Raw genomic sequence first — 57,671 nt, 5'->3', positions numbered from 1 at the left:
TTAGGAAGTGTCAATTTCTCACGAATTAAAGTCATTTTCTCTTTTATTTTTTTGCAAATAAAGTAATTTTTTTGATGTCTATCACACTGATTATAAAATAATTTTTCATAAGCTCTGAAAAACCAGATAACTAAAAGCCTTTTTTACAGTCATTTTCACACAGAATATCATTTCATAAACATATTCATTTCACACTGAAAATAAGCAGTTTATTAGCTTGAAAAAGCTTTTGGGCTTTATAATTATTTTATGTACATTTGCACGCGATGTTAAAACCAAAAAAGATGCGAAGAAATTTTTTTGATTATATTTTAATTTCCCTAAAAGGGATGGCAATGGGAGCTGCCGATGTGGTTCCGGGTGTTTCCGGAGGAACGATAGCTTTCATTTCCGGAATTTACGAAGAACTTATCGATTCAATTAGCAAAATAAATTTGGGAGCTTTCAAAATCCTGAGAAAGGAAGGTTTTGCTTCTTTTTGGAAACACATTAACGGAAGTTTTTTCCTTGCATTGTTTTTAGGAATTGGAATCAGTGTGTTTTCGCTGGCAAAGGGAATCAAATGGTTGCTGGCTAACGAACCTATTTCGGTATGGTCTTTCTTTTTCGGGCTGATGGTAGCTTGCATTTTATTTCTGGCAAAAAGCGTGGAAAAATGGAGTTTGGCAACAATTCTGGTTATGATTGTTTCTTTTTTAGCAGCCTACGGAATAACGACTTTGCCTCCTTTAGGAAGCCACGACGGATTGATATTTTTATTCTTTGCCGGAGCTTTAGCTATTTGTGCAATGATTCTTCCGGGCATCTCCGGAGCCTTTATTTTGGTGCTTTTGGGTGCTTACGACACCGTTCTTACAGCTGTTGATGAAAAAAACATCAAAGTATTGGCGGTAGTTGCTGCCGGAGCCGTTTTCGGAATATTAAGTTTTTCAAAAATATTAAAATGGCTTTTTGAACATCATCGGAACTTAACTATTGCTTCCCTAACGGCATTCATCGTTGGTTCGCTCAACAAAGTATGGCCTTGGAAGGAAGTCATCTCAACTAAGGTAGATGCACACGGAAAAGTAATTCCGTTATTGGAAAAAAGCATCCTTCCCGGCTCATACGACGGAAATCCGCAAGTGATTCTTGCCATTGTAATGGCTTTGGCTGGTTTCTTCTTGCTGTACGGAATTGAAAAATGGGCAGGAAAATTGAAAACAAACCAATAAACGAACATTAATGATATCATTGAAATGAGATTGTTTTAAAAATACTTAAAATAGTCTCATTTTTAGGTTATAACGTTATCAAATTGGTGATATATCAGGCTTCTTAAAAAATAAATATTATGAAACGTTTGTTTGCTTTGATTGGAAAAAATATTTCGTACTCCTTCTCGAGGGCTTATTTTGCACAAAAATTTGAAAAAGAACATATTTCAAATGCAGAATATGTCAATTTTGATTTGAATTCCGTAAGTGAGCTACCTCAAAAGCTTCAAGAAAATCCAAACATACAAGGAATGAACGTAACCATTCCTTATAAAAAAGAAATCATCCCGATGTTGGCGATGTTAGACCCCGTAGCGGAACAAATCGGGGCGGTAAACACCATTAAAATCACCAAAAAAGGTTTGGTGGGATACAACACCGACCATTTCGGGTTTAGCGAATCGTTAAAGCCTTTTTTGGAACAACACCACACTAAAGCCCTGATTTTAGGCACAGGCGGAGCGTCCAATGCAGTGGCGTATGCACTGAAAATGCTGGGAATTTCCTTTCGGTTTGTGTCCAGAAACCCAAAAATGGGGCAGTTTTCATACGCGGATTTATCCCCACAAATTATCAGCAAGTACAAAATCATCATTAATTGCACGCCTTTAGGAACTTTCCCTAATGTGGAAGAGTTCCCTCCCATTCCTTATCAGTTTTTGACCTCAGAACATTTGCTTTACGACCTAATTTACAATCCGGAGAAGACAATTTTTCTGCAAAAAGGCGAAAAAAAGAACGCAACTATCATCAACGGGCGAAAAATGTTAGAACTGCAAGCCGAAAAAGCGTGGGAAATATGGAATACAAACTCCAATGAAGATTAAAACCGACTAAAATATCACCAAATCAATATAAATCAGAATAAAAAGTAGCTTAAACATCAACTTTTCAGCTTAAAAAAGTTCTAAAATAATTATTTTTTATATGGAAATAACATATTCTTTATCCGAAATAGACGAAATAGCCCGGCAGATAATCCCTCTGCTTTCATCTAAGGTAGTAATTTTTGAAGGAAGTATGGGAATGGGAAAAACTACGCTTATCAAATCCTTAGTAAAGGCTCTTGGGATTAATGACGTTGCTGCAAGCCCTACTTTTGGGTTGGTGAATCATTATGAAAATGACGATAACACCGTATATCACTTTGATTTTTATCGTATTGAACGTGAGGAGGAAGCCTTTGATATTGGTTTTGAAGAATATCTGTATTCCGGAGCGTGGTGCTTCATTGAGTGGGCGGAACGCGTAAGTTCCTACCTACCTGAACGCTATACAACGCTTGAATTTGAATGGATTGACGCCGATAGAAGAAAGCTAAAAATTATCAATCCTTCCGATTAGGAAACTTAACGCTTACTTTCACAGGAAAATGGTCTGACGGATATAGTCCGTCAATTTTTTTATCTATAATTTTATAGTTTTTTACCTGCATTCCTTCGGAAATGAAAATAAAATCAATACGTTGTTTAGGCTCTTCATTTAATTTAAAAGCCGTAAATGTGCCTTTAGGAATGTTATTATAAGGTTTATAAGTATCTTTAAGCTGTTTTTTGATAGCAACAATCCCTTCGTGTTGCGGAGGGACGTTAAAGTCGCCCATAAGTATCACATTTGCTTTTGAATCAGATGTAATTTCCTTTATTTTAGAGAGAATTAAATACGCACTTTCACGCTGAGCCACCTTTCCCTCGTGGTCAAAATGTGTGTTGAACACAAAGAACACCTTATCGCCCTGCTGTAATTTCAGCCAAGTTGTAATGCGGTTGCAACACGTTCCGTCCCAGCCCTTTGACGGAACTTCAGGAGTTTGCGAAAGCCAAAACTGACCGCTATCAAGTAATTTGAATCTTTTCTTATCAAAAAAAACAGCCATATGCTCTCCGCCTTGCTTTCCGTCATCTCTGCCCACTCCCATACGCTGATAATTAGGAAAAGCATTTTCTAAAAATTCTACTTGATGATGTAATGCCTCCTGAATTCCTAAAATGGCAGGTTTTTCAGCCTTGAGGAACTTCACAACACGTTCTTTCCGATTGCCATCCGTCCAAGAATTCTCCTTATCGCCCGCATTATCAAGACGAATATTGAAAGTCATAATGTCAATAGTCTGAGCATAATTAAAAACACTAAAAAATATGGTAAAAATTATCAGAAATGATTTTATTTGGCTTTGTTTTGGTGATATAATGTACATAATTTGATTAAAATATATTTATTAATATTCGTTTTTATATTCTTTCTGGGTAAAAATAAATAGTTTTATTACAAAAACAGATATAAAAAGATAGGAAAGCATTAAAAACTATCCTAAATTTCATAAAAATAAAGCAAAAAACTCCCTTCCTATCTCAAACAATAACAAAAGGGATAGAGGGTAATAATAAAACACATCTTTATTATGAAAAAAATTCAACTTAGCAGTTCCTCTATCCCTAAAATAAATAAATATAGTTATTTTATTACAAAAATTACTTCTTTTCAATACTTTAAAAAAGGGATAGAGGCATAAAATTAATATATATTATGAACAAAAATTTCTACTCGACCTTTGCCCCTATCCCAAAAACATTAAATCATTCTAAATTAAATAAACAACTTAACAAAATAGTAACTAAAATGTTTAAATCTTCTTAATATATTGTCTTTTTAAAAGGAAATCAAAAAATTTCCTATTGTTTTATCCTGCGAACATAATGATTTTAATATCATAATCATCGGTAATGTCCATAAGCGTTCCTATCAAAATTCCAAGCAGGTTGATAAAGCTCATTTTATCATAATGCCCGATATATTTCCTCTCGATGTCATCCATTGCCGAAAGAACTTCATTAAAGTTAGACATTTCTCCTTTAGGAATTCCTCCCATATAAACCTTTATCTGAGTTAAATCTTGCCTGTGACTTCGTATTTTACTGCTCAAATTAGATAAATCTTCCTGTATATGTTCCTTTTCAATCAGATATATTCTTTCCAAAAGCTCTCTTAATTTACTTGGTTTGGAAAGCCCTTTAGCACTGACTCTGGAATAATCCATTTCGGAATGATAGTTATTAATTCTAATAAGTAAATCTTCCAGCCAAAAATATTCAAACTGCACAGCTTCATATTCTTCTTTTGTAAGCCGATATTTTTTCATATCCTCTTCCTTATCAAGCTCGTTAATATCCCAAAGGCTATATCCGATGCCGTCATCAAGCCGATAATTATTCGTATTGATTTCAATTGCCCGCTGATACTCGTTATTCTTATACAGCAGCACGGTAAGGCGTGTTCCTATTCGCATCACATTTTTATTTTAGTTGTTTTGTTCCTAAAATTGATTGCTTTCGTTTTTTTTAGCTTAATGCTTTCTTAACCGTTTCGTTAATATTATTGATAAGGTTCTTATATATTGTATCACCATTAATTTCCGAAAGTGCATTAATTCGTTTACATAGCTTTACGAATACTTTTTGCATTTCTTCACGTTTTTCTTTAGCCTTGCCGGTCTCACCTCCGCCTTGTTCTTCTATGCGACGCTCATAAGCAACGATAAATTTATCGTTAGTATCCCGAAGTGCATCAATCCACTCCTTAGCTCGCATTTTTTCAACAGCTTGTTTTAAGTCAGGAGTTTCTAAATCTTGCAGAAGGTTCACGATAATCCCCGTTTCTTCCTGTAACGGACGCGTTTGCGGATTTTTTCCGTACTTTTCAATAACCGGTAGAATTTTTTTAGCTGCTTGAGCTACCTCTTCAAGTGGAAAATCAAGATAAAGATTGCATTGGTCGATAAAACCAACCAGAAACATATCACGTTTTTGGTCAAATTCTGAAATTACTTCAGTGTATTCACTTTTTTTCATTCCTTTCAGAGCCTTATCCAGCTCATCAAGTGCCGTATCAAAGTCAGGTTTGAGGATTTCAAGCCCTAACTCAGTTAAATTCTCAGCTTCCAAGAAGCGTTTTATAGTCGCCATTACTTGAAAATACTCCATTTGGCGAACTTTCCGAAGGTCTGTACGATGAATCATAGTAATTTGTTTTTATTTTTATTTGCCAAATATACAAATTTTTATATATAAAAGCAATTTTTAGAAGAATATTTTTTATTGCCAAATAATTTCTTTTTATTTCAAGCTGAAAATTTATTTCAAGAAGATTTCTTTTTGATATTTTTATCAAATTTACTTAGAAAAATAGCTTTAAAAGTGATATAATTCTTTCTATAAATTTCATAGAAGGTTTTTACATTGTATTTTTGTATCTTTTTACTTTAAAAATGAGTATTTAGGCAATATTTTTAGTAGAATTGAATATAAAAATAGCTCTAAAAAGGATATTTTTCATCAATTTGAAATAAAAAATGGCTTTTAAGATGATATTTTAGTAAGAATTAAAATCATTTAGAGAAATTATATCACATTTCTGAAGTAATTTTAGTTTAAAAGAAGCTATTATATCATTTTGGAATTGATATTAATTTTTAATATATTTGTAGGGTAAAATTTTAAAATTGAAAAAAATGGAAATTGCAGTAACAATACTAAGTATTTTAGTAATTATTGTTGGAATTATAGGAACAATTCTTCCTATGTTGCCTGGTTTGCTTTTATGTTTAGCAGGATTATTCGCTTATAAGTTCTTTGGAAATGGAGCTGAATTGTCAAACGTATATCTTTGGGTGTTTTCTATTTTGACCATAATTTCATTGCTTCTGGAATATATTATTCCTATAAAATTAAATAAAAAATATGGAGGAACAAACTGGGGAAGTGCCGGAGGAATTATAGGAATGCTCATTGGCTTTTTCATCCCGATTCCATTAGGATTTTTAATAGGAATGTTTGTTGGAGTTTTTGTTGGAGAATTACTGCACGACAGCCAAGATACAAGCAAAGCTTTCAAATCAATGAAAGGTTCTATCATTGGTTTCTTCTACAGTACCGGATTTAATTTTTTAATCGGAGTTGCAATGCTCTTTACCATCATAATCGATTTGATTGCAAAACTTTTTTAGGGGAAATTATTTTATAATTCATTAAAAAGAAATACTTCTGAAAATAATTTATTTTTAGAATAGACATTTATTTATGAAAATATCTCTAACTATTTCCATTTATTGATTATTTCTTAATATATTATCTTGTTTCTATTTAAAATCAAAAGATTATATCAAAAAAATAGTTTGTTTTAATTTTAAATTATATAAAAATATATCCAAAAATATTTTTCATAATTACTTTTCTTCTGGTAGATGTAACTTGCTGAGATATTTCTTCACTAATTCCATTTATTTTAACTAAAAAAGCTTGTGAAAAGCCATTCTTTTTTCATAGTTTTGCCCCAAAACAACCTAAAATACATAAAAACCAGCTTGATAGAATAATTTTATTATGGTATTTTTGTTTTTTTAGGGTTGATTTGTAAGGAAAATTATCGGTTCGGAAAATTTTTGTTAAATAAAAATTCAAAGGAAATATTACCCACAATTTTAATTGATTTGTCAATGAAAAAGATTTTATTACTTGCTTTCAGTTTTTCTGCGTTGGGGAGCATTGCTCAGGAGTTACGCTCTTCGTACTTTATGGAAACGTCCGCTTTTAGGCATCAAATGAATCCGGCGTTGCTTGACAAACCGTATGTTGCTGTCCCTCTGATGGGAAATATCAATATTGGTACGCGAGGAAAGAACGGACATTCCACGTTTTTGTATCCGCTTGAAGGAAACCAGGATAATCGTTTGGTAACGTTTTTGCATCCTTCCGTTGACGGAAAAGATTTTCTTAAAAAGATAAAAAACAATGTAACTATCAATGCCAATTTGAATTACAACCTGCTTTCCGTAGCCTTCAACGCCTTCAACGGAATGAATTTGGTAGAGGTTAATCTGCGTTCCAACAACTACGGAATTTTTCCGCATCATCTTTTTGTATTTATGAAATCGCCTGCTTCAAAAAAGAACTATTCTTTTAAGAAATTAGGGATGAAATCGGAAACATACGCAGAATTAGTTCTGGGACACTCTCGCAAACTCAGCAGAAGGCTTTCGGTTGGGGCAAAATTAAAGGTCTTAATCGGTGCAAGTTACGGAGAATTTAAAATGAATCATTTCAATATTTCTTCCGCAGGAAGATATTGGAACATTGACGGTGACACTGAACTGACAACGGCGGTGCTTAACTCGCACCTCAGATATAGCGACGACCCAGGCTTACAACCTCAAAACCCATCAAATAACAAACCGAGAGTAAATGACTTATCCGACCCCACTTTTGGTCTGCCCGGAAGAGGAATTGCTTTAGATATGGGCGTTACCTACAAAACTCCATTCATTGAAGAACTTACTTTATCCGCTTCTTTAACCGATGTAGGTTATATAGTGTGGAAAAATGCGAATTTAGCTTCGTCAAAAGGAAATTGGGTATTTGATGGCTTCAAGGATTTTTCTCACTACAATCCAACGGAATCGCCAACCGTTTCTGCCCAAATGAACAGATTAAAAATTGAAACTGCTCGGATGCTTTCTTTGTACTATGACGGAAAAAAAAACGTAGGAAAGATGCTTCCTGCTACGATTAATTTGGGTGCGGATTATGTGGTTCCTTCTTACGATAAGCTACATTTTGGAGTGCTGTTTTCCCACAGATTTAACGATATCTACAGCTTTTCACAGATGATGTTTTCTGCAAACATTCGTCCGATTGATTGGCTTGAGGCTTCGTTAAGTACTTCTGCTACAAGCGATAGTGTTACTTTTGGCGGAATGGTTAGTTTTTATACTCCAAGATTTAATTTCTACATAGGTTCAGACCGATTTTTCGGAAGTTTATCAGAACAATACATTCCTAAAAACAGCCTCAATGCTAATATTAACTTAGGTTTTGTCATTCCTTTGGAAAGAAGATACAGATAAAAAAAAGGCTATTCCGTACGGAATAGCCCTTTTCACGCATTTCTCCTTCATTTTTCCCTCTGCTCTGCTAATCACTCTACATAATCTCTCTTCACAAATCTCCCTTACATTTAATTCTCACTTCATTTATTTCTCACTCTATCTTTTTTATCTTATAATCTGTCAAGGCGTTGAATTGGAAACCTGAATTACTTTCCCATTAAATAATTTATTCGCATTCAGGGCAAAATCAACGATATATTTCGCCATACTCTCAGGACTTGTATTGGCTTTGTACTCCGGAAAAGCCTCAGAGAGCATTTCAGTTTGTACGGCACCTAAAGCCAAAGCGTTGAAAACTATTCCCTTTTCTTTATATTCTTCAGCCAGAAGCTCAGAAAGCGTAATCACAGCACCTTTCGATGAGCTATAAGCCGCCAAACCTGCAAACTTTAAACTTCCTTGAATGCCTCCCATACTGCTGATGGTAACCACGTGCGAGTTTCTTTCCATAAACGGAATCACCGCTTGAGCAAGTCGGGCAACTCCGAATACGTTTACGTCATAAACCTGAAAAAAATCCTCACGAGTAAGTTTTTCAAAAGGTTTATTAACTAATTTACCCGCATTATTGATAAGAACATCTACTTTTTTCCATTTTTCGGATAAAAAACAAGAAACTTGCTTCAAATCCTCTTCTGATGTTATGTCAAAAGGAAAAAACTCTATGTCTTTATGATTGAAATCCTGCAAAGGTTGTACATTTCTTGATAAGGCTAACACTCTATGCCCCAAATTAGCGAATTGCTTTGCTAATTCTAAGCCTATTCCTCTGCTGGTTCCTGTAATTATTACATTCTTCATTCGGTGTAAAGCTACAAAGATTGTATCCTTCGCCAGCAAAGTTAATTCTTATATTTTAATTTTCAAAGACTTTTATCAATTTTTTTTTGCTCTTGATTTAATAAGTTCATTTTTCAAATATTTATTACCTTTACCCCCAAATTATTAAAGAGTAATTTGTATGAAAAAAGGATTTATAACATTAGTTGCGGGAATGATTGCAAATTTTATCACCGCACAACAACCATTAACACCCGAAAAATTATGGGAGCTGAACAGAGTTGGGGCAATTGGGCTGAGTTCTGATAAAAATTATGTTTTCTTCAGTGTGTCAAAACCTAATATGGAAGATAATTCTTTCAAAAAGGCATTTTACAAACTTTCTGTGAAAGGTGGCGTTCCTATTCCGGTTTCCGAAGAAGAAACAAAAAAAGTCACCGAAAAAATAAATGCTTCGGGAGATAAGAAATTGATTCACAAAGCAGTAAAAATCAATTCTGTTTTTGCAAAAGACTTTTATCAAGATTTGGATAAATCAACTGGGCAAGTTTACAAATCGTTAGACCATCGTCATTGGGATAAATGGACGGACGGAACGTTCAATCACGTATTTATTGAAAATATTAAAGATGGAAAACAAATAGATATTATGGAAAATCTTCCTTATTATTCTCCGCAAGAACCTTTCGGAGGAAGTGAAGATTATATCTGGAGCAATGACGGAACAAAAGTTTTATACGTTACCAAAGCAAAAGTAGGAACTGATTATGTTCTTAGTACAAATACCGATATCTATCAATACGATACAGAAAGTGGCAAAACAACGAATATTACCGAAGGAATGATGGGATACGACACACGTCCTTCGTTTAACAAAAACGGAGTTCTGGCTTGGCTAAGTATGAAAGAAGATGGCAACGAAGCAGATAAAAATGATTTGGTTATTCTTCAAAACGGACAGAAAAAAAATATCACAGAACATTGGGACAACACTGTTTTCAGTTACATTTGGAGCAATGACGGAAAGAAAATCTACTTCCTTGCCGCAACAGACGGAACAGAACAAGTTTTTGAAATAAATCCGTTTGACGAAAAACCTACCCCAAAACAATTAACAAAAGGTAACTTCGATATTAACGGAATTGTAGGTCAGGCGGGAGATTTACTGGTGGTAACGCGTACTGATATGAATCGGGCTGCTGAGATTTACACCGTCAATCTTACTAAAAAATCAAAGAAAAAACTTTTCTTGGACGTAACGCAACTCTCTCATATTAATGATGATATGTACAAATCTATCGCAAAATGTGAGGTAAAAGAAAGAATTATAAAAACAACCGATGGGAAAGATATGTTCGCTTGGGTTATTTATCCTCCTGATTTCAATCCTGAAAAGAAATATCCCACATTACTCTATTGCCAAGGAGGACCGCAATCTGCTCTTACACAGTTTTATAGCTTCCGATGGAATTTTCAATTAATGGCTTCACAAGGATACATAGTCATCGCCCCAAGCAGACGTGGAATGCCTGGATTTGGTGTGGAATGGAACGCCCAAATTAGTAAAGATTGGGGAGGACAAGTGATGAAGGATTATCTTTCCGCCATTGATGATATTTCAAAAGAAAATTACGTAGATACCTCACGTTTAGGTGCAATCGGGGCAAGTTACGGCGGATATTCCGTGTTTTACTTAGCTGGAATTCACAACAAACGATTCAAATCATTCATCGCTCACTGCGGAGTTTTCAATTTGCAAAGTATGTACGGAACAACGGAAGAATTATTTTTCAATAACAATGAAATAGGAGGTGCATATTGGGAAAAAGACAATGAAGCTGCAAAAAAATCATACCGAGATTTTAATCCTATCAATTTGGTTGGAAATTGGGATACTCCGATACTGATTATTCACGGAGGAAAAGATTACAGAGTTCCGAAAGAACAAGGACTTCAAGCCTTTACCGCTGCACAAGTTAGAGGTATAAAAAGCGAATTACTTTACTTCCCCGATGAAAACCACTGGGTACTGAAGCCTCAAAATGGTTTATTCTGGCAACGAAACTTTTTCAGATGGCTTAAAGAAACACTTTAAAATCGCAACTATTAAAGAAGAAAAATCTTAGTTTAAAAGTAAAATTTAAGCTAAGATTTTTTGTTTTATACCAGACATACAGACTTGGAAAATTAAAAAACATCCTTTTCTTTCTTCAAAAAGTATATTTTATATCCGTAGAAAAATTTCCCAAAAGGCAAATCAAACTGAAGAAAGCAATGGGAAAATGTTTTTTGCTCAAATCAGATTGAAGGAAGTAATGGGAAAATATTACTGTGAAGAAAACTATGGGCGTTGTCAAAATACATATATTCAGCAAATAAACTCGATTTTACTTGCACAAACGATAAAAAAATATTGCTTCTTCATACATTTTTTACAAAAAACATTATATTTATTCAGTTTAAATAAGTATATTTGCCCCTGTTAAATTTTAATTAAATATTTTATAATGAAAAAAGCAACCATTCTTTATGCACTGATGTTTCTTGTTTTCATCGGTGCTGTGTCTTGCACCAAAGACGAAAAAGGAACAGAACCTATTAAAATTCACGAACTTAAAATTGAAGGCGAAACACTTGCCATTTTAGAAGGCGAAACCAAAGAAGTAAAAATCACTTCTGGAAATGTGCCTTACAAGGTTTCTGCTGATAATGATAATGTTACGGCAACCATCAAAGATAATGTCGTTACCGTAACAGGGCAAAAATCAGGAGAAAGCACCCTTACCATCACCGATAGCAAAGACAAAAAAGCTACCGTAAAGGTAACCGTTACCGCATTTGTGTTGGACAAAACAGAAGTTTCCGTAGCTGTGGGAGAAACCGCTACGGTTACAGCAAAATCTGGAAGTGGTACTTACAAGTCAACTTCCAGCGATGAGCAAGTACTTACCGTAGCCGTAAAAGGAAGCGAAATAACACTTACTCCCCTTGCCAAAGGGCAAGTAACCGTTACTGTTACCGATACCAAAACCTCAAAAGAACTTACCGTGACAGTTAAGGTTTTCGTAAAAGTCCCAGAAGACCAATACGAATTGAGTACCGATGGTACTACTCTTGTTCGATGGCTTAATGATGGTGTTACTGAGGTAGATATGCAGTCTGACCCTATTTTAAGTCAGGTTACTAACATAGGTAGAAGAGCCTTTTCTACGAAGAGAGAGCTGACCTCTATAATACTTCCCGAAGGCTTGAAAACCATTGGAGAAAGTGCATTTGAATCTTGTGTCGCTTTAACAAATATCGTAGTTCCAGAAGGAGTTACTTCAATAGGCGATGGAGCTTTCCATAGTTGCCGAGGGCTTGTTTCGATAACTCTTCCAGATGCACTAACCGAATTAGGTGACTCTGCCTTTTTGGAGTGTAACGCCCTTACCTCGATAGCTGTGCCTAACGGAGTAAAAACCTTTCCAAATAGCCTTTTTGGAAAATGTAACAGTTTGGAAACTATCACATTTTCTAATGAATTGACCGCAATAGGCGATTTAGTTTTTAATGGATGTACTAAGTTAAGAAACATTACTTTACCTAATACAGTTACGCAAATTGGAAATGCTGCTTTTGCAGGTTGTAAAGCACTGACTGAATTTACCATTCCCTCAGGAGTTAAAGTACTAAACGCCAATATGTTTTCTGAATGTTCTGAACTAACAAATGTAACCTTAATGGAAGGACTTACAACTATTTCTAATGCGGTGTTCGACAAATGTAACAAACTGACTGAAATCACCATTCCAGCTTCGGTAACAGAATTTGGAGATTACGTATTTAGGAATTGTACTGGACTAAGAATCCTTACACTCAAATCAACAACACCTCCCTACCTCTGGGATTACCTATTCTTTTATAACGACGGAGATAAAAACCCGTTAGAACATATTTATGTACCTTCGGGTAGCGAAGAAACTTATAAAAGTGCTGAAAATTGGAGTGTATATAGTGCCAAAATAAGTGCTAAATAACAACTTCACTCATATTTTAAAAATCTGAAAAAAGCCCCAAGCAGGATTGAGTTGCTTGGGGCTTTTTCTGTCATTTAGCGGTCAGCATTTGATATTTGTTGTTCATCTTCTTAAATTTTCGATTGTGTTTTTGGCACTTTCGTAAGTTTTGTGTACAGACCAATTCATTTCACCGTAGTAAGGACACTGAACAGTATTTACGTTCATCCAATAACAGTTATTTCCAAGATTTATTTTCCGACCCGCAAAATCAATACTTTCTATAGTCATTGGCTCAAAAACTTCATTCGGAATTTCGTTATTTAACTTTTTTAAGGATTTAAACTCGTTTACATAACTTTTTTGTAGCTTTGTCGGCTGTGATATTGCAGTTATTTAATACAATCAATCATTTTATGAAAAACATTCGGTTTGGGGAATATAAAGTTTTGTTTTACAGACTTTTTTTAGCCTATCTGTTTTATTTCTTCGCCAGAACTTTGTTTTATATTTTCAACAGAGATATAATATCAATTGAAAGTATTTCGGAATTTTTCAGACTGGCTTTTTATGGTTTGTTATTTGATTCGTCTGCAATTATTTACGTAAACTTACTTTTTATTCTGGTTAGTTTATTACCACTTTGGATAAACACTTCCAAAGGTTATCAAAAGATAGTTTTTTGGATATATTTCCTAACGAATATTCCCGCATATTTACTCAACTTCATTGATATTGTTTTCTTTGAATACAATCGCTCTCGGCTTACGTTAAGTGCTTGGAATTTCGCTGCAAATGAGGAAAACAAACTAACACTTCTTTTCGGATTTTTAACAAGGCATTGGTTTGTATTTGTGGCTTTTATCATTTTGGTTGCTTTTTGGATTTTCTTATACAGAAAAGTAAAAATCAATACATTTCAGGTTAAAAACAAACTGATTTATTTTGGGCTTTCCGTAGTTATTATGGCTCTTTTAACGCCCTTATTTCTGCTTGGAATACGCGGAATGCCTTTCAAAAAAGGAACTATCCCTATAACAATTACCGATGCAAATAAGTACGCTAATGACCTCTCGCAGGTGAATGTGATATTAAATACACCTTTTTGTATTATCAGAATGTTGGGGAATAATGACCTTTTCCGAAAATATGATTTCGTTTCGGAAGATTATATCCAAAAAAATATCCAACCGATAAAACAATACAGCCGAAAGGTAGAAAACAAACCCAACGTAGTATTATTCATTTTGGAGGGAATGGGTGCAGAGTATTTTAATATTTTCAACAAAAATAAAAACATTCCCAACTTCAAATCATACACTCCTTTTTTGGATTCTTTGGCACAAAACGGATTTTATTTCTCAAATGTTTACGCCAATGCAAGTCGTTCTATGGAAGGCATTTCGGCAATTACGGCGGGTATCCCTACTTTTGAGGTAGCACTGGCTTCCTCGCCGCATTCTCAACAGGAAATCGCTTCAATTGCCAATATATTCAGCGAGTTAGGGTACGAAACAGCCTTTTTGCACGGAGCCACTAACGGTTCAATGGGTTTTAGCGGATTTACCAAACAAATCGGGTTTGAAAGTTATTTGGGGCGAACCGAATTTAACGATGATAGCCAGCATAACGGAAGCTGGGGAATACACGACGAGCCTTTTTTGCAATTCAGTCAAAAGGAAATAAGCAAAATGAAATCTCCTTTTTTGGCAACAATATTCACGCTTTCTTCGCACGAACCTTATACGTTTCCGAAAGAATACGAACATCGGTTTAATAAAGGAGATATCCCGATGCACAATGCCGTCGCTTACGCTGATTATTCCATACAGAAATTTTTTGAAAGTGCTAAAAAGGAAAAATGGTTTGCAAACACAATTTTTGCTTTCGTGGCTGACCACCCCGCAATATCTTTCTATGATTATTACAAACAGAAAATAGCGTATTATAAGATTCCGATTATTTTTTACAGTCCGAATCCAAACTTAATTCCGCAAGGAAATTCAGATGAATTGGCACAACAAATTGATATGTTTCCGACGTTGGTGGATTTGGTCGGGTATGAAAAACCATTCCGTTCGTGGGGAAGAAGTTTGTTTTCAGAGAAAGATGAACCTCGTCGGGCGTATGTTATGAGCCGCAACTTCTATCAATTAATGCAAGGAAACTATATTTATGTAGCTGATATAAAAGGAAATATCATTGGAGTTTATGACAAAACAGACTTAGACCTGAAAACCAACTTGCAGAATAAATTAAATAATCCGGAAATTGAAGAAGGCATTACCGACCTTAAAGCCTTTATGCAGGACTTTATGAATCGTATTCTTGACAAAAAGTTGAAATAAAGCAAATTTTTTTATTTATGTTTCTTTTTGCGGAAGGTTTATTCTGATTAGATAAACTTTCCGCTTTTTTATTTGAATAAAAAACTCACTCTGTGTCAGGCTGAGCGAAGTCGAAGCCCTATTCAAAACATTCAGAAAAAATCTTCTTTTCTTTATATAATAAACCTGTCTAAACTTTTTAAGAGGAAAATTAAAAGTTCCAAGAATTTTTAGCATTTTTGTTTTGCATAACAAAATGAAAATCAAGGAACTTTGAGCAAAGATATAATAAAAAAATGGATTATTTCCCATTTGAGTATTGGAAAAAGAGGATTTAAAACAAAATTTGATTTATCATTAATTTTTCTTCTGATAGTCAAACGATTAAAAACAGGTTGCCAGTGGAGGGAACTTCCGGTAGAAGTGTATTTTAAAGACCAAAAAATAAGCTATCAAACAGTCTATTATTATTTCAATAAATGGAGTAAAGATGGTAGTTTTAAGCGAATTTGGCTTAATTTGTTGCTTGAGAATCGGAGAAAATTAGATTTATCAAGCGTCCAACTTGATGGTAGTCATACTCGATGTCGAATGGGAGGACAATCTGTTGGTTATCAGTTAAGAAAAAAGTCAAAGACCACGAATTCTATCTTTCTGTGTGATAATTTGGGGCAAATTTTAGCAATGGGTAGTCCAAAATCCGGTAATCATCACGATTTGAATAATATAGACTTTGTTTTAAAAGAGATTTTGAATCTTTTGGAGGAAGCGAAAATAGAGCATAAAGGCTTGTTTGTCAATGCAGATGCAGGTTTTGATAGCCGAGACTTAAAAAGTTTTTTACAGGAAAAAGAAATAATACCTAATATCAAACAAAATCCCAGAAATGGACAAAATGAAAATATTTATTTTGACGAAGAATTATATAAAAATCGGTTTAAAATAGAGAGAAGTTTTGCGTGGCTTGATGGTTTTAAAGGATTGATTATAAGATATGAAACCCTAAATACAACTTGGATGGCTATGTTGTATCTAGGGATTATACTAACATTTATTCGAAAAGTTTAAACAAGTTTAATAATAAAAACTCACTCTGTCAGGCTGAGCGAAGTCGAAGCCTTATAAAAAATATTTAGAATAAACCTTTTGCATTTATGAATTTAATTCCCGCAGTTAGAATAAACCTTTTGCATTTATGAATTTAATTCCCGCAGTCAGAATAAACCTTTTGCACTTATGAATTTAATTCCCGCAGTCAGAATAGACCTTCTGTAACTTTACGGAAGGTTCCCGCAGTCAGAATAAACCTTCTGTAACTTTACGGAAGGTTCCCGCAATCAGAATAAATCTTCTGTAACTTTACGGAAGGTTCCCGCAATCAGAATAAACCTTCTGTAATTTTACGGAAGGTTCCCGCAATAAGAATAAATCTTCTGTAACTTTACGAAAGGTTCCCGCAGTCAGAATAAACTTTTCATTTTTCATATAATAATAAAAACTAACTCTGTCAGGCTAAGCGAAGTCGGAGCCTTATTCAAAACACTTGTTATATCTCAAAAATTCAGATTTTTTCTATCGTAAAAATGAGCAAGAAAAAAATATTTCAAAAGAAATTACATATCAAATTAAAAAATAAACAACTTTTTTAGTACTTTTGATTCGCAAAAGCAAAAACTAACTTTAATATATACATAAACAACAAAAACAACAGAATTATGGCAGATTTTATAAAAATTTATAATGAAAACCCAAATGAGAGAGAAATTGCAAAAGTGGTGCAAGTTCTCCGCAATGGTGGTTTAGTAATTTACCCGACGGATACGGTGTATGGCTTGGGTTGCGATATTACAAATGCGAAGGCTTTGGAAAGGATTGCAAAAATTAAAGGAATTAAGTTGGAAAAAGCTAATTTTTCGTTCATTTGTCCTGATTTGAGCAATCTTTCGGATTATGTCAAGCAGATTGATACAAGTACGTTCAAGATTTTGAAAAGAGCCTTGCCGGGTCCTTATACATTCATTTTGCCCGGAAATAATAATCTTCCGTCGGCTTTTAAAAAGAAAAAAACGGTAGGTATCCGCATTCCGGAAAATAACATCGCTCGGATAATTGTGGAACGATTAGGCAACCCGATAGTATCTACTTCCATACGTGACGAAGACGACGTAATTGAATACACTACCGACCCCGAACTTATATTTGAAAAATGGCAGAATAAAGTAGATATCGTAGTAGATGGAGGATACGGTGACAATATAGCATCAACTGTGATAGACCTTTCGGGTAGCGAACCTGTGGTAATACGTGAAGGAAAAGGAAGTACGGATATTTTTTAGGGAGATAAAACAAATTATAAAATAGTATTTTATTTACTATATTCCGCAAAATGAAATGTACCAAAATTCAAAATGAAATGTACATTTTTTCGGAATTTCATCACTACTGCAAATATATTCAAAAAAACGCAAAAACACGGCATTTTAGCCGTGTTTTTTATTCCAATTCACTTATGAACTTAATCAGCCTCTCTTTAATGAGTTTGCGGTTGCGTTGCCACTCAAAAGGCGTTGTGCCTCTGTTATATGCGGGGTAAGGCTGTGCGGGCTTATTATACCTAAAACATTTACACAGCGGAAAAATATACCGATAGGTATTTACTTGAAAAACATCCACATCACCCAGTAAAAAAGCCAAATTATTACGTAAATACATTCCCTTGCTGTCCAGAGTAGCAAGGTTAAAGCCTTTTTTTGTGCTTCGGTACGGGTATCTTTGGGGCGGAACGTGCTTTTATCCACCCCACCCACGTAAGTTATGCCGATGCTTTCCTTGTTGAACCCCTCAACGTGGGCGGGCGTTTTGTCCACATCACGCCCTGTTTGAATAGTGCCATCTAACTGAATTACATAGTTATAGCCGATTTCGGTAAAACCCCTTTGCTTGTGCCAGCGGTCAATATCAGCTACGGAATGCTCCCGCCCTTCGGGCGTGGCGGTGCAGTGAATTACGAGAAATTTAATACTGCGTTTTGATTTTTTTAGCTGCATAAGTAAAGTATTAGAAATGAGATAACTGCCAAAGGATTGACCCAAAACGTCCAAGTGCTATTGTATTTTTCCAGCGGTTCGGGGTTTCGGTAATTTTTATAGTCGTACATAAACCGCTGAACCTCATCTAAATAATCATAATCGGCATCGGTGAGCGGTTTTAGGTCGAAATAAATAAACCCGAAAAACAAAGCCAGACCCAAGAGGCAATAGGCAACAGGCGTTAGGCAATAGGCTGTGGTACTGTCGTTTAGGGTCAAGAATCCGCAAAGCAAAAAGAGCGGAAAAATAACGTTTGCCGAGCGCGTCCAGCTGACCCGTAAAAACATCTAATACAGTTAAAATTCCCATTTTAAAACCCTTTACATCTTCATTTGGAATGTTTATCGTCTTCCCATCTTCAGATTCTAATGTAATTTGGTCTGATTGCAAAATTTCATTCAAAGCACTTCTTCGGCTTTCGTACCATTCCTTAAGTGCTAAAATCATTTCGTTTGATTTTTTCATATTGACTCATTTTTAATTATTTATTTGCTGATGGACGCCAATCCCAGAATTGGATCATTGTAGGTGCTAATATCACTGCTTCACCAACGTCTTTTAGGGGTTTTTCAGTGAAGCGGAGCGTCTTATCTCCCTTCAAATAAAACGAGGTGCATTCCTCATTAAAACCTTGCTTTTTAAGAAGTTTGGCAACTTCATATTTCACATAACTTTGTTGCATTTTAAATGGTTTTTAAAGGTTGTTTAATGTAAGGACGAAACATTTTTCGCCCCTACGTGAATCGCTTTTAATCAATTGAAAAATTAAAATTTACCCGTTTTTGCATCCCGTTACCAAAATCAACCATTTTCCAACCTCGTACATATCGGGACGTGCGAATGTCAATCACGGCATCTCTCAAAATGTCCATCGCTTCATTAAATAATTCACTGTTGGCTTCATTTCTCATTCCATCTAACATTCTTACTTTTTGAGCGTTATAATTGCCCTGAGCATCTGTTTTTAGGAGTGCATTTAGCATTTTCATCAATAATTTTTCATTCTCGGATTCGCCAGCCAAAGAAGCCATAAAGGTTTTTAACTTACTGATTCCGTGCATTTCCGTCCCGTTGTACACGGGCTTGGTGTTCCAACCTATTTTGAGGTAAGCCGAACCATCGGGCAATGTGTGTGAAAAACTGTCTTGGTCTTGATTTTTGTTTTTGTAAAGGTCGGCTTCTATTTTCAAAATAGTTTCCACATCGCCAAACATTTTAACTATTCGGTTTTCGACACCGCCTCGTGTATCAATCATAAAATCAATGTTTGACAATACCAATTCGTTTTTCAATCCTTCGGCGATTTGCTTTTCGCTTTTGATACGTGCTTTCTCGGCTTTTTCTAATTCCTTAGCTTGTTTGATGAGTTCTTTGCGTTGTTCATCGGTAAGCTGCGATAAATCTATATTGCTCATTGTTAAATTATTATTTGTTAATTATTATTTGCTTTTTTTTCATCTTTTCTCGTTCGTATGAAAATCCCATTGGAACGTATTTAACAGGTTTTTTGTCTAATTGTTTTCGGGGGTCACGCAAATGGTCGGTCGGCAGGCCCTAAAAAGGTAGTGTCAAAGCATAAAAAAAGCCCCAAAAGGGCTTGTTTTATTGGGGTTTTGTATATTTTACGGGGTTTTCTTTGTGGGGCTGTACAAAAGGCTTACATTTGTACAATAACTTGCATAAAAAAGCGACAATTTTTGCATATAAATGTACAGTTTTGTACATTTTGTTTTTTGTTCATTTTCGGGCTTTTTTGTTGTAACTTCTTAATTTTTAATGTTTTTCGGGCTTTTTTTGTAGTTGTATGTTTTGTAGGTTTCTTTATCCCCTATATATTACCGAAAAAGTTCAATAAGTTGAAATTAAATTTTTTATAAATCTTTATTTTTTAATTTTCTGTAATCTTTTTGAGGGTCTATTTAATGGCATTAGATACGAAACGTTAAAAAAATCAATAAATGTAGTGTAGAAAATATCCGTTGTTTGAGCGAAGCGAGTTTGGAGATTTTCGGCGAAATGAATTGATTTTTAGTGAAGAAGCTAAAGCCTTGAATTTTTGGTACTTTTGGTTCAAGCCAAAAGTACGCAATAAAAAATACTAATAATTTTTCCGATAAAGTAACAATTTTAACAGTAAACTTGTTTAAACTTTTCGAATAAATGTTAGTATAATCCCTAGATACAACATAGCCATCCAAGTTGTGTTTAGGGTTTCATATCTTATAATCAATCCTTTAAAACCATCAAGCCACGCAAAACTTCTCTCTATTTTAAACCGATTTTTATATAATTCTTCGTCAAAATAAATATTTTCATTTTGTCCATTTCTGGGATTTTGTTTGATATTAGGTATTATTTCTTTTTCCTGTAAAAAACTTTTTAAGTCTCGGCTATCAAAACCTGCATCTGCATTGACAAACAAGCCTTTATGCTCTATTTTCGCTTCCTCCAAAAGATTCAAAATCTCTTTTAAAACAAAGTCTATATTATTCAAATCGTGATGATTACCGGATTTTGGACTACCCATTGCTAAAATTTGCCCCAAATTATCACACAGAAAGATAGAATTCGTGGTCTTTGACTTTTTTCTTAACTGATAACCAACAGATTGTCCTCCCATTCGACATCGAGTATGACTACCATCAAGTTGGACGCTTGATAAATCTAATTTTCTCCGATTCTCAAGCAACAAATTAAGCCAAATTCGCTTAAAACTACCATCTTTACTCCATTTATTGAAATAATAATAGACTGTTTGATAGCTTATTTTTTGGTCTTTAAAATACACTTCTACCGGAAGTTCCCTCCACTGGCAACCTGTTTTTAATCGTTTGACTATCAGAAGAAAAATTAATGATAAATCAAATTTTGTTTTAAATCCTCTTTTTCCAATACTCAAATGGGAAATAATCCATTTTTTTATTATATCTTTGCTCAAAGTTCCTTGATTTTCATTTTGTTATGCAAAACAAAAATGCTAAAAATTCTTGGAACTTTTAATTTTCCTCTTAAAAAGTTTAGACAGGTTTAGTATATAATACAAGTTATAGAATAATATTTTTACGCATCAAAAAAGCTCAATAAATTGAAATGAGATTCTTTTTATTGAGGTTTTTATTAATTTTATTTCACGATTATTTTAATTTTTTGAGCGAAAAATACAGTCAGTTCGAGTGAATTTTATTGTAGCGTAGTGGAAATAAAATTCGTATCGAGAACTTATTTTAGAACTTCTCGATACGATTTACTTCATTTCATTTTCGTAAATCACTCGAAGTGACGGGCAACAAAAAAGAAAAATTTGACTTAAAAAACCAGTTCGGAAACTTCTTTAGGTTCTTGATTTTTTAAGAATACTCGTGCAGTCAAATCACCTTTGAGAATGATTTTATTATCTTCAACACAAATCCAACTTCCCTCCCGAAGTCCCACAACAGGAATATCGTTTAATTTATGAAATTCTTTAATACGAGTTTCGCGCGTTTCGCCTTTATGTTTACTATTTGGATCAGGGTCAAGATAATGCGGATTCAAATTAAAAGGCACAAGCCCGAGCGTTTTAAAACTTGGCGGATAAATGATTGGCATATCATTGGTGGTTTGCATCGTTTGTCCGGCAATGTTACTTCCGGCACTTGTTCCCATATAAGGTGTTCCGTTTTCAACCACTTCACGAAGTGTGTCCATCAGGTTCAGTTTGTAAAGTTGTGTTACAAGCAGAAAGGTATTTCCGCCTCCTGTGAATATAGCTTTTGCTTCTTTGAGGGCTTTTTCGGGGTTTTCAAATGAATGTAATCCTATGATTTTCTTTCCGATGGAAGAAAAACCTTTCTGAGCAATTTCGGCGTATTCATCGTGCGAAATTCCATTTGGTCTGGCATACGGAATAAATACAATTTCATCGATTCCTTTAAAAAAACGAGCTAATTCTTCTTGTAAATAAGAGAGATATGTCCCTCCGTAAACGGTTGAGGTACTTGCTAAAAGTATTTTTTTCATTTTCTGAATATTTTTATTTGCAATGATAGCAATTGTTTATGATTGCGTTAGTCTTTGATAATAAAAGTGTTGTTTTCTTTATTAATGTCCGCTGTAGCCTTTTGAGGGTCAATGGAAAAAGACTTTATGGGTTCGTTGGAAGTTATAACGTAAGTGAATTCTTTATTGTTCAATCGCCAAACTTGTACGGGGAACTTCATCATTTCCGATGTGTCGTCTTTGTAATTAATTTCCAACAGAATTGGCATTGGCACGCCTCCAAGTTTTTCAAAAGTAACTTCATAGAAATAATTCGGCTGAGGTGATACGGCTTGCTCCTCCAAACTGCGATTATCGGCAATGTAATCACTTAATGGTGTGGAGAGTTCAATTACACTTTTTTCGGTATTTTCTGCTTTATAGGCGGGGTCTTCTTTTGGAACCAAATGTACTAAAGGAACTAAGTCGCTAACCTTGATATTTCTTTGCTGAAGCATTTCTTTAACCTCCTTACTTGGTTGCTCCGAAACTTGATATTGCTTCACGGACTTAATTCCTAAATCCACATAATCAGTGGTATAAAACCAAGTTCTCCAAAACCAATCCAATTCCACTCCTGAAGCATCGCTCATCGTTCTGAAAAAATCTTCGGGTGTTGGGTGTTTGAATTTCCAGCGTTGAACGTATGTTTTGAAAGCAAAATCAAAAAGCTCCGGTCCCATAATGGTTTCTCGTAAAATGGATAATCCTGCAGCGGGTTTGCTATATGCATTTTGCCCTAATTGTGTAATTTCTTCAGGATTAGACATAATAGGCTCCAAATAAGCAGGGTCGCCTGACATATAATTTGTAATTTGCTCAGGAAAACCTCTTTCGGAAGGATAGGACTTATAAGGAGCGATATCTTGCGGATATAATTTACCATATTCCTGTTCTGCTAAATATTGCAGAAAAGTGTTGAAACCTTCATCAAGCCATCCCCATTGGCGTTCATCTGAATTTACAATCATTGGGAAGAAATTATGCCCTACTTCGTGAATAATCACGCTAATCATTCCAAATTTTACATCCATTGGAGTAAATCCGTTCAGATCGGGACGTCCGTGATTCCAGCAAATCATTGGATATTCCATTCCTTGGTCTTCCGCACTGATTGATACGGCTTTAGGATACGGAAAATCCAAAGTGTATTTGGAATATGTTTTCAAAGTATGTGCAACAACCTTTGTAGAAAATTGTTCCCAAAGCGGATTACTTTCTTTCGGATATAACGAAATAGCCATTACGTTTTTACTGCCAATTTTTACAGCCATCGCATCGTAGATGAATTTTCGGGAAGTGGAAAAAGCAAAATCACGTACATTTTGAGCTTTAAACCGCCAGGTTTTCTTGGTTTTAGCTTTATTTTTTTCTCTTGCTTCTGCTTCTTGTTGTGTGGCAACAATTACAGGTTTGTCGAAAGATTTTTCTGCCGAAGCATATCGTTTTAACATTTCCGGCGTGAAAACTTCTTTCCGATTTTGTAACTCACCGGTGGCTTCAACAAGGTGGTCAGACGGAACTGTGATTGAAACATCATAATTTCCGAAAGGTAAAGCAAACTCGCCATTGCCCCAAAATTGCTGATTCTGCCAGCCTTCCACATCGTTGTACACAGCCATACGCGGGAAGAATTGTGCAATTACATACAAGTAATTATCGTCTTTTTCGAAGTATTCATAACCCGAACGCCCACCTGTTTTTTTATAATCACTTATTTTGTAATTCCATTGAATTGAGAAAGTTATCTTTGTATTCGGAGCTAAAGGCTTGTCCAAATCAACACGCATCATTGTTTGATTGATAACATAAGGAAGAGATTTTCCATTAATATCCTTCACGTTTTCTATTTGAAATCCGCCTTCAAAAGGGAGCGTCATAAAAGTATGCACAAACTCTTTCGGCTCGTAGAAAGGTTTTACCAATTTTGTATCTCTTTTTTTCGATGGAGATTCAGCAGCGAACTTATTTTGGTCTAATTGTAGCCACAAATATTCCAAACTTTCAGGAGAATTGTTATGATAAGTAATGGTTTGCTTTCCGTGTAATTTTTGGTTCTCATCATCAAGTTCTATTTGCATAACATAATCGGCTTGTTGTTGGTAATACGCTGGTCCAGGAGCCCCCGAAGCAGTTCGGTACTGATTCGGTGAGGCAAATTCCTGATACATTCTTCGAAAAGGGTTACGCATTCCTCTTTCCGTGTTTTTATCAGGTAAAGCGACTTCCGTATTTTTTTCCTGAGCAAAAACATTCAAACAACAAATAAAAACGACAAATAGTACAAATCTGTTCATCAAATAATATTTTTTGGTGTTGGACAAAGATAAAAATTATATTTCGAACAAAAAATGAAAATGTGATAAAAATACGTTCATTCTTGTATAAATAAATCAAATACGTTAATTTTGCGTTCGGAATCTGTTTAAACAAGAATATTTGTAAATGTCTATACTTCAAGAAATACAAAAACGCAGAACTTTCGGCGTGATTGCCCACCCTGATGCGGGAAAAACCACCCTTACCGAGAAATTACTACTTTTCGGGGGTGCCATTCAGGAGGCAGGTGCCGTTAAAAGCAACAAAATCAAAAAAGGAGCTACTTCCGACTTTATGGAAATTGAACGCCAACGCGGAATTTCGGTAGCGACTTCGGTTTTAGCATTCAATTATAAAGATTACAAAATCAATATATTAGACACGCCCGGTCACAAGGATTTTGCCGAAGATACTTTCCGTACCTTAACGGCGGTTGATAGTGTAATTGTTGTGATTGACGTTGCCAAAGGGGTTGAGGAACAAACCGAAAAACTCGTAGAAGTTTGCCGTATGCGAAATATCCCGATAATTGTGTTTATCAATAAGTTAGACCGTGAAGGAAAAGACGCTTTCGACCTTTTGGATGAAGTAGAACAAAAATTAGGACTTTCGGTTACGCCACTGAGCTTCCCTATTGGGATGGGCTACGATTTCAAAGGAATTTACAATATTTGGGAGAAAAATATCAATTTGTTTTCAGGTGATAGCCGAAAAAATATTGAAGAAACCATTGCTTTTGACAATGTAAACGACCCTGAATTGGATAAAATCATCGGTGAGAAATCGGCTGAAAATTTACGTAACGAATTGGAATTAGTTTACGAAGTATATCCGCCTTTTGACCGAGAAGCGTACCTAAACGGAATGCAACAGCCTGTTTTCTTTGGTTCGGCGTTGAATAATTTTGGAGTTCGTGAACTTTTGGATTGTTTTGTTGAAATTGCTCCGTCGCCTCGTTCCAAAGCCAGCGATAAACGCGTGGTAAACCCTGATGAAAATACTTTTAGCGGATTTGTTTTCAAAATTCACGCGAATATGGACCCGAATCACCGCAACCGTTTGGCGTTTGTGAAAATCGTTTCGGGAACTTTTGAGCGAAATAAACCGTATTTGCACGTTCGTCACGGCAAAAAGCTGAAATTTTCAAGCCCGAACGCCTTTTTTGCAGAGAAAAAAGAAGTAGTTGATATTTCGTATGCCGGTGATATTGTAGGACTTCACGATACCGGAAATTTCAAAATCGGGGATACTTTAACGGAAGGTGAAGTACTTCAATTTAAGGGAATTCCGTCATTCTCTCCGGAACATTTCCGTTATATCAATAATGCCGACCCATTGAAAACCAAGCAATTGGAAAAAGGCATTGACCAGCTGATGGACGAAGGTGTGGCACAGCTTTTCAAACTTGATTTCAACGGACGAAAAGTCATCGGAACGGTTGGTGCGTTACAATATGAAGTTATCCAATACCGATTGGAACACGAATACGGAGCTAAATGCAGTTATGAAACCTTCCCGATACACAAAGCTTGTTGGGTGGAAGAGCCAGAAAATCCGAAAGATGCCGAGTTTCAGGATTTTCTTCGTGTGAAACAAAAATATATGGCTCGCGACAAGCAAGGACAGCGTGTTTTCTTGGCAGATTCGGCATTTTCTATCGAAATGGTAAAACAAAAATATCCAAACGTGAAATTGCATTTTACTTCGGAATTTGAATAAAAATCTGTTGTAAAAGAATTTATAATAAGTTTTCTTGTAATAGTGTTTAAAATCTTTAATAAATAGAAATTATGAAAGCTCTTAATGAACGTCAAATCAAAATAGTAGAAGCTTTAGAGACTACAAAATACATCAGTGTAAATGAATTAAGCGAGAGGTTAAATGTATCTGTAGTGACAATTCGTAAGGATTTAACTCTCTTAGAACAAGAAGGTTATCTTCATCGTACACACGGAGGAGCGAGCAAACAAGGAAGATATGTTTTTGACCAAACCGTCTCGGAAAAAGAAATGCTTAATGTGGAACAAAAACAAAAAATCACAAATAAAGCATTGGATTATGTGAAAGAGGGAGATTTTATCATTCTTTCTTCAGGTACAACGATTCATTTGTTAGCACAAAAACTTCCTGATAATAAAAACATTACGGTTCTCACTCCATCGCTTCGGGTGGCTTTGGATGTTTGTAAAAAGCAAAATATCAATACGATACATTTGGGAGGAGAAGTCCGCAAGAATTCTACTTCCACGATAGGAGCTTTGGCAGAAGAAACACTGAATAATTTTTCTTGCACAACTCTCTTTTTAGGAATCGAAGGAATTGACCTTGATTTTGGTATAAGCACCACAAACGCAGGAGAGGCTCATTTGAACAAAAAAATGTTGGAAAGAGTTGACCAGGTGATTGTGCTTGCTGACGCTTCAAAAATACACCGACGAGGATTTGGATTTATATGTTATGTGGAAAAAATAGATGTGTTGATTACAGATGCTTCCATCGACCCGGAATTCGTTGAAGAATTGGAAAAACGAGGTGTAGAGGTTGTGATTGCTTTATAAAAATAGCTATTCTTTTTCTTTTTTGCTACTAAACTAATTAAATCATCTTTAAGATTGATATATAAAAGGAGTAAACTATTTAATCCTTTTTAGAAAATCAATTAAAATAATAGATGAAATATATAAAACAATAACTGATTTTTCAGTAAAAGACTAAAAATAATTTATTTCACCCAATACAATAAGTTTAATTTAATAAAATAAATATATTGCGTTTGATGTGATAGATTTAAATCAGTAGAATAAATTCATTGCACTCAATGTAGTAAATTTAAATTAGTAAAATAAACTTATTGCATTGGGTGAATTAGTTTAAAAATAATTATTTAAAGTTATTGCATTGAGTAATTTAAGTATAATTTATTAAAATAGATTAATTGCATAAGATGAAATGTATTTATTTTAGTAAATTAAAATAGCTTGAATTTTGGATTTATTTTATAATACATATAATATTCAAAAAATCAATGATGATTTATTAGTTTTTGTTCTGAACTATAAAGAAATAATATGAAAATATAATTTTTTAATCTATAAATAATTAAATTCAATAATAAATTAAAAAATAAAATATTTTTTTGACTATAATCTTTCAATGAATTTAATTAAAAATGGACTTTTAAATATAAAAAATTAGAAAGAAATGAATGAAACTATCATAGCACTGGCAACTGCTTCAGGGAGTGGAGCTATTGCAATCATCAGAATATCAGGTAAGGACGCCATTTCAATTGCCGATAGTGTCTTTAAAGCACATAGCGGAAGAAGTTTAGCTAATTCGGATTCACATACAGTTCATTTGGGCTATTTTTTTGATTATGGAACTGTCATTGACGAGTGTCTGGCTACGATTTTTAAAGGAAAGAAGTCCTACACAGGAGAACCTACGGTGGAGTTTTCTTGTCACGGAAGTAGTTACATCATTCAGCAGGTGATAAAAGTTTGTCTTGCTAAAGGATGTCGATTAGCAAAGGCGGGAGAGTTTACTTTGAGGGCATTTTTAAATGGAAAGATGGATTTGTCACAAGCTGAGGCTGTGGCTGACCTTATTGCTTCTGACAGTGAAGCTTCTCACGCCATTGCGATGAAACAAATGCGAGGAGGTTTTACATCTGAAATCGAAGAACTTCGTGCTGAACTGTTGAATTTTGCATCTTTGATTGAATTGGAACTTGATTTTTCCGAAGAAGATGTAGAATTTGCTGATAGAAATCAATTTCGCACGCTGCTTTCAAAGATTCAGAAGGCAATTAAACGTTTGATGGACTCGTTTGCAACGGGAAATGTTATAAAGAATGGAGTTCCGGTAGCGATTGTAGGCAAACCTAATGCAGGGAAATCGACGCTTTTGAATGCTCTTTTAAATGAGGAACGAGCGATTGTTTCGGACATTGCGGGAACAACGCGTGACACCATTGAAGAAGTATTACACATCGGCGGAACAGCTTTCCGATTCATTGATACGGCAGGTATCCGTGAAACTTCAGATAAAATTGAGGAAATCGGAGTGAAAAAAGCCAAAGAAAAGATTGCTCAAGCCAATGTTTTATTATATCTCTACGATGAGTTAGATAATCAGCCTCAGGAAGTTATCGACTTTGTGAAAGAAGTATATCGAGAAGACTTAAAAATTATTCTTTTGCACAACAAAGTAGATTTATCAAGTGGTGAATTTGGAGAGTTTGACCAAAGATTAAAGTCGGAGCTTGTCCCTAAATACACTGATATTATTTTGGGAATTTCTGCTAAGGAGAATATAAATATTGACATATTGAAATCAGAACTTGCAACGTATGCTGAAAGTTTTACGTCCTCTGCAAACAATATAATTATTAGTAATTCACGTCATTACGAAGCACTTTCTAATGCCCTTTCTGAAATTATAAAAGTTCAAGAAGGTTTGGAAATGAATCTTTCGGGCGACCTTCTCGCCATCGACATTCGCGAAGCCTTGTATCACTTGGGAACTATTTCCGGCGAAGTTACCAATGACGAAGTACTCGGAAATATATTTGCGAATTTCTGTATCGGCAAATAGGATAATGAAAGTCAAGTTGTTGTATATCAATTAAATGCGGAGTTATTTTTCAGATTTATAGGGGATTATCAAATTTTTTTGTGTTACATTTTGATACATTGTATTGTTTATTATTACTTTTTTGAGTTACTAATTTGGATACTATATTGTTTTGAAACAAATTTTTGAGAGTGTACTGAGACACTATGGAGAAATTATCAATCGTAAATACTGCTAAATAATGGAAGATAATCGTAAATACACAGATATTAATTATTAACGCAGAGAGGATAAAAAGTAAGCAGTAGTAATAAATAGACATAAAAATATAATATTCAATGGAAAAAGAAGATATTATTACAACCTTAACCGACGAACAAAAGCAACTATACGACAGTGTTACCACAACTGCGGACAAACTTGATCTACCTCAAAGTTGGGTCGAACAACAACAGAGAGCAATATTGCAGGGGATTCGTATTCAAAATTACAACAGTGGTTTAACGAAAGAGGAAACGATGCGTCAAGCAAAACAACAAGCGTTGAAGATAGCTAAACTATTGAGAAAAGAGAAGTAATGATTTCTAAATAAAGTGAATAGCTAATTATCAATTAGCTGTTTTTTTAATCAGATAAATGTGATGTAACTTTTAGTTTTACAAGTGTTTATCTGATTTTTGTGTTTTACGTTTAAATTACTTGTCGTCTTGAAACAAATTTCGGTTGAGTTTTGCGACACGATAATGTAAAGAAACACAATAATAAAAATGAGTAGTAACATCAGAGTTGAACGTATTTGTGTTCATTGTAAAGAACAGTTTATAGCAAAAACTTTTTACACGAAGTATTGTCTCATAAGTGTAGTCAAAAGGCTTATAAACAAAGGATAAAACAAGAAAAACTTGAAAAAGTAAAGGAAGAACAATCTGTTGAAAAAAAGTTTTGAAAGTTAATAATATTTCTGAAAGTACTGATATAGAGCCTTTAAACAAGAAGATGTATTTGAGTATTTCTGAGGTTTGTGCTTTGATGAATTTAAGTCCTCACTATCACTGATTTTACAGCATTTATCTTCAATAGGATAAATTTCTTTTAAAATGTCATCAATAAACAAAAAATAGCTGTAATTTTGTCTTTGCAAAGCATTGGAATTGTGTTTTTTATAGCCAAACACAAAACTACAAAACTTTTGCTTCGCTTTTTTATTTATAATTAGCAAGTTGGATTATTTAGATTAGCATGAAAAATAGTTCAAAGAATAATTCCGTCCGATATAATGCAATAAAAAAGTAATAAAATGATAAAATATTATAAGGGATACTATATGATAACAGCAAGATGCAATTTATCTTGTTCCTATTGTATACTTGAAAATGCTCCGTATCAATTAAAACAAGAACTTAGTCTTTCTGAAAAGAAGGCTCTCATATACCACTTATACCATAACTTAAAATTTCGATCATTGACTATTTCGGGGGGAGAAGCCTTAATAATAGGTAAGAGTGCTCCTAACGAGTTTTTGCAACTTTTGAATTTTATGAAACAATTTAAGTCAAAAGACCCTGAAAAAAATTTAAATATAAAGTTATACACAAATGGCATCTATCTTACCCAAAATGTAGCTAAAATGATGAAAGGTATTATTGATGAAGTTTCTATCAATATTGACAGCAATAATGACGAAACACTGCTACTAATCGGAAGAAATAGGGATAGAAAAGATAAATATTTTTTAAAAACCATTGAAGTAATAAAAAATCTTTCTAATCAGGAAATAAAAATAAAACTTCACACAGTCATTAGTGCCTTGAATTATCAAGGAATTGCGTCAGAAGTATACTCAATTTATCACTCAATAAAAAATGCAAACGCAATGTTTAATCAATGGAAATTTTATCAATACATGTCCTATGATAACACTGCTGTTGATAGCAAACATCAAATAGACGATAAAGAATTCCAAAAAGTAAGAAAGGAAATTGAAAAAAAATTAGCTGATTTGGATATAAATATACACTTTAAGGATAATAAAGAAATGAATCAATCTCTATTTAACATTTTAGCAACAGGAATTGCACAATATAATCTTCCTGAAAGTACTTGGACAACTACTGCAAGGACAAAGAATTTATTAAACTACAATTCTATGGAAGAACTTATTGAAAGAAATAGAATCGATGCTGAATTATTTGAAAAATATCACTCATATTTTCCACCCAAATAAGATTGACACATAATATGGAGTCCCTTATGATATTGGATTTTGATGGAACAATCCTTGATTCATCAAAGGCTTGGTTTGATATATACCAAGAATATTGTAAAAAATATAATATAACTATCTCAAATAAGGCAAATCGAAAAAAATGCGATTTTTCGTATTCAGATTGTATTGAAGAAATTAAATCAACCATTTTATCTTCACAATATTCGAAACTACTAGATGCTTCTTTGAACGAAATAGCAAAGAATATTTACAAAAAAATAAATCCAAGAGAAGGGTTCATTAAATTTCTCAAGAATAGACATAATTTGAGTTCAAAGATAATTATCATCTCAAAAGAAGAACCTGCTTTAATAAAATCTTACTTAAAACATCATAAAATATTTGAAGTTTCAGAAGTTTTTCAAGATCACAATAACGATCGAAACAAAGTAATTTTTTACATAAACTTATCAAAAAAATATAATTGTAATATACATAATATTACATTAGTTGATGATTCTTATTTACATTGTGTTGCCGGGAAGCAGGCTGGAGTTTTTGTAATCGGCATAAATGATAATCATTCAATTGATAGACAAAATCAAATGAATTCAGTCTGTGATATATATAATAATAACTTTTTACCACTATTAGAGTCATGAGTGATTTAAAATTTGCTTTTACCATTGATTTGGATTGGGCAAGCGAAGCCGTTATAGAATATGCACTTTTACCTGTATTGGAAGATAACATCCCTCTTACTATATTCTCTACACACAATTCCGAGTGGTTAATTTCTCGCTCTATAAATAATCATAATATTGAATTAGAAATTCATCCTAACTTTTGTTTAAATAGTTCACACGGAAGCACCTATGATGAAGTTTTCAATTATTGTAACCAACTACAAACTGAAAAAAAGGGATTCAGATGTCATAGGTATTTTGAAGTAAATGAAATAAACGAATATTATAAGTCAGAAGGCTATAAATATTCTTCAAACATATGTACTGACTTACATTATATTCAGCCTTTTTATAACAGAGTTGGCTTACTATCTATTCCACTATTTATGGAAGATGGCGGCTTTTTGCTTCAAAAACACTCTTTAAGCTTAGAAACTATACTCAAAAGGCTACCTGAAAAGGGGACAATAGTATTTCTCTTTCATCCAATGCACTTAGCCTTTAATAGTAACAATTTTCACACAATGAAAAATCTAAAAAAAAGTATCTCCATTGAAGAGTATCAAAACATTTCCATAGAAACCATTAAGAAAAACAAAAATAATTTTTACGGAATAAATCATTTGCTTTGGGAGCTTATTAAATGGAGTAAAGAAAATATGATAGAGTGTGTACTACTAAAATCTTTAATCAATGAAAAATAGAGAACAAAAGATATTCGTTTTTGATGTTGGCAATACGCTGATTGAAAAGCCAAACAATCATATGAATTTTGAATTAATACAAGATTTATTCACTTTACAGAAACAAGGCAATCTCATTGGTTTGGCAACTATGAGAAATCTGACGATGCTTGAAAAATTGATATCTCAATTACGATTTGATTTTATAATTGCCTTAAATGGGGCTTATGTTATCTGTAAAAACAATATTCTAATTGATAGTCCTATTGATGATTTTGAATTAATACAATTTTTGAATATTCTCAAATCAAAAGAAATTCAATACGAACTGTATAAAAAGTATAATATCACAAATTCAATTGAAGAAGAAGGATGTGTTTATGGAATTAAAATAAAAAATTGCTCGGATCATATAGATTTTTTGAGGGAAAACTTTCATTCTTTTATTTTTTACAGCTGGGAAGATGGTAAAATCTGTGATGTACACAGTACAAATACATCAAAAAGTAAGGCAATGGAACTGGTTTGTAATTATTACAATATCTCACTACAAAATAGTATAGTGTTTGGAGATGGTTTCAATGATATAGATCTATTTAAATTATGCAACATTTCTGTTGCTATGGAAACGGCTCCTGATGAACTTAAACAAGTAGCATCTTTCGTTACAAAGTCAGTTAGCAACAATGGAGTAAGTTGGGCATTAAAGCACTTACAATTATGAAAATACTACTGTTTGCGGACAAATTGCCTCCTAATATCGGCGGAATGGAAACTCATGCAAAATATTTTATAAAACACTTCTCAAAAGAGAATGAGTTAATAATTATTTCTAATAGAAATGGCTGTGATGTTATTGTAAATAATGAATTTCAAACAGTTGAAAAAATAGATTTATTAAATTTTCTAAAATCCTTCGAAAATACAGACTGCATAGTTTTCTACAATAGCGGTTATTGGATTGAATGCTTTAGTAAAATAAAATCCGTATTAAAAAAAGCTTGTTTCCTATATCGAACAGGAGGCAATGAAATTAACAAAGCTCCATTATCTCTAGATATTGCTAGTCATACTGAAAGACAGAATTACTGGGTAAGTACAATTAATCGAAATATTGATTTTTTAATTGCAAATAGCCAATTTACAAAGCTACGACTAATTGAGTTAGGAATAAAAAGTAGTATCATAAGAATAATTTCTGGAGGGGTTGATTTATCTAATATTCAAGAAGCTGTTAATAAAATCTCAAAAACAAGAACCTTGTTGAATATAAGCACTGAGACCTTGATTGTATGTTGTTGTCGTTTCGTTCCATATAAGAGAACGGATTTTTTACTTCGCTCATTTCAATACCTACCTCAAAAATACAAAATTGTTTTAGTTGGAGACGGAGATTTACTTGATGATGCAAAAGTACTAGCAAAAAGACTGAACTTAAATGTACGGTTTTTGGGTAGATTAACTCAGGAAGAAACATTAAACATCATTGCAGCAGCAAATGTTTACTGTCAAGCCAGTACAGATTTACTTGTAGAAGTAAGAGGTGGAAAATATATTCATACTGAAGGTATGGGAAGAAGTCTGATTGAAGCAATATGCAGCGGTACAAGCGTGGTAGTTACTAATTGTGGTGCTGTGGGAGAGTTCATAAATTCTGAAAATGGAATAGTCTCAGAAGATAGTGAAGTAGAATTTGCTAAACAGATTGAAAAAGTGATTGCGTTGCCTCCACTGAAAGAGACATCTAGACAAAGTTATTTGAAAGAATATAGTTTTGAGAAAATTTTTAGCCAGTATGAAAATCTTTGGAGTTAAGAATGTCTTATTAGTTACAGGGAAATTTCCTGGCACCTCTTCTGACACTGATGGAGGAAGTATTATGGTTAATCATTTAATTGATGCTTTACGAGGTGTCTGTACAGTTGATGTTTTATTTACAAGAACATATAATGCTCATTTCAATAACATTAATGGTGTCAGAAAAGTTATTTTTCACACGAATAAATTTAGAGAGAGTAATAAGTTCCTAAGGAGGATAGCAAACAGCAAATGGAATAGCGAATTGATATCACAATTCATACCACAATATGACAAGGTAATAATTATCCATTGTAGTAAAGCTTTTGGTCTAGAAAATCTACCAAAGGAACTGTTGAAAAAGATTATTTTGTTCCCGATGTATTTAACTTCTTCTTATAGAAGATCAAACGAAATTGTTCCAGATGAATATGTGGAAGCAGAACAAAGAATATTATCCAAGATAGAAAAAATTATTTCACCAAGTCAATCAGAAAAAAAAGATATAATTAATGAATATGGTATTTATGAGAAACATATAGTTGTAATTCCTAGAGCTACAAATTTATATATTAAAGGTAAAGTACGATATCAATCGAAAACCAACAAATTGATTTATATTGGGGCAATCAGACAACAAAAAAGAAATAATGATGCAATCATATTACTTTCGAAATTAAAGCAAAAAAACGAAAATTTTCACTTATACCTAGTGGGAGCTATACAAGATGAAACATTATACTCTCATTGTATTGATTTAGCTTTTGAATTAGGAGTTAAAAATAATATTTCTTTTTGCGGAGTATTATCCCAAAAAGAAATAGCTGAGCTATTAAACGATGTAGATATCAATATCTCTGTATCTCGTTGGGAAACGTTTGGCAGAGGTATTTTTGAAGGATTAAGTGCAGGTTTGCCCACTGTCGTCTATGATAATATTGATTGTCTATCTGAATATATTGAATCAGGTGAAGGAATTTCCTATGTTAAAAATGTGGATGATATGGCACAAAAAGTATATGATTTATGCACAAATCCTTATTTTTATCGAGATCAATCACAAAAAGCTATCGAAAGTACTTCACAATTTTCAATAGAAAATCAGAAAGAAAAGTTATTAGAAGAAATACTATGTCTCAAGAGATGAAAACGAAAAAAATAATTGTCGTGGTAGGAACAAGACCAAATTTTATAAAGATTGCTCCTTTGATACCTCATTTTATTTATCAAAAAGCAATAAAGTTCATTATTGTTCATACTGGACAACATTATGACGATAAAATGTCAAGTCATTTCTTTACAGATTTAGATATTCCTTTGCCCAACATAAATTTAGGAGTTGGTTCTGGAAGTCAAACGGTGCAAACTGCCAAAATAATGGAACGATTTGAAAAAGTTTGTCTTAACGAAAGACCTGAGTATGTTTTTGTAGTTGGGGATGTTAATAGTACTATTGCATGTTCATTGGTAGCCGCAAAATTGAGAATTAAAATTATTCACTATGAAGCTGGATTAAGAAGCTACGACAAAAGTATGCCTGAAGAAATAAATCGTAGAGTAACAGATTCGATAAGTGATTTTTATTTCACGACAACAGAGGATGCAACATCTAACTTAATTAAAGAAAACATCTCTAATGAAAAAATATTTATGTTAGGTAATTTAATGATTGACACTTTGATTTCTCAGTTACCTAAGGCAATGATTAAAGAATTCGAGCTTAATAGATATAGTAACTCAAAAGTACCTTTAGTGAGTACCGATTTCAAAGAAAAAAAGTATGGCATTGTAACTTTACATAGATCAGGCAATGTAGATTCAAAAGAATTCCTAACAGACATAATTCAGGAGCTGGGTAGTATTTCACAAAAAGTACCTTTAGTCTTTCCAATGCATTTTCGCACATTAAAAAATATACAAGAATGGAATTTGATATACTTAATAGAAAGATATCCAAACTTATTTGTTGTTGAGCCGTTGGGATATTTGCACTTTTTAAACTTACTTTCTAAATCTTTGTTTGTAATAACTGATTCTGGAGGTATTCAAGAAGAAACGACCTATCTCGATATTCCTTGTTTAACATTACGAGCAAATACGGAACGACCAATAACCGTATGGATAGGTAGTAACAAATTAACAACTATCACAGAATTATCAAACGAAATAGATTTAATTATAAAAGGATTACACAAAAAACGAAAGGAAATCCCAAAATTTTGGGATGGAAAAACAGCAAATAGAATAATAGAACAATTACAAAAAATAGACACATAGTTAGATAAAAAACCGACTTATAAAGACAACAGAAATAAGAGATTTTTCGGAATTTGAAAAATCTTGGAATCAGATAAAATCACACTTGGTCGAAAAAGACAGACAAAAATTACTGACGGAATTGCTCAAGAATTATTATTCAGAAAAAAAATTAGTTTTTTTGAGGTCTTCAATAAAATAATCGACGGTGGTAAAATATCAATTGATTTCAACTTTACTGATTATTGAAAGTGAAGAAGTGAATTCGAGACTGGGTGTGAAATTTATAGACAAAATTAATACTAAAAATTATTTAAATATGGGGTGGGATATTTGTTCTATGGGAAACCACACGCTAGACATTTCAAATATAGAAACATTGGCAAAACAATTGTCCGAAATATTGAAAATCAACATTTCTTGCAAAGCTTTTAAAGATAGGCTTTATGAAGAAAAAGTCGATTTGGGTGAAATTATTTATGATGAAAAAGCAGAATGGTTTACACTTTGGGATGATTTCTATTTTGCTAAAAGTTTGTCCAATAAAACATCAAGCGAATTAAAAGAGTTATTTTCTAAAGGTAAAATATATCAATCGGACATAGAGGAGATAGAAAGTGTAAAACGAGGTTTAATAAAGTATGAACTTTTTTGTGGTAATGATTTAAGAAATAGAGATTTATACGAAATTTGTTATATAGACATAATGAAAGACTTCATTAGTTTTTCAATCATAGAGCCTTTTCGTTGGTTTGGGTTTATCAATAATCTAAAAGAAGAAGTGCCAAGCCCATATTTTCTTGAGTTTAGGCAAAAAAATATCGAATTGTATCAAAAAGTCGGTGCTACAGAAATCATCTATTTCCCAGATCAAGGCTCTGCTCAATTGATTTTGGATAGATTTCAAAATTCCCTATGGGAAGAAATAAAAGAATATGCATTAGAAAAAAAATATTACGAAGAATGTCTTTCTATTCCTTATAGTGACCCTAAAGACCAAGAAGAAGCGAGGAAAGCATACAACGATAAAGATAATTATTTGGTTGTCAATCTGTCAGAAACTTTACGAAGTGGTCAAATTTTTCACTCTGAAGATTGTATAGACATTCTTTATGATGACTTACAGTATGTTCAATAGTATTTATTAAAATAGGCAATGCTGTAAAAATAAAAAAAGCCAAAAGGAGTACACTTTTTATACAGAAGATTTCTTGTCTTTCGGTACGCATAAAGCAATCTCAAAGGCTTTGGAACGCATAACTACTTTAGAAAATCAAAACAAGAAATCAATAATTTAAAATTAGAATTTTAAATGTGCTACTTTTATATATCTTTTACTAATTGATTAACTGTAAATCAATATTTTTTCAGATTATTGTACCCTACTGTTTTATTCATCAAATAGAAATCCAGAATTACCATTGCAGCCATTGCCTCCACAATGGGGACTGCACGTGGCACTACACAGGGGTCGTGTCTGCCTTTGCCTTGCATTTGCACGATGTTTCCTTCTGAATCCAAAGCCGGTTGCGTTTGCATAAGAGTTGCCACAGGCTTGAAAGCCACTTTGAAGTAAATATCCATTCCGTTACTGATACCACCTTGAATTCCACCAGAACGATTGGTTTGCGTGCTTCCGTCGGGATTAAAAAGGTCGTTATGTTGGCTTCCTCGTTGTTTTGTTCCTTCAAAACCACTACCATATTCAAAACCTTTTACCGCATTGATGGAAAGCATCGCCTTGCCAAGCTGTGCGTGAAGTCGGTCAAAAACAGGTTCGCCCAAACCAACGGGAACATTTTGGATGACGCAACTTATCGTTCCGCCTACGGTATCACCTTCCTTGCGGATTTCTTTGATATAATTTTCCATTTTTGAAGCCAATTCCAAATCGGGACAACGAACAGGATTGGTTTCCGTTAGCGATAAATCCAATTCTGTATAATGTTTATTTACAGAAAGTTCCCCCACAGAAGAAACATAAGCCGAAAAACGAATGTCTTTTAAAACCTGCTTGGCGATAGCTCCTGCCACCACGCGACAAGCTGTTTCACGAGCCGAACTGCGTCCTCCACCGCGATAATCACGATGCCCGTATTTCTGCTGATAAACATAATCGGCGTGACTGGGGCGGTACACATCTTTTATATGACTGTAATCGTGCGACTTTTGATTTGTATTTTCAATAATAAAACCTATGGAAGTCCCCGTTGTTTTTCCCTCAAAAATACCCGAAAGAAAACGCACTTCGTCAGGTTCTTTACGCTGGGTAACAATAGCAGATTGTCCGGGTTTTCGCCGGTCTAATTCCTTTTGAATTGCTTCAAAATCAATGGTCACACCAGCCGGACAACCATCAATAATTCCGCCAAGTGCCTCCCCGTGCGATTCGCCAAAAGTAGTAAGCCTAAATATCGTTCCGAATGTATTTCCTGCCATAGTTTTTCTTTTTCAAAAATCTCTTCTTGAAGCAAAAGTAAAAAACAACAAATAATTAACAAAATTTTACTGATTCATTTCTGCACAAATCTCCTCAAATAAATAAAAAAAACATCTTTTAACTTTTTATTAAAAGAATAAATGCTATTTTTGGCACGTTCATAGATTTGTTTACAGAGATTTTTGAAAAGATAATGAAGAAAAAAATAGCTGTTATTATGGGAGGGTATTCTGCAGAGGCAGAAGTTTCTCTAAAAAGCGGAAGTGTTGTTATACAGCATCTTAATAAGGAAAAATACGACGTTTTTCCCATTCACATTTACAAAGAAAAATGGGTTTCCATTGATGGTCAAAATCAGGAAATTCCCGTCAACAAAAATGATTTTTCCATCGAAATTCAAGGAGAAAAAATAACTTTTGATGCCGTTTTTAATGCAATCCACGGCTCGCCCGGTGAAGATGGTTATTTACAAGCGTATTTCAATCTAATAGGCTTACCTTTAACAGGTTGCAGTATGTATGCTTCGGCTTTGACCTTCAACAAAAGGGATATGCTTTCGGTTTTAAAACCTTACGGAATAATGTGTGCACCTTCGGTATATCTAAATAAGGGAGAAAGTTTTTCAACTTGTGAAATTGTTGAAAAAGTAGGGCTTCCTTGCTTTGTAAAAGCCAATAAATCAGGAAGTAGCTTTGGTGTTTACAAAGTATATGAAGAAAACAAATTATCTGAAGCTATTGAAAAAGCCTTTGAAGTAGATGATGAAATTTTGATTGAAAGTTTTTTGAAAGGAACTGAAGTTTCTGTTGGTGTAATTACTTACAAAGGAAAAATAAAAGTTCTTCCGATGACGGAAATCGTTTCTCACAATGATTTTTTTGATTACGAAGCAAAATATTTAGGTCAATCCGATGAAATTACCCCCGCAAGAATTTCTGCTGAGATGACTGAAAAAATTAATATTTTGGCAGAAAAAATATATCGAATATTGAAAATGAAAGGATTTAGCCGAAGTGAATTTATCATTGTAGGGGAAACTCCTTACTTATTGGAAATGAACACTACTCCGGGGCTTTCTGAAGCCAGTTTATTGCCTCAGCAAGCTAAAGTGGCAAGAATTTCGCTCTCAGATTTGTTTGAAAATGCTATCGAAGAAGCTATAAATGAAGTTTAAAATGAAAAGAGCATTATTTCCCGGTTCATTTGACCCAATTACACTCGGGCATTATGACATCATTCACAGAGCGTTGGATTTGTTTGATGAAATAGTAGTTGCCATTGGGGTAAACAACGACAAAAACTATATGTTTTCGGTAGAACAACGCAAAGAATTTATAGAAAAAGCTTTTGCTAATGAGCCTAAGGTAAAAGTAACAACATATCAAGGGCTTACGGTAGATTTCTGCAAAGAAATCAAAGCTCAGTTTATCCTGAGAGGACTTCGAAATCCTGCCGATTTTGAGTTTGAAAAAGCAATAGCTCACACTAACAGAACGCTCTCAAAAATTGAAACGGTTTTTTTGCTTACCGCAGCAAGTACTTCGTTTATTTCATCGTCTATCGTACGTGACGTAATCCGAAATAACGGAGATTATACGGTACTTGTTCCCGAAAGCGTAAAAATAGAACTGTAAAGCGAGTTTTGGATTATCATTCATAAATATTACTGTCTAACTACTTAAAAAAGAACAATCTTAAAATAAAATAAAAATTATGTGTGGAATCGTAGGTTACTTAGGCAGCAGGGCTGCTTTTCCCGTTGTAATTGACGGACTTAAGCGATTGGAATATCGCGGTTATGACAGTGCAGGATTCATTCTGAATTCTGAAAAATTCTTAAATGTAAAAACCAAGGGAAAAGTCTCCGATTTGGAAAACAAAGCAGGAGATGAAGTTCCTAAATTCGGTTGCGGAATGGGGCATACTCGCTGGGCTACGCACGGAGTTCCGAATGATGTAAATTCACATCCTCATCTGTCAAGTTCAGGAAAGCTTGCCATTGTCCATAACGGAATTATCGAAAATTATGACAGCATCAAACAGCGATTATTGCAAGAAGGATTTACTTTTCAGTCGGATACTGATACTGAAGTTTTGGTAAATTTCATTGAATATTTCAAAGAAAAGGAAAATCTTTCTTTGGAAAGTGCTGTCCGTCACGCTTTAAACGAAGTTATTGGAGCGTACGCCATTGCCGTAATGGAAGAAGGTCGCCCTGAAGAAATTGTGGTAGCTCGCTTGGGAAGCCCGCTTGTGATTGGTATCGGCGAAAATGAATTTTTCATCGCTTCAGACGCCTCTCCTTTCATTGAATTTACTAAAAATGCACTTTATTTGGAAGATGGAGAAATGGCTACCATCCGATTGGGAAAACCGCTAAATGTTCGAAATATCATTAGTAATGAAAGTGTTACGCCACTTATGCAAGAACTGAAAATCAGTTTGGAAGCTATCGAAAAAGGAGGTTATGACCATTTTATGCTGAAAGAAATTTACGAACAACCAAAATCCATCTTGGATACAATGCGTGGGCGTTTACTTGAGGATTACACAACCAAATTATCAGGAATTGATAATCACCTTGAAACCTTCCTAAAAGCCAGACGCATCGTTATCGTGGCCTGCGGAACTTCTTGGCACGCAGGATTGGTAGGAGAATATTTGTTTGAAGAATTCGCCCGAATTCCTGTGGAAGTAGAATACGCATCGGAATTCCGTTACCGAAACCCAATTATTCACAAAGATGACATTGTCATAGCTATTTCTCAATCAGGAGAAACTGCTGATACACTGGCTGCCCTGAAATTAGCAAAAGAACAAGGAGCTTTCATTTACGGAATATGCAACGTAGTAGGTTCTTCCATTGCTCGAATCACGGATTCCGGAACTTATACGCACGCAGGTCCTGAAATCGGAGTAGCTTCAACAAAGGCTTTTACCACTCAATTGACAGTTTTAACGCTAATGGCTTTGCATTTAGGACGTAAAAAAGGCACTTTAGATGAAAAAACATATCATACTTTGGCTAAAGACTTGGCTAATATTCCAAATTTAGTAGAGAAAACGCTTAAAAACACTCACCAAACAGCTATTGAAGTGGCAGATATCTACAAAAATGCATCAAATTGCCTATATTTGGGTAGAGGTTTTAATTTCCCTACGGCTTTGGAAGGAGCTTTAAAGCTGAAAGAAATTTCGTATATCCACGCTGAAGGTTATCCTGCTGCCGAGATGAAGCACGGACCTATCGCTTTGATTGATGAAAATATGCCTGTGATTTTCATCGCTCCACTCAAAGGGCATTATGACAAAATCGTATCTAACGCTCAGGAAATCAAGTCACGAAAAGGAAAAATCATCGCCATAGTAACCGAAGGAGATAAGCAAATGGCTTCAATTGCCGACCACATAATTGAAATTCCTGAAGTAAGCGAGGCTTTATCTCCGATTTTAGCTTCGGTGCCGTTGCAACTATTATCGTATTACATCGCCATCAAACGAGGATGCAACGTTGACCAACCGAGAAACTTAGCTAAATCAGTAACTGTTGAATAATCAATAAATTAAACATAAAGAATCAACAATTTGGATATTTTTCGGTTGTTGATTCTTTTCTTTTTATAAATACTGCTTATGAAAGAAAAAAAATTACGCTTCCATAAACGAATTGCCACGGCATTATTCCTTTTTATGACCTTACTGTACATCGCAATGGTAATTCTTCAAAAAAAAGCTCCTGAGTGGTCTTTTGTGGGATATATCAAAGCCTTTTCCGAAGCTGCTATGGTGGGTGCTTTGGCGGATTGGTTTGCTGTTACCGCTCTATTTCATAAGCCTTTGGGACTTCCGATTCCACATACAAATTTGATTGAAAATCGGAAGAAAGACATTGGAGATAATCTGGGTAATTTTGTAGTAGAAAACTTTTTAAAAGCAGAAAATATTCGCCCGTATGTGGAAAATATCAACGTTTCTCCTTTTATTGTAAAACATTTAAATAAAGAAAAGAATATCAATATATTAATAGACGAAGTTAAAGTAAACCTTGAAGAAATAATACAAAATACAAACGATGAAAAAATTACAAATTTTATCACAGAAAAATCTAAACTATTACTTCAAGAAATAGAATTAAATAAATTAACAAGCAATGTATTAGAATATTTACTGAAAGAAAAAGAACATCAAAAAATACTTGATTTTATCTTCTTAAAAATTGAATACTACATTTTGGAAAATAAGGATTTAATTCATCAAAAAATTTCCCAAGAAAGTGCGTTTTTTATTCCTAATTTCGTTGATAAAATTTTAGCTGATAAAATTACAGCAGGGCTGGCAAACTATATGGCTGAAGCAGCTCAAAATGAAGAACATTCCGTTCGCAAAGAAATAGAAAAACAATTATTTCAATTCAGTGAAGATTTAAAAAACGAACCTCATTGGAAAGAAAAATTGGAAAATTTGAAAGGTAATTTATTGCAATCGGAAAATATTGAAAAATATGCCAAAAATATTTGGATATACATCAAAAACTTTCTTACAGAAGATTTATCAAAACCTTTAAATGATTCTGTTTTAAAAAGTTATTTAAAAAAATCAATTCTGAATTTCACTCAACAATTGCAAACCGACAAACAGCTTCAAAATCGATTGGACGGATGGAGCCAGAAAACAATCTATCAATTCGTTTTGAAAAACAAAAATGAAGTTGGTCAGCTTATAAGCGAGACTGTTGGAAACTGGAAAGGACGTGAATTAAGCGAAAAATTGGAACTCGAAGTGGGCAAAGATTTGCAATTTATTCGCATTAACGGAACATTAGTTGGCGGATTGGTAGGGCTTTTAATCTATGTTATAACTCAATTTTTCTGATTTTAGCATCAAAATTCTCCTGTTTATTTCAAAAAATCGTTTTACTTTTGCACCGATTTTTAAAATTTTGAAAATTCAATGAAACATAAAAAACATATCGTTATTGTTGGAGGTGGTTTTGCTGGTTTACAACTTGTTAAAGAACTAAATCGTTCTGATAAGTTCCGTGTTACTTTGGTGGATATGAATAATTACAACTTCTTTCCGCCTTTGCTTTATCAAGTTGCAGCGGGTTTTATGGAGCCTTCCGCCATTTCGTACCCTTTTCGGAAAATCTTGCGTTCGTATAAAAACACAAATTTCAGAATGGGAGAACTCAAAGAAGTAATTCCTTCCGAAAACAAACTGATACTCAGCAATGGAGAAATGTTTTACGATGTTTTGATAATGGCAACAGGAGCCGAAACGAATTTCTTTGGCAATCAAAATGTAGCAGAAAAAGCAATGCCAATGAAGACAATCAGTGATGCTTTAATGTTGCGAAATTTGGTATATACACGGCTCGAAAGAGCCACCCGCACTGAAGACAAGGAACAGCGAAAAAAACTACTTTCCTTTGCCATTGCGGGAGCGGGACCAACAGGTGTTGAGCTTTCGGGAATTTTTGCAGAAATGAAGCATTACATTCTGGAAAAGGACTATCCCGAACTTGCTCAAGAGGATTTGGGAGATATTTTCCTGATTGACGGACAAAAAACAGTACTTGCACCAATGTCCGAAAAATCTCAAAAATACACCGAAAAATCTTTGCTAAAAATGGGAGTAAAACTCAAACTTAACGTTTCTGTAAAAGATTTTGTGAACGATGAAGTGTATCTTTCTGACGGAACAATTTTGGATGCGAGAAACCTTATTTGGGCAGCCGGAGTTTCTGCTAAATCATTCAAAGGCATTGATAATGAATCGCTTTTAGGAAGAGGAAAGAGAATAAAAACAGACACTTTCAATAAAGTGGAAGGTTTTGATAATATTTATGCCGTTGGAGATTCTTGCATTATGACTACCGATTCAAACTTTCCGCAAGGTCACCCTCAACTGGCTCAAGTTGCCATACAACAGGCACAAAATTTAGGTAAAAACCTAAGTAACGATTTCATAAACGCTAAGCCTTTTTCATATACTGACAAAGGTTCTATGGCGATTATCGGGCGTAATAAGGCTGTTGCTGATATCCCCAAAAAAATATTTCTGAAAGGATTTTTCGCTTGGTTTATCTGGGTTTTTGTACATATTATGTCGCTTGTAACATTCCGAAACCGCCTCAAGGCTTTCTATAATTGGTTAGGGTATTACATCAGTAAAGACCAATCCTACCGAATGATTCTAAAACCGAGTAATAAAAGAGCACAAGGGTAAAAATGAACAAATTCACATAAAACTAAAAATATCAAATAAAATGTTAATTTAATATTCACAAATCATTTACATTAACATTTATTTTACATTCACCACCGACAATTCGTCTTAACATTTCAACTTCTGCTTTTAACTCAGTAATATACATATCTTTTTCAAAGATACGCTTCTCATACTGCTCTATAAGCCTACCTGACAGTTCGTTAATGATATTCAATTCATCAAACCGCCTAGAACCTTTTTTAGCACCACCTATATTTTCGGACTCAGATCTAAAAAATTCCTCAAGTTCTACTCCAAACAACTCACACAAAGGCAATATATAGTTAACCCAAGAATTACCAATACCATTCTCAATACGAGCGTATGTAGACTGTGTCGTATGTATATAATCAGCTATCTGCTCTTGTGAAAACCCCTTTTGCTTACGTAACACCCTCATCTTCTGCCCTATTCGTATATTCATAACCTACAATATTTTTTATGCAAAAATAAAATAAAAATATTTACTTTTTAAGTAATCACTCAAATTAATTTAGCATACATTTGCCGCAACTAATTTTAGTTAAAAAAAAATAAAAATAATAATAACAATTTAACACTTTTATTTATCATGAATTTAAAAACAAAAATCGCAATCCTTGCTTTAGGAACTAGTTTTATTTCCTACGCACAAAATGCTGATTTAGATAGATTTAATGTATCTTATGAGTACGTTAACCTACCAACTCATCCTATCAATGACCCTGCATTAAGACATTTCTCAATTACAACAAATGCTGATGTATATGACAAATCTAAGATTTTGGACAACATCAATTTAGTTGGATTCAAAAAAAGAGAAGAAGGTCAAGATGCAACTATAAAAATTGACGTAAGAATTGAACGTCTCAAAGTAGAACAGATGGATATCCGAACTGAAAAAAGTGAGAAAAAAGATGACAAAGGTAATGTAATTGAAACCACATACACCTACTATCCTTATATGGATTATGTTACTAATGGCTCGGCAGCATTTACCAACAATAGTGGCGACTCTTTTAATCAACGATTGGGAGGCTCGCAAAGACATACAGGAGAATCTCATAGAAGTTACGGTGCAGCACAAAATTACTTGAAAAACAATTACGAAATATTGACTCAAAATTTTCAAAATAAATTTGTTGCCTCAATACCAAGAGAGGTTCAATACTATGGAAATAGGCTATATGGTTATCCTACTTATAATGATAACATTCTCTTTTGGATACTTGGCTCAAAGAAAAACCCAGAGTACCAGAACTGCCAAAAAATAATGACCAAAATCAGGAGTATGGTAGGAGGTCTGAAAGCAAATGAACCAATCAGTGAGGAATTAAAAAATGAATTTAATGAGATAGAAAAACACTTTTTGGATATTCTTCCAAAATATACTGATTCTAAAAAAGCACACCGAAAGATGCGTTACTATTCTTACTACAACTTAGGAAGATTGTATCTAATCTTTGATATGCCTCAAAAAGCTATTGAAATGGCTGAGAAATTGGTACAAAATGACTACGATAAGTCAGATGGCACGAGAATTAAAGAGGAAGCTGAATACCTAATAAAAAGAATGGAAATAAATAAAATATTCACAAAACACTTCCCCATTGAAGTAGTAGCAGAATAAAGAATTAAAGAAATAATCAAAAAAGCTCAAAGAATTTTAATTTTCTTTGAGCTTTTTCTTTAATATTCAATTTCCTCTACAATTTCAAGTCCGTAACCCGACATACCTACGTAATGTGATTGTTTTGAATTAGTTAGCAATCTAATTTTACGTATATTCAAGTCGTGAAGAATTTGCGACCCCATTCCAATATCTTTTGTATCGGTTGAAGTTTGCGGAATATAATTTCCGTTCTGTTTTTCTTTGATTTCTGTGATGCGTTTGAGTAAATCTTGCGAATATCCTTCTTTATTGATAACCACCACAGCTCCTTTGCCTGCTTCATTGATTTTTTTGAATATTCTCTCAAGCGGATTATCCTTATCATTTGCCAAAATCTCCAATATATCATTACTGATAAATGACGCGTGAACTCTGGTAAGCACAGCCTCATCAGGTTCCCAAGTTCCTTTGGTAAATGCTAAATGTATCTGTTTATTAGTGGTTTGCTCATAAGCACGCAAGCGAAATTCTCCGTAAGGCGTTTGCAAATAGAAATCTTCTTTTTTTACGATTAAAGTATCTTTTCGCATTCGGTAAGCTACCAAATCTTCTATTGAAACAAGTTTTAAGTCAAAACGTTTTGCCACTTCTACCAGCTGTGGAAGCCGAGCCATTGTCCCATCTTCATTCAATATTTCCACCAAAATTCCTGCTGGTTGAAAGCCCGCAAGCCGAGCCAAATCAATTGCAGCCTCAGTGTGTCCTGTCCTGCGGAGTACGCCTCCTTCTTTCGCCCGAAGTGGAAAAATATGTCCGGGACGTCCTAAATCCGATGGTTTTGTTTCGGGATTAATCAACGATAAAATTGTTTTTGCTCTGTCGTGAGTCGAAATTCCGGTAGTGCACCCCTGCCCTATCAAATCCACAGAAACCGTAAATTGAGTTTGATGCAACACTGTGTTATTCTGTACCATCATTGGCAAATCCAACTCAGCACAGCGTTTTTCAGTAAGTGGCGCACAAACCAATCCGCGACCGTGTGTAATCATAAAATTTATCATCTCAGGAGTGGCTTTTTCTGCAGCAGCAATGAAATCTCCTTCGTTTTCACGATTTTCATCATCAACCACAACAACAACTTTTCCTTTTTTTATATCTTCAATAGCTTCTTCAATAGTGTTTAGCTCTATTTTTTTCATCTTAACTCAAATTTGTGGCAAATATAATTATTTAAAGTAATAATTGATAAAAGAATTTCAATTTTGTTTTTCAAGTGTTATCCGTTCAAAAAATCAGGAATATCAACAGGAATGCTTCCTTTTTCTACGGAAATTTGTGATAATTCTGTAATGCACGACCACAATGCACCATCATATACGTTTTGGTCTAACGGAAGTCCATTTTTGAGACAGTACACCAATCTGTAATCCATAATGATATCCATAGGCTTTTGTTCCGGAAGTTTTTCTCTCAAATGAGCGGTTTCCAACACATAATGATGCTGATTTTGTTCCAAATACGATGCTACTTCCTCCTGAATTAATTGTGGAATTTCCCTTTTGTCGAAATAAATTTGAGGAGTGGGATATTTTTGAATAAATCCGTCTGTTCCACTCACTAAAAATATTCGTGAATATGGTCGTGGGCTGGTATCATCGTGTTGTAATAAGATGGTCTTTCCTTTTTCTGTCTGAATCAGCGTCAAATTAATATCGCCTGTGTACTGTGCTTTTGCCTGTGGAGATTCGCTCCCGAAAGTAGCTTCGGCATAACGTTTCATCCCGATTGAGAGAGACGACATCGACACTAATTTAACTAAATTATCTCCTCTTAAGATATTCATTGCCTGACAAATAGGAGCTATTCCGTGTGTTGGGTACGGATTTCCATTGTGCGTTTGGCTGTATTTCATTCGCCATTCGCCTCGCAGTGTATCTCTATCATTCTGCTGAAAATTCAAACGCCTCAAATCGTGAATATAAGCGCCTTCTCCGTGGACTATCTCTCCGAAATCTCCTCTTTTTGCCATTTCAATAGTCATCAGTTCAAAGCTATCGTAACACGCATTTTCCAACATCATACAGTGTCGCTGAGTTTCTTCCGCAGTTCTGACTATTTTCCAGCAATCGGCAACGGTCATAGCCAGCGGAACTTCCACCGCAACGTGCTTACCACAACGCATTGCGTACGTTACCATTTCAGTGTGTAATTCCCAAGGTGTGGATATATAAACCAAGTCAATTTCTTCCATTTCGCAAAGCTTCTTCCAATCTTCTTTTCCTGTAAAGAAAACTGGTGAAACAGACTGATTTTCTGTGATTTTCTTAGCTTTTTCTATATATTCCTCATACACATCACTCACTGCCGAGATACGCACATCCAAATACATATATCGCTTTAGGGCTTCAATACCTCGAATGCCGACGCCGATAAATCCCACACAAAGATTTTCTATGGGAGCGACCCTCAAATCGAATACTTTTTTCATTTTTAAATCAGTTTTATGACGAAAATTCCTTGATTGCTTCTTCAATTACACTATAAATACGCTGTAATTGTGCATTTGTGACAATATACGGAGGAAGTATATAGACTGTATTGCCCACGGGACGCAGAATTACGCCTTTTTCAATAAAAAATTCATACAATCGATTGCGAATACTTCCATAATACGATGTATTTCCTGATGTTTTCACTTCAAAAGCTAAAATAACCCCCAGCGTTCGTGCGTTTTCAACATTCGGGTTGCTATTTAATTTTTGCACAAATTCCTTATGATACTGCTCAATGCGTTTTATTTTCTGCTGAGTTTCATCTGTTTGCAGAATTCGGATTGCCTCCAAAGCAATGGCACATCCTGTGGGATTTGCCATATAAGTATGCCCGTGAAACAGAGCTTTATTTACATCTTCATCGCAAAAAGCATCAAAAATCTCCTGCGTTGCCGAGGTTACCGCCAGCGGAATTGTGCCCCCCGTCAATGCTTTTGAAAGGCAAACAATATCCGGTTGCTCGCTTAAATAATCACAAGCGAATGTTTTCCCTGTTCTGCCAAATCCGGTCATTACCTCATCGGCGATTGTGATAACATTTTGGCTTTTAGCTATTTTTATCAAATTGTCTAAAGCCTTTTCGGAGTAGATTTTCATTCCTGCTGCACCCTGAACCAACGGCTCAAAGATGAAAGCCGCCACTTTGTGCTTTGCGATGGCTTCTTTTAGCTTTTCTTCCGATAATTGCTCCTTTCCTTTCTCCGGAATGGGAATCCGCACCACTTCCAACAGCTGCCCCCTAAACGATTCCGTGAAGAATGATATTCCTGAAGCTGCCATCGCCCCAAAAGTATCACCGTGGAAAGCATTTTCGAACGCCACTATTACGTGCCTTTTCTCTCCCTTGTTGAAAAAATACTGTATCGCCATCTTTATTGCGACTTCCACAGCGGTAGAACCATTGTCCGAAAAGAATATTTTCTGTTGATTGGAAGGCAAAATGGAGATTAGTTTCTCTGCCAAAAGCACCGCAGGTTCGTGAGTGAATCCCCCGAAGAGTACGTGCTCCAGTTGTGTTAATTGTTTGTAAGCCGCTTGGGCTAAAAGCTCATTACTATGCCCGAAAGGATTTACCCACCAGCTCGAAATGGCGTCAATATATTCATTTCCGTCTTCATCCCAAAGTAAAGCATCTTTCCCTTTAACAATTCCTAAAGGTTTGGAAGCTGTTTGATGTTGCGTATAAGGATGCCACAGATGTTTTTCATCTCTTTGTTGTAACTTCATAGTCTTTATTGTTAGTTACTTCTGTTTATTAGAATATCTTTTGTGTTTATTACACGATTTTACTTCTTATTTAATTTGTACTGTATTTTTATTTCATTAAATCAATATTTTTTATTTATCATCTTTATTTATGATTATTGATTTAATATTGCACATTTTTACTTTTGTATTTTATTATATTGAATTTTCATTTTTGATTATTACATCTTTATAAATGAAACTCGTTTATTGAATTTTTATCACTTACTTTGTATTGCCCTGACCTGTTTTTAAATACCCCATACTTGTTCTTACATTTTTTACAGTTCCTTTTGGATTGCCCATAATTACATTCCAATAAAAAACACTTACTTTTTGATGTTTTATCAATAATTTGAACAGCCCCTTATTTCTCTTCTAAAGCCCCTACCCTTTCTTTGATTTTTTTATATTGATATTTGATATTTACTGTTTGTTTTGCATTGTTTTGCTTCTTCATTAAATAATTTTCTTAAATGGAATTAATAACTGACTTCCGTCCGATGGTTTTTGTGATAATATCTTTCTCGATATTCCACCCACGGGCAGGACTATATTCCCTCCCATATAAAATAATCTGGATATGGAGCTTGTTCCACTTCTCCTCTGGAAATAAACGCTTCGCATCTTTCTCCGTTTGCGTCACATTCTTTCCGTTTGATAGCCCCCATCGGTACATTAAGCGATGAATATGCGTATCCACAGGAAACGCAGGGACGCCGAAGGCTTGCGACATCACCACGCTGGCCGTTTTATGCCCAACGGCAGGCAACGCTTCCAAATCCTCGAAGCTCTGCGGCACTTCCCCGCCGTGTTTGTCAATCAAAATGTGTGACAGTTCGTAAATTCCTTTCGACTTGGCAGGAGAAAGCCCCACCGGTTTGATGATTTCACGAATCTCATCAACGGATAGCTTTATCATATCGTACGGATTGTCCGCTTTTGCAAAAAGTAAGGGCGTTATTTGATTTACACGAGCATCGGTGCTTTGTGCGGAGAGTAGCACGGCTATTAATAGGGTGTACGGGTCTTTATGGTCAAGGGGGACATCTACTTTTGGGTATATTTCCTCCAATGTATTGATTACAAAGCTTACTTTTTCGGATTTCTTCATATTTATATGCTTCCTCTTTAACGTTCATCTGCATTCTTCAAAAAAGAATTGCTTGTACTCACTGTTTTGTTTCGTACTTCTTTTTCAAAGAATGCAGAAAATATATTTTTTTGATAAAATGTTCCTTATTTGAAGGTTGTAATTCCGTATTTTGCTGCTTCGGCTTTTGCTTTAGGAACCCAATTTTTCAGATTTGCTATTCGCGAAGCGTTGGACGGGTGTGTACTTAGTATTTCAAGCGACTGTCCTGAACTGTTTGCTTGCATTCGTTCCCATAATTTAGGTGCTTCTTCAGGATTGTATCCTGCAATTGCCATAAGTTGAATTCCTATTTCATCGGCTTCGGTTTCGTGCGAACGGCTGTAAGGCAACATTCCTAATATTTGCGTTGCAGGTGCGTACGCAGCGTTGAATGTGTCTTTATACTTGCTGTTGTGAAGAGCCACATTGCCGACAATCGCTCCGAGTACCTGTATGTCACTTGCACTCATACGTTGGGCTCCGTGGTCAAGCAGTGCGTGAGCAACTTCGTGCCCCATAACAACTGCCAGCCCTTCCTCGCTTTTGGTAATGGGAAGAATTCCCGTATAAACCACGATTTTCCCCCCTGGCATACACCACGCATTGGCTTGCTTGTCGTGAACCAAATTGTATTCCCACTTATAATCTTTCAAATAGTCCTTATGACCGATTGCCTCTGCCCACATTTGAGCTGCCTTGGCAATTCGTTGCCCTACCCGCTTAACCATTTCAGCTTCGGCAGTTCCCATAACAACTTCATTTTCTTTCAGAAAAGTAGAATATTGAGTAAAAGCCATCGGGAACAAAGTACTGTTCGATTTAAAGTTCAAAGTATTTTTTCCCGTAAACGGATTTGTTTTACAAGAAAAAATCACTAAAAAAATGATAACCAGACTAATTCTTCTCATAACTTTCTTTTTTTGTAACAAATAAAAATCTTTTTTATAACCTCATCACCGAAGAGCAGAAGGTAATGATTTAGTGACAAAACAACCCTTGTTGATTTTACCCATTTTAGGTTGTAACTCAGTGAGGCAAAGATACGAACTATTTACAAATCAGCAAAAAAATCTTGCTTTCTGCAACTGCTTTGAAAAAGTCAATCGCAAGATGTTTTATTACCAATATTTTCCATTTTCTATTCGTTTTTTTATGCATCGTTTTTTGGTTAGCTGTCGAAGGGATTTGCTGTCAATTACAAATTGTAAATAGGCTTTGTTTTGTCCAAAATTTCTTTCAATTCTTTGGAGGCGTTGTAATAACGAATATTATCAATATCTTCGGGGTCTTCTTCAAAATATTCTTTTTGTTTTTGAAAATAGTTATCCATAAACGATTGATAATTAGAATCGTTGCAAAGTTTTAAAATAACAGCTTTTTTCATTGGTGCAAATTGCCCTAAAATATCCCAAAGTTCGTCTTCTGTTTTATCTTTTATGTATTCGTACAAAACATTTAGGTTGTGCCATTTTTTGAAAAATGGGAGAATTTCATTATTATATTGATTTTCAAATATTTTTGTTATACTATCATCTGCTACAAGTGAGTTATATTTTTGTTTTTCAATGAAAAAAGACCCCCATCTATTACTTTTGCTATCTTTAAAACTCAAACCATTTTTGATTAGAATTTTATTCACAACATCATCTAATTGATTATAATTTATTTGATATTGGATAGGACAAAATAAAAATTTTGAATCATCTTTTTCAAATAATAATGTTACAGTAAAATCTGTTTCAGAAATAGAGTGCATAAAATGAATAATAGTATAATTACTTTCTCTTATTACGATTTCTTCTATATCTTTTCCTTCAGAAATCATACTCTTTATTTCTCTTACTACTTTATTTATTTCTACCATAGTTAAAACATTTTAATAGGCGGAATTTTTATATTATTTCTTTCGCTTACAAATTGTAAATAGGTTTTGTTTTATCCAAAATTTCGTTTAGTTCTCTGGAGGCGTTGTAATAACGAATATTATCAATATCTTCGGGGTCTTCTTCAAAATATTCTTTTTGTTTTTGAAAATAGTTATCCATAAACGATTGATAATTAGAGTCGTTACAAAGTCTTAAAATAACAGCTTTTTTCATTGGTGCAAATTGCCCTAAAATATCCCAAAGTTCGTCATCTGTTTTATCTTTTATGTATTCGTATAAAACATTTAGGTTTTGCCATTTTTCAAAGAATGGAAGGGCTTCTTGGGTATAAAAAGTAATAAACTCATTGGCTATTTTATCAATATTTTCTTCTTTAATTTTTTCTAAGTTATATTTTAAAGTTTTTTCATTTAAATTAAAAGAAGGACGGTCAATAATATTGTAATCTTTTCCTATTAAATCATATTTTGATAGAATATTCATTACAATACTCTCTAATTCAATATACACTATATAAATATCAAATCCTTGGAAATATATAGTGCTAATATCATTTTCCATATAATAATATATAACATATAAATTTTCCTTGCTTTTGTAAACTAAATGAGTACCCAACCTAAAATCATCACTTGATGTTTCTATAAGAATACTATTTTGTTCATTAAATTTTCTATTTTTATCTAAAATAAAATTATTATAATCAATGTGGTTCATATTCAAAACATTTATTATTTTCAGGAATTTCCAAAATCATCAAAAAGAAAAACAAATATAAAAAAATAAAGCTGAAAGCCCAGCGATTACACTGCTCTTTCAACTTTATCGTAATACAAATTTTAAACTAATTAATTATGAAAACATTTCCCTTACTTTCTCAAAAAAGGATTTATCCGTTTTTTCAGGTTTTGGCTCAAACTTGGCATCGTTGAGCATTTCTCTAAAAAATTCTTTCTGTTTTTCCGTAAGATTTTTAGGAGTCCAAACATTCACGTGAATGATTAAATCGCCTGTTCCATAGCCATTTAAGCTGGGAACTCCTTTCCCTTTTAACCGAAGAATTTTTCCGGATTGTATTCCTTCTTCTAATTTAATTCGTACTTTTCCCGTAACGGTTTCAATCTCTTTGGAAGCCCCCAAAGCTGCTTCCGAAAAACTGACATAAAGGTCATAATGCAAATTTTCGCCTTCTCTTTTGAGCGTTTCGTGTTCTTGCTCTTCTATGACCACCAGCAAATCACCCGCAAGGCTGTCTCTTCCCGGAGCTTCATTACCTTTCCCGCTGACTTTCAGCTGAACGCCCTCCATAACCCCAGCCGGAATTTTCACGGAAATCGTCTCTTCAACAACTTTTAACCCTTGAGAATCAGCCTCTGACGGACGAGAATCAATAACCTGACCACTTCCATAGCAGGAAGAACAAGAACTTGCCGTTTGCATTCTTCCAAGCATTGTGTTCACCTCTCTGACAATTTGCCCAGTTCCGTTACAAGTCGGACACGTTTTATAGGTAACTCCCTCTGCCTGAACCTTTCTTTTAACTTTTATTTTCTTTTCAGCACCTTTTACAACGTCTTCCAGAGAAACTTTTATACGAACTCGAAGATTTTCGCCTCGCATACGAGCCTGCTGTCCTCCTCCGAAGCCTCCAAATCCTGAAAAACCTGAAAATCGCCCGCCAAAAATATCTCCAAAATGGCTGAAAATATCCTCCATCGTCGAGTGATAACCGCCACCGGCATTATCAAAAGCTGCGTGCCCAAAACGGTCATACTGAGCTCTTTTGTTGTCATCACTCAGCACTTCATAGGCTTCAGCGGCTAACTTAAAATTTTCCTCGGCTTGTTTATCCCCCGGATTTTTGTCCGGATGGTATTTTAAAGCTTGTTTGCGATACGCTTTTTTAATTTCAGCAGTGGTTGCCGTTTTTGAAACTTCTAATATTTCGTAGTAATCTTTTTTCATTGATTTTTATAAACTATTGTCCTACAACAACTTTTGGATATCGGATAACTTTATTTCCTAATTTGTATCCTTTTTCGATAATATCTATAATTTTCCCTTTCAAATCTTCTGTTGGTGCAGGAATTTGCGTTATTGCCTCGTGAATTTCACTGTCAAAAACATCACTCGGAGAAACTTCTATCTTCTCCAATCCTTTTGATTTCAGAGTATTAACTAACTTATTGTGTATTAGCTCCACTCCTTTTAACATATTTTCATCACCTGATTTTGAAATTTCTGCCAAAGCTCTGTCAAAATCGTCCATTACAGGCAACATTGCTGACAAAATGTCTTCTCCTGCCGTTTTAAAAAGCTCAATTCGCTCCTTAGTTGTGCGTTTTTTATAATTTTCAAACTCAGCAAACAGACGCAAAAATTTATCCTTTTCCTTCGCCAGCTCTTCTTCTATATTATTTTGAGGAGATTCATTATTTTGTTCAGATTCCGTTTCAGGGGTAATTTCTTCTTTTTGAAGCTCTTCATTTGAAACGAACTCTTCGTGTGTATTCTTTTCCGTACTCATAATCAATTTTTTTACTATAAAACGCTATAATTATATTCAAAAGTGTGCCATTTTTTCTTTTGTGACAATATGGCAGAAAGACATTCCAAACCAAAATCGTGCAGAATGTCTTTTAATCTGAAAAAATAATATTTGTTTGCCTTAATTATTCCAAATATGCAACATAATTTCCTTCGTTAAACTCAACCGAAACGTGTTCTTGCAAGGAAGTAGATAACGAAATCCCCTTAAAATCAGCCTTTATCGGGAAGTTTTTGTGATTTCTGTTCACTAAAACGGCAGTGGTTAATTTCTTTAAAGGAACTTCTAAAAAGTGTTTTACACCATAAATTAGCGTCAGTCCCGAATTTAAAACATCATCAACCAAAACGACTACTTTATTTTTGTATTGTTCTGGTTCTATGGAAGTTGTAATTCCCTCAAGCGGATTTTTCTTATTCATTTTCACTTTGCATAAAATCACTTCAATCGGGCTAATTTCAGAAAGCATTTTTTTTAAGTTTTCTGCAAAAATATACCCATTTCCTTGAATTCCTGCTAAAATAATTTGGCTTTCATTCAAATTTGTTTCATAAATCTGAAAAGCTATACGTCTGATTTTGTGCTGAATATCCTGATGATTTAATATTGGTGTCATAATTCTTTTTATTTCGGCTCAAAGATATGAAAAAAATACAGATTTTAATTCGGAAAAATTATGAGATATTCTTTTTTTTAACTAATTTGGTTGCCTGAAAAATCATTTTTTTTCAAACTTTTTCAAAAATAATATAGTCAAATATTTAGTTTTCTCATTTTTCAAACCTAAAAACTTGATTTATATGTACATAACACTTTCTATACTCCTTATTTCAGCCGTATTTTTTATGAGCGGAAGAGTTCGCTCGGATTTGGTTGCTTTGTGTTCTTTGGTTTTGCTGGTTGTTTTTGGAATTTTAACTCCTGAAGAGGCACTTTCGGGCTTTTCAAGTTCTGTTGTGATAATGATGATTGGGCTTTTTGTGGTGGGAGGTGCTATTTTTCAGACGGGACTTGCGAAAATGATTAGTAGCAAAATCCTTCGGTTAGCTGGAAATAGTGAAATTAAACTCTTCAT

The 57,671-nt window shown here is 34.3% G+C and carries 54 protein-coding genes (2 of these 54 cut by a window edge); 29 read left to right on the top strand and 25 right to left on the bottom strand.

Going from position 1 to position 57,671, the window contains the following annotated elements:
* A protein-coding gene (locus CGC58_RS12560) for an epoxyqueuosine reductase QueH (protein WP_095897030.1) crosses the window boundary here: on the bottom strand, window positions 1–35 show its start. 631 nt of this gene lie to the left of the window's left edge; only the first 35 of its 666 coding nucleotides appear in the window; its start codon is at window positions 33–35; its stop codon lies beyond the left edge, outside the window.
* Between the two features lie 249 nt (window positions 36–284).
* Between CGC58_RS12560 and CGC58_RS12555 the strand changes: the two genes are divergently transcribed.
* The 3 genes from CGC58_RS12555 (at window position 285) to tsaE (ending at window position 2,600) form a co-directional block, all read left to right on the top strand.
* Window positions 285–1,214 carry a DUF368 domain-containing protein gene (locus tag CGC58_RS12555; protein WP_095897230.1) on the top strand — a complete coding sequence of 310 codons (930 nt, stop codon included), beginning with the start codon at window positions 285–287 and terminating at the stop codon, window positions 1,212–1,214.
* Between the two features lie 119 nt (window positions 1,215–1,333).
* Complete coding sequence (locus CGC58_RS12550) at window positions 1,334–2,083, top strand: shikimate dehydrogenase family protein (RefSeq protein WP_095897029.1); 750 nt, start codon at window positions 1,334–1,336, stop codon at window positions 2,081–2,083.
* Between the two features lie 100 nt (window positions 2,084–2,183).
* Window positions 2,184–2,600, top strand: a complete 417-nt coding sequence (tsaE, locus tag CGC58_RS12545; protein ID WP_095897028.1) for a tRNA (adenosine(37)-N6)-threonylcarbamoyltransferase complex ATPase subunit type 1 TsaE — start codon at window positions 2,184–2,186, stop codon at window positions 2,598–2,600.
* Here tsaE and CGC58_RS12540 read toward each other — a convergent pair.
* The 3 genes from CGC58_RS12540 to CGC58_RS12530 form a co-directional block, all read right to left on the bottom strand.
* The gene (locus tag CGC58_RS12540; protein ID WP_095897027.1) at window positions 2,584–3,453 is read right to left on the bottom strand and encodes an endonuclease/exonuclease/phosphatase family protein; all 870 of its coding nucleotides are present in this window, start codon (window positions 3,451–3,453) and stop codon (window positions 2,584–2,586) included. The two genes, tsaE and CGC58_RS12540, sit on opposite strands and share 17 nt — an antisense overlap.
* A 483-nt stretch (window positions 3,454–3,936) precedes the next feature.
* Window positions 3,937–4,542, bottom strand: a complete 606-nt coding sequence (locus CGC58_RS12535; RefSeq protein WP_095897026.1) for a hypothetical protein — start codon at window positions 4,540–4,542, stop codon at window positions 3,937–3,939.
* Between the two features lie 52 nt (window positions 4,543–4,594).
* Window positions 4,595–5,272 (bottom strand): DUF6261 family protein, encoded by a 678-nt coding sequence (locus CGC58_RS12530; RefSeq protein WP_157909271.1) that lies wholly within the window; start codon window positions 5,270–5,272, stop codon window positions 4,595–4,597.
* A gap of 491 nt (window positions 5,273–5,763) precedes the next feature.
* On the opposite strand from CGC58_RS12530, the gene CGC58_RS12520 reads away from it, so the two are divergent.
* Together CGC58_RS12520 and CGC58_RS12515 are read left to right on the top strand one after the other, a co-directional pair.
* Entirely contained in the window at window positions 5,764–6,258 is a 495-nt protein-coding gene (locus tag CGC58_RS12520; RefSeq protein ID WP_095897023.1) for a DUF456 domain-containing protein, read from the top strand.
* A gap of 489 nt (window positions 6,259–6,747) precedes the next feature.
* Complete coding sequence (locus tag CGC58_RS12515; RefSeq protein WP_157909270.1) at window positions 6,748–8,154, top strand: DUF5723 family protein; 1,407 nt, start codon at window positions 6,748–6,750, stop codon at window positions 8,152–8,154.
* 162 nt (window positions 8,155–8,316) lie between these two features.
* On the opposite strand, the gene CGC58_RS12510 is transcribed toward CGC58_RS12515, so the two are convergent.
* Window positions 8,317–8,997, bottom strand: a complete 681-nt coding sequence (locus CGC58_RS12510; protein WP_095897021.1) for an SDR family NAD(P)-dependent oxidoreductase — start codon at window positions 8,995–8,997, stop codon at window positions 8,317–8,319.
* Between the two features lie 160 nt (window positions 8,998–9,157).
* Here CGC58_RS12510 and CGC58_RS12505 point away from each other — a divergent pair, with 160 nt between their 5' ends.
* Together CGC58_RS12505 and CGC58_RS12500 are read left to right on the top strand one after the other, a co-directional pair.
* Window positions 9,158–11,071 (top strand): S9 family peptidase, encoded by a 1,914-nt coding sequence (locus CGC58_RS12505; protein WP_095897020.1) that lies wholly within the window; start codon window positions 9,158–9,160, stop codon window positions 11,069–11,071.
* Window positions 11,072–11,483: 412 nt separating this feature from the next.
* Window positions 11,484–12,995 carry a leucine-rich repeat domain-containing protein gene (locus tag CGC58_RS12500; protein WP_095897019.1) on the top strand — a complete coding sequence of 504 codons (1,512 nt, stop codon included), beginning with the start codon at window positions 11,484–11,486 and terminating at the stop codon, window positions 12,993–12,995.
* Between the two features lie 102 nt (window positions 12,996–13,097).
* On the opposite strand, the gene CGC58_RS12770 is transcribed toward CGC58_RS12500, so the two are convergent.
* The gene (locus CGC58_RS12770; RefSeq protein ID WP_157909269.1) at window positions 13,098–13,265 is read right to left on the bottom strand and encodes a hypothetical protein; all 168 of its coding nucleotides are present in this window, start codon (window positions 13,263–13,265) and stop codon (window positions 13,098–13,100) included.
* A gap of 125 nt (window positions 13,266–13,390) precedes the next feature.
* On the opposite strand from CGC58_RS12770, the gene CGC58_RS12495 reads away from it, so the two are divergent.
* The 3 genes from CGC58_RS12495 to CGC58_RS12480 all read left to right on the top strand — a co-directional run bounded on the left by CGC58_RS12495 (window position 13,391) and on the right by CGC58_RS12480 (window position 17,637).
* The gene (locus CGC58_RS12495) at window positions 13,391–15,322 is read left to right on the top strand and encodes an LTA synthase family protein (RefSeq protein WP_095897018.1); all 1,932 of its coding nucleotides are present in this window, start codon (window positions 13,391–13,393) and stop codon (window positions 15,320–15,322) included.
* Between the two features lie 252 nt (window positions 15,323–15,574).
* Window positions 15,575–16,369: an IS5 family transposase gene (locus CGC58_RS12485; protein WP_095894635.1), complete on the top strand. Its 795-nt coding sequence runs from the start codon at window positions 15,575–15,577 to the stop codon at window positions 16,367–16,369.
* Between the two features lie 647 nt (window positions 16,370–17,016).
* Window positions 17,017–17,637, top strand: coding sequence for an L-threonylcarbamoyladenylate synthase (locus tag CGC58_RS12480; RefSeq protein WP_095897016.1), 621 nt, complete (start codon window positions 17,017–17,019; stop codon window positions 17,635–17,637).
* A 318-nt stretch (window positions 17,638–17,955) separates the two neighbouring features.
* On the opposite strand, the gene CGC58_RS12475 is transcribed toward CGC58_RS12480, so the two are convergent.
* The 7 genes from CGC58_RS12475 to CGC58_RS12445 all read right to left on the bottom strand — a co-directional run bounded on the left by CGC58_RS12475 (window position 17,956) and on the right by CGC58_RS12445 (window position 24,704).
* Window positions 17,956–18,348 (bottom strand): N-acetylmuramoyl-L-alanine amidase, encoded by a 393-nt coding sequence (locus tag CGC58_RS12475; protein ID WP_095897015.1) that lies wholly within the window; start codon window positions 18,346–18,348, stop codon window positions 17,956–17,958.
* Between the two features lie 135 nt (window positions 18,349–18,483).
* Window positions 18,484–18,855 (bottom strand): hypothetical protein, encoded by a 372-nt coding sequence (locus CGC58_RS12470; RefSeq protein ID WP_095897014.1) that lies wholly within the window; start codon window positions 18,853–18,855, stop codon window positions 18,484–18,486.
* A gap of 16 nt (window positions 18,856–18,871) precedes the next feature.
* On the bottom strand, window positions 18,872–19,072 hold the full coding sequence (locus CGC58_RS12465; RefSeq protein ID WP_095897013.1) for a hypothetical protein: 201 nt from the start codon (window positions 19,070–19,072) through the stop codon (window positions 18,872–18,874).
* A gap of 67 nt (window positions 19,073–19,139) precedes the next feature.
* Window positions 19,140–19,805: a DUF3164 family protein gene (locus tag CGC58_RS12460; protein ID WP_095897012.1), complete on the bottom strand. Its 666-nt coding sequence runs from the start codon at window positions 19,803–19,805 to the stop codon at window positions 19,140–19,142.
* Between the two features lie 728 nt (window positions 19,806–20,533).
* Window positions 20,534–21,328, bottom strand: coding sequence for an IS5 family transposase (locus tag CGC58_RS12455; protein WP_095894635.1), 795 nt, complete (start codon window positions 21,326–21,328; stop codon window positions 20,534–20,536).
* A gap of 368 nt (window positions 21,329–21,696) precedes the next feature.
* Entirely contained in the window at window positions 21,697–22,389 is a 693-nt protein-coding gene (gene pepE, locus CGC58_RS12450; RefSeq protein ID WP_095897011.1) for a dipeptidase PepE, read from the bottom strand.
* A 47-nt stretch (window positions 22,390–22,436) separates the two neighbouring features.
* A complete protein-coding gene (locus CGC58_RS12445) occupies window positions 22,437–24,704 on the bottom strand; it encodes a M1 family metallopeptidase (RefSeq protein ID WP_095897010.1) in 2,268 nt (755 codons plus the stop codon).
* Between the two features lie 148 nt (window positions 24,705–24,852).
* Here CGC58_RS12445 and CGC58_RS12440 point away from each other — a divergent pair, with 148 nt between their 5' ends.
* From CGC58_RS12440 to CGC58_RS12380, 12 genes are all read left to right on the top strand, one after another.
* On the top strand, window positions 24,853–26,445 hold the full coding sequence (locus CGC58_RS12440) for a peptide chain release factor 3 (protein WP_095897009.1): 1,593 nt from the start codon (window positions 24,853–24,855) through the stop codon (window positions 26,443–26,445).
* A gap of 71 nt (window positions 26,446–26,516) precedes the next feature.
* Complete coding sequence (locus CGC58_RS12435; RefSeq protein ID WP_095897008.1) at window positions 26,517–27,284, top strand: DeoR/GlpR family DNA-binding transcription regulator; 768 nt, start codon at window positions 26,517–26,519, stop codon at window positions 27,282–27,284.
* A gap of 643 nt (window positions 27,285–27,927) precedes the next feature.
* Window positions 27,928–29,322, top strand: coding sequence for a tRNA uridine-5-carboxymethylaminomethyl(34) synthesis GTPase MnmE (gene mnmE, locus CGC58_RS12430; protein ID WP_095897007.1), 1,395 nt, complete (start codon window positions 27,928–27,930; stop codon window positions 29,320–29,322).
* Between the two features lie 317 nt (window positions 29,323–29,639).
* The gene (locus tag CGC58_RS12425; protein ID WP_095897006.1) at window positions 29,640–29,879 is read left to right on the top strand and encodes a hypothetical protein; all 240 of its coding nucleotides are present in this window, start codon (window positions 29,640–29,642) and stop codon (window positions 29,877–29,879) included.
* A 719-nt stretch (window positions 29,880–30,598) separates the two neighbouring features.
* Window positions 30,599–31,525, top strand: a complete 927-nt coding sequence (locus CGC58_RS12415; RefSeq protein WP_095897004.1) for a radical SAM protein — start codon at window positions 30,599–30,601, stop codon at window positions 31,523–31,525.
* A gap of 26 nt (window positions 31,526–31,551) precedes the next feature.
* On the top strand, window positions 31,552–32,169 hold the full coding sequence (locus tag CGC58_RS12410; RefSeq protein ID WP_157909268.1) for an HAD hydrolase-like protein: 618 nt from the start codon (window positions 31,552–31,554) through the stop codon (window positions 32,167–32,169).
* Window positions 32,166–32,897 (top strand): polysaccharide deacetylase WbmS family protein, encoded by a 732-nt coding sequence (locus tag CGC58_RS12405; protein ID WP_095897002.1) that lies wholly within the window; start codon window positions 32,166–32,168, stop codon window positions 32,895–32,897. Before CGC58_RS12410 ends, CGC58_RS12405 begins: the two co-directional genes overlap by 4 nt.
* On the top strand, window positions 32,887–33,600 hold the full coding sequence (locus tag CGC58_RS12400) for an HAD family hydrolase (protein WP_095897001.1): 714 nt from the start codon (window positions 32,887–32,889) through the stop codon (window positions 33,598–33,600). The genes CGC58_RS12405 and CGC58_RS12400 overlap by 11 nt, the downstream gene beginning before the upstream one ends.
* On the top strand, window positions 33,597–34,691 hold the full coding sequence (locus CGC58_RS12395) for a glycosyltransferase family 4 protein (protein ID WP_157909267.1): 1,095 nt from the start codon (window positions 33,597–33,599) through the stop codon (window positions 34,689–34,691). Before CGC58_RS12400 ends, CGC58_RS12395 begins: the two co-directional genes overlap by 4 nt.
* Window positions 34,672–35,820 carry a glycosyltransferase family 4 protein gene (locus CGC58_RS12390; RefSeq protein WP_095896999.1) on the top strand — a complete coding sequence of 383 codons (1,149 nt, stop codon included), beginning with the start codon at window positions 34,672–34,674 and terminating at the stop codon, window positions 35,818–35,820. Before CGC58_RS12395 ends, CGC58_RS12390 begins: the two co-directional genes overlap by 20 nt.
* The gene (gene wecB / locus CGC58_RS12385) at window positions 35,805–36,950 is read left to right on the top strand and encodes a non-hydrolyzing UDP-N-acetylglucosamine 2-epimerase (RefSeq protein ID WP_198540734.1); all 1,146 of its coding nucleotides are present in this window, start codon (window positions 35,805–35,807) and stop codon (window positions 36,948–36,950) included. Before CGC58_RS12390 ends, wecB begins: the two co-directional genes overlap by 16 nt.
* Window positions 36,951–37,137: 187 nt before the next feature.
* Window positions 37,138–38,067 carry a hypothetical protein gene (locus CGC58_RS12380; protein ID WP_095896997.1) on the top strand — a complete coding sequence of 310 codons (930 nt, stop codon included), beginning with the start codon at window positions 37,138–37,140 and terminating at the stop codon, window positions 38,065–38,067.
* Window positions 38,068–38,285: 218 nt separating this feature from the next.
* Here CGC58_RS12380 and aroC read toward each other — a convergent pair whose 3' ends face one another.
* Window positions 38,286–39,368, bottom strand: a complete 1,083-nt coding sequence (aroC, locus tag CGC58_RS12375; RefSeq protein ID WP_095896996.1) for a chorismate synthase — start codon at window positions 39,366–39,368, stop codon at window positions 38,286–38,288.
* 194 nt (window positions 39,369–39,562) lie between these two features.
* Between aroC and CGC58_RS12370 the strand changes: the two genes are divergently transcribed.
* The 5 genes from CGC58_RS12370 (at window position 39,563) to CGC58_RS12350 (ending at window position 45,597) form a co-directional block, all read left to right on the top strand.
* Window positions 39,563–40,543 (top strand): D-alanine--D-alanine ligase, encoded by a 981-nt coding sequence (locus CGC58_RS12370; RefSeq protein WP_095896995.1) that lies wholly within the window; start codon window positions 39,563–39,565, stop codon window positions 40,541–40,543.
* A gap of 1 nt (window position 40,544) precedes the next feature.
* A complete protein-coding gene (coaD, locus tag CGC58_RS12365) occupies window positions 40,545–41,003 on the top strand; it encodes a pantetheine-phosphate adenylyltransferase (protein WP_095897229.1) in 459 nt (152 codons plus the stop codon).
* A gap of 79 nt (window positions 41,004–41,082) precedes the next feature.
* Window positions 41,083–42,924: a glutamine--fructose-6-phosphate transaminase (isomerizing) gene (gene glmS / locus CGC58_RS12360; RefSeq protein ID WP_095896994.1), complete on the top strand. Its 1,842-nt coding sequence runs from the start codon at window positions 41,083–41,085 to the stop codon at window positions 42,922–42,924.
* 78 nt (window positions 42,925–43,002) lie between these two features.
* Window positions 43,003–44,241: a DUF445 domain-containing protein gene (locus CGC58_RS12355; RefSeq protein ID WP_095896993.1), complete on the top strand. Its 1,239-nt coding sequence runs from the start codon at window positions 43,003–43,005 to the stop codon at window positions 44,239–44,241.
* 78 nt (window positions 44,242–44,319) lie between these two features.
* Complete coding sequence (locus CGC58_RS12350) at window positions 44,320–45,597, top strand: NAD(P)/FAD-dependent oxidoreductase (RefSeq protein ID WP_095896992.1); 1,278 nt, start codon at window positions 44,320–44,322, stop codon at window positions 45,595–45,597.
* A 55-nt stretch (window positions 45,598–45,652) separates the two neighbouring features.
* Here the strand turns inward: CGC58_RS12350 and CGC58_RS12345 are convergent, their stop codons facing one another.
* The gene (locus CGC58_RS12345; RefSeq protein WP_095896991.1) at window positions 45,653–46,063 is read right to left on the bottom strand and encodes a helix-turn-helix transcriptional regulator; all 411 of its coding nucleotides are present in this window, start codon (window positions 46,061–46,063) and stop codon (window positions 45,653–45,655) included.
* 147 nt (window positions 46,064–46,210) lie between these two features.
* Here CGC58_RS12345 and CGC58_RS12340 point away from each other — a divergent pair, with 147 nt between their 5' ends.
* The gene (locus CGC58_RS12340) at window positions 46,211–47,248 is read left to right on the top strand and encodes a hypothetical protein (RefSeq protein ID WP_095896990.1); all 1,038 of its coding nucleotides are present in this window, start codon (window positions 46,211–46,213) and stop codon (window positions 47,246–47,248) included.
* Between the two features lie 59 nt (window positions 47,249–47,307).
* Here the strand turns inward: CGC58_RS12340 and ribB are convergent, their stop codons facing one another.
* From ribB to CGC58_RS12290, 10 genes are all read right to left on the bottom strand, one after another.
* Window positions 47,308–48,429 (bottom strand): 3,4-dihydroxy-2-butanone-4-phosphate synthase, encoded by a 1,122-nt coding sequence (gene ribB / locus CGC58_RS12335; protein WP_095896989.1) that lies wholly within the window; start codon window positions 48,427–48,429, stop codon window positions 47,308–47,310.
* A gap of 77 nt (window positions 48,430–48,506) precedes the next feature.
* On the bottom strand, window positions 48,507–49,718 hold the full coding sequence (locus CGC58_RS12330) for a Gfo/Idh/MocA family protein (RefSeq protein WP_095896988.1): 1,212 nt from the start codon (window positions 49,716–49,718) through the stop codon (window positions 48,507–48,509).
* Window positions 49,719–49,731: 13 nt separating this feature from the next.
* Window positions 49,732–51,009 (bottom strand): adenosylmethionine--8-amino-7-oxononanoate transaminase, encoded by a 1,278-nt coding sequence (bioA, locus tag CGC58_RS12325; protein ID WP_095896987.1) that lies wholly within the window; start codon window positions 51,007–51,009, stop codon window positions 49,732–49,734.
* A 490-nt stretch (window positions 51,010–51,499) separates the two neighbouring features.
* A complete protein-coding gene (locus CGC58_RS12320; protein WP_095896986.1) occupies window positions 51,500–52,141 on the bottom strand; it encodes an endonuclease III domain-containing protein in 642 nt (213 codons plus the stop codon).
* Between the two features lie 125 nt (window positions 52,142–52,266).
* Entirely contained in the window at window positions 52,267–53,070 is an 804-nt protein-coding gene (locus tag CGC58_RS12315) for a M48 family metallopeptidase (protein ID WP_095896985.1), read from the bottom strand.
* Window positions 53,071–53,357: 287 nt separating this feature from the next.
* The gene (locus CGC58_RS12310) at window positions 53,358–54,026 is read right to left on the bottom strand and encodes a hypothetical protein (RefSeq protein WP_232748843.1); all 669 of its coding nucleotides are present in this window, start codon (window positions 54,024–54,026) and stop codon (window positions 53,358–53,360) included.
* A 46-nt stretch (window positions 54,027–54,072) separates the two neighbouring features.
* Complete coding sequence (locus CGC58_RS12305) at window positions 54,073–54,765, bottom strand: hypothetical protein (protein WP_198540733.1); 693 nt, start codon at window positions 54,763–54,765, stop codon at window positions 54,073–54,075.
* Window positions 54,766–54,900: 135 nt separating this feature from the next.
* Window positions 54,901–56,013 (bottom strand): molecular chaperone DnaJ, encoded by a 1,113-nt coding sequence (dnaJ, locus tag CGC58_RS12300; RefSeq protein ID WP_095896984.1) that lies wholly within the window; start codon window positions 56,011–56,013, stop codon window positions 54,901–54,903.
* Window positions 56,014–56,026: 13 nt separating this feature from the next.
* Complete coding sequence (locus CGC58_RS12295; protein WP_095896983.1) at window positions 56,027–56,575, bottom strand: nucleotide exchange factor GrpE; 549 nt, start codon at window positions 56,573–56,575, stop codon at window positions 56,027–56,029.
* 145 nt (window positions 56,576–56,720) lie between these two features.
* A complete protein-coding gene (locus CGC58_RS12290) occupies window positions 56,721–57,212 on the bottom strand; it encodes a phosphoribosyltransferase family protein (RefSeq protein ID WP_095896982.1) in 492 nt (163 codons plus the stop codon).
* Window positions 57,213–57,396: 184 nt separating this feature from the next.
* Here CGC58_RS12290 and CGC58_RS12285 point away from each other — a divergent pair, with 184 nt between their 5' ends.
* Window positions 57,397–57,671 carry the beginning of an SLC13 family permease gene (locus CGC58_RS12285; RefSeq protein WP_095896981.1) on the top strand. 1,582 nt of this gene lie beyond the right edge of the window, so the window shows 275 of its 1,857 coding nt (coding positions 1–275); the start codon lies at window positions 57,397–57,399; its stop codon lies off the right edge, out of view.

The organism is Capnocytophaga stomatis (assembly GCF_002302635.1).
Taxonomy (GTDB): Bacteria; Bacteroidota; Bacteroidia; order Flavobacteriales; family Flavobacteriaceae; genus Capnocytophaga; species Capnocytophaga stomatis.
This window is presented reverse-complemented; position numbering and strand designations above follow the sequence as displayed.

Coding starts and splice junctions, on each gene's coding strand:
- CGC58_RS12555 (WP_095897230.1), top strand. CDS start 285: ATGCGAAGAAATTTTTTTGATTATATTTTAATTTCCCTAAAAGGGATG.
- CGC58_RS12550 (WP_095897029.1), top strand. CDS start 1,334: ATGAAACGTTTGTTTGCTTTGATTGGAAAAAATATTTCGTACTCCTTC.
- tsaE (WP_095897028.1), top strand. CDS start 2,184: ATGGAAATAACATATTCTTTATCCGAAATAGACGAAATAGCCCGGCAG.
- CGC58_RS12540 (WP_095897027.1), bottom strand. CDS start 3,453: ATGTACATTATATCACCAAAACAAAGCCAAATAAAATCATTTCTGATA.
- CGC58_RS12535 (WP_095897026.1), bottom strand. CDS start 4,542: ATGCGAATAGGAACACGCCTTACCGTGCTGCTGTATAAGAATAACGAG.
- CGC58_RS12530 (WP_157909271.1), bottom strand. CDS start 5,272: ATGATTCATCGTACAGACCTTCGGAAAGTTCGCCAAATGGAGTATTTT.
- CGC58_RS12520 (WP_095897023.1), top strand. CDS start 5,764: ATGGAAATTGCAGTAACAATACTAAGTATTTTAGTAATTATTGTTGGA.
- CGC58_RS12515 (WP_157909270.1), top strand. CDS start 6,748: ATGAAAAAGATTTTATTACTTGCTTTCAGTTTTTCTGCGTTGGGGAGC.
- CGC58_RS12510 (WP_095897021.1), bottom strand. CDS start 8,997: ATGAAGAATGTAATAATTACAGGAACCAGCAGAGGAATAGGCTTAGAA.
- CGC58_RS12505 (WP_095897020.1), top strand. CDS start 9,158: ATGAAAAAAGGATTTATAACATTAGTTGCGGGAATGATTGCAAATTTT.
- CGC58_RS12500 (WP_095897019.1), top strand. CDS start 11,484: ATGAAAAAAGCAACCATTCTTTATGCACTGATGTTTCTTGTTTTCATC.
- CGC58_RS12770 (WP_157909269.1), bottom strand. CDS start 13,265: ATGACTATAGAAAGTATTGATTTTGCGGGTCGGAAAATAAATCTTGGA.
- CGC58_RS12495 (WP_095897018.1), top strand. CDS start 13,391: ATGAAAAACATTCGGTTTGGGGAATATAAAGTTTTGTTTTACAGACTT.
- CGC58_RS12480 (WP_095897016.1), top strand. CDS start 17,017: ATGGCAGATTTTATAAAAATTTATAATGAAAACCCAAATGAGAGAGAA.
- CGC58_RS12475 (WP_095897015.1), bottom strand. CDS start 18,348: ATGCAGCTAAAAAAATCAAAACGCAGTATTAAATTTCTCGTAATTCAC.
- CGC58_RS12470 (WP_095897014.1), bottom strand. CDS start 18,855: ATGAAAAAATCAAACGAAATGATTTTAGCACTTAAGGAATGGTACGAA.
- CGC58_RS12465 (WP_095897013.1), bottom strand. CDS start 19,072: ATGCAACAAAGTTATGTGAAATATGAAGTTGCCAAACTTCTTAAAAAG.
- CGC58_RS12460 (WP_095897012.1), bottom strand. CDS start 19,805: ATGAGCAATATAGATTTATCGCAGCTTACCGATGAACAACGCAAAGAA.
- pepE (WP_095897011.1), bottom strand. CDS start 22,389: ATGAAAAAAATACTTTTAGCAAGTACCTCAACCGTTTACGGAGGGACA.
- CGC58_RS12445 (WP_095897010.1), bottom strand. CDS start 24,704: ATGAACAGATTTGTACTATTTGTCGTTTTTATTTGTTGTTTGAATGTT.
- CGC58_RS12440 (WP_095897009.1), top strand. CDS start 24,853: ATGTCTATACTTCAAGAAATACAAAAACGCAGAACTTTCGGCGTGATT.
- CGC58_RS12435 (WP_095897008.1), top strand. CDS start 26,517: ATGAAAGCTCTTAATGAACGTCAAATCAAAATAGTAGAAGCTTTAGAG.
- mnmE (WP_095897007.1), top strand. CDS start 27,928: ATGAATGAAACTATCATAGCACTGGCAACTGCTTCAGGGAGTGGAGCT.
- CGC58_RS12425 (WP_095897006.1), top strand. CDS start 29,640: ATGGAAAAAGAAGATATTATTACAACCTTAACCGACGAACAAAAGCAA.
- CGC58_RS12415 (WP_095897004.1), top strand. CDS start 30,599: ATGATAAAATATTATAAGGGATACTATATGATAACAGCAAGATGCAAT.
- CGC58_RS12410 (WP_157909268.1), top strand. CDS start 31,552: ATGATATTGGATTTTGATGGAACAATCCTTGATTCATCAAAGGCTTGG.
- CGC58_RS12405 (WP_095897002.1), top strand. CDS start 32,166: ATGAGTGATTTAAAATTTGCTTTTACCATTGATTTGGATTGGGCAAGC.
- CGC58_RS12400 (WP_095897001.1), top strand. CDS start 32,887: ATGAAAAATAGAGAACAAAAGATATTCGTTTTTGATGTTGGCAATACG.
- CGC58_RS12395 (WP_157909267.1), top strand. CDS start 33,597: ATGAAAATACTACTGTTTGCGGACAAATTGCCTCCTAATATCGGCGGA.
- CGC58_RS12390 (WP_095896999.1), top strand. CDS start 34,672: ATGAAAATCTTTGGAGTTAAGAATGTCTTATTAGTTACAGGGAAATTT.
- wecB (WP_198540734.1), top strand. CDS start 35,805: ATGTCTCAAGAGATGAAAACGAAAAAAATAATTGTCGTGGTAGGAACA.
- aroC (WP_095896996.1), bottom strand. CDS start 39,368: ATGGCAGGAAATACATTCGGAACGATATTTAGGCTTACTACTTTTGGC.
- CGC58_RS12370 (WP_095896995.1), top strand. CDS start 39,563: ATGAAGAAAAAAATAGCTGTTATTATGGGAGGGTATTCTGCAGAGGCA.
- coaD (WP_095897229.1), top strand. CDS start 40,545: ATGAAAAGAGCATTATTTCCCGGTTCATTTGACCCAATTACACTCGGG.
- glmS (WP_095896994.1), top strand. CDS start 41,083: ATGTGTGGAATCGTAGGTTACTTAGGCAGCAGGGCTGCTTTTCCCGTT.
- CGC58_RS12355 (WP_095896993.1), top strand. CDS start 43,003: ATGAAAGAAAAAAAATTACGCTTCCATAAACGAATTGCCACGGCATTA.
- CGC58_RS12350 (WP_095896992.1), top strand. CDS start 44,320: ATGAAACATAAAAAACATATCGTTATTGTTGGAGGTGGTTTTGCTGGT.
- CGC58_RS12345 (WP_095896991.1), bottom strand. CDS start 46,063: ATGAATATACGAATAGGGCAGAAGATGAGGGTGTTACGTAAGCAAAAG.
- CGC58_RS12340 (WP_095896990.1), top strand. CDS start 46,211: ATGAATTTAAAAACAAAAATCGCAATCCTTGCTTTAGGAACTAGTTTT.
- ribB (WP_095896989.1), bottom strand. CDS start 48,429: ATGAAAAAAATAGAGCTAAACACTATTGAAGAAGCTATTGAAGATATA.
- CGC58_RS12330 (WP_095896988.1), bottom strand. CDS start 49,718: ATGAAAAAAGTATTCGATTTGAGGGTCGCTCCCATAGAAAATCTTTGT.
- bioA (WP_095896987.1), bottom strand. CDS start 51,009: ATGAAGTTACAACAAAGAGATGAAAAACATCTGTGGCATCCTTATACG.
- CGC58_RS12320 (WP_095896986.1), bottom strand. CDS start 52,141: ATGAAGAAATCCGAAAAAGTAAGCTTTGTAATCAATACATTGGAGGAA.
- CGC58_RS12315 (WP_095896985.1), bottom strand. CDS start 53,070: ATGAGAAGAATTAGTCTGGTTATCATTTTTTTAGTGATTTTTTCTTGT.
- CGC58_RS12310 (WP_232748843.1), bottom strand. CDS start 54,026: ATGGTAGAAATAAATAAAGTAGTAAGAGAAATAAAGAGTATGATTTCT.
- CGC58_RS12305 (WP_198540733.1), bottom strand. CDS start 54,765: ATGAACCACATTGATTATAATAATTTTATTTTAGATAAAAATAGAAAA.
- dnaJ (WP_095896984.1), bottom strand. CDS start 56,013: ATGAAAAAAGATTACTACGAAATATTAGAAGTTTCAAAAACGGCAACC.
- CGC58_RS12295 (WP_095896983.1), bottom strand. CDS start 56,575: ATGAGTACGGAAAAGAATACACACGAAGAGTTCGTTTCAAATGAAGAG.
- CGC58_RS12290 (WP_095896982.1), bottom strand. CDS start 57,212: ATGACACCAATATTAAATCATCAGGATATTCAGCACAAAATCAGACGT.